Origin of the sequence: Achromobacter sp. Root170 (assembly GCF_001428165.1) — a bacterium.
Lineage (GTDB): Bacteria > Pseudomonadota > Gammaproteobacteria > Burkholderiales > Burkholderiaceae_B > Achromobacter > Achromobacter mucicolens.
This window is the reverse complement of record NZ_LMHN01000012.1, coordinates 743,771-799,951: the sequence shown is the minus strand read 5'-3', so window position 1 is coordinate 799,951 and position 56,181 is coordinate 743,771. Positions and strand designations below refer to the sequence as shown.

General features: G+C 65.6%; 54 protein-coding genes and 3 tRNA genes (2 of these 57 only partly in view). 18 read left to right on the top strand and 39 right to left on the bottom strand.

Going from position 1 to position 56,181, the window contains the following annotated elements; translation table 11 throughout:
• A protein-coding gene (polA, locus tag ASD87_RS13840) for a DNA polymerase I (RefSeq protein ID WP_056322407.1) crosses the window boundary here: on the bottom strand, positions 1-1,887 show its 5' portion. 831 nt of this gene lie to the left of the window's left edge; only the first 1,887 of its 2,718 coding nucleotides appear in the window; its start codon is at positions 1,885-1,887; the stop codon falls past the left edge of the window.
• Positions 1,888-1,939: 52 nt separating this feature from the next.
• Between polA and ASD87_RS13835 the strand changes: the two genes are divergently transcribed.
• The gene (locus ASD87_RS13835) at positions 1,940-2,566 is read left to right on the top strand and encodes a TIGR00730 family Rossman fold protein (RefSeq protein WP_056322403.1); all 627 of its coding nucleotides are present in this window, start codon (positions 1,940-1,942) and stop codon (positions 2,564-2,566) included.
• 65 nt (positions 2,567-2,631) lie between these two features.
• On the opposite strand, the gene ASD87_RS13830 is transcribed toward ASD87_RS13835, so the two are convergent.
• A complete protein-coding gene (locus ASD87_RS13830; protein ID WP_056322402.1) occupies positions 2,632-3,495 on the bottom strand; it encodes a LysR family transcriptional regulator in 864 nt (287 codons plus the stop codon).
• 107 nt (positions 3,496-3,602) lie between these two features.
• On the opposite strand from ASD87_RS13830, the gene ASD87_RS13825 reads away from it, so the two are divergent.
• Positions 3,603-4,001 carry a hypothetical protein gene (locus tag ASD87_RS13825; RefSeq protein WP_056322399.1) on the top strand — a complete coding sequence of 133 codons (399 nt, stop codon included), beginning with the start codon at positions 3,603-3,605 and terminating at the stop codon, positions 3,999-4,001.
• A 120-nt stretch (positions 4,002-4,121) separates the two neighbouring features.
• Here the strand turns inward: ASD87_RS13825 and typA are convergent, their stop codons facing one another.
• From typA to scpB, 8 genes are all read right to left on the bottom strand, one after another.
• Positions 4,122-5,945 (bottom strand): translational GTPase TypA, encoded by a 1,824-nt coding sequence (gene typA, locus ASD87_RS13820; protein WP_056322397.1) that lies wholly within the window; start codon positions 5,943-5,945, stop codon positions 4,122-4,124.
• Positions 5,942-6,694 (bottom strand): tRNA pseudouridine(55) synthase TruB, encoded by a 753-nt coding sequence (truB, locus tag ASD87_RS13815; RefSeq protein WP_056322394.1) that lies wholly within the window; start codon positions 6,692-6,694, stop codon positions 5,942-5,944. Before truB ends, typA begins: the two co-directional genes overlap by 4 nt.
• A 43-nt stretch (positions 6,695-6,737) precedes the next feature.
• Positions 6,738-7,139 carry a 30S ribosome-binding factor RbfA gene (gene rbfA, locus ASD87_RS13810; RefSeq protein ID WP_056322392.1) on the bottom strand — a complete coding sequence of 134 codons (402 nt, stop codon included), beginning with the start codon at positions 7,137-7,139 and terminating at the stop codon, positions 6,738-6,740.
• 21 nt (positions 7,140-7,160) lie between these two features.
• On the bottom strand, positions 7,161-10,229 hold the full coding sequence (gene infB, locus ASD87_RS13805) for a translation initiation factor IF-2 (protein WP_056322389.1): 3,069 nt from the start codon (positions 10,227-10,229) through the stop codon (positions 7,161-7,163).
• A 97-nt stretch (positions 10,230-10,326) separates the two neighbouring features.
• A complete protein-coding gene (gene nusA, locus ASD87_RS13800) occupies positions 10,327-11,805 on the bottom strand; it encodes a transcription termination factor NusA (RefSeq protein WP_056322387.1) in 1,479 nt (492 codons plus the stop codon).
• On the bottom strand, positions 11,802-12,305 hold the full coding sequence (gene rimP / locus ASD87_RS13795) for a ribosome maturation factor RimP (protein ID WP_056322384.1): 504 nt from the start codon (positions 12,303-12,305) through the stop codon (positions 11,802-11,804). Before rimP ends, nusA begins: the two co-directional genes overlap by 4 nt.
• Positions 12,306-12,784: 479 nt before the next feature.
• Entirely contained in the window at positions 12,785-14,695 is a 1,911-nt protein-coding gene (gene rluB / locus ASD87_RS13790; RefSeq protein WP_235512692.1) for a 23S rRNA pseudouridine(2605) synthase RluB, read from the bottom strand.
• Between the two features lie 17 nt (positions 14,696-14,712).
• A complete protein-coding gene (gene scpB / locus ASD87_RS13785; protein WP_235512696.1) occupies positions 14,713-15,939 on the bottom strand; it encodes an SMC-Scp complex subunit ScpB in 1,227 nt (408 codons plus the stop codon).
• Positions 15,940-16,008: 69 nt separating this feature from the next.
• Between scpB and ASD87_RS13780 the strand changes: the two genes are divergently transcribed.
• Positions 16,009-16,085: transfer RNA gene (locus tag ASD87_RS13780), tRNA-Met, on the top strand.
• 105 nt (positions 16,086-16,190) lie between these two features.
• A complete protein-coding gene (locus ASD87_RS26915; protein ID WP_156403417.1) occupies positions 16,191-16,466 on the top strand; it encodes a hypothetical protein in 276 nt (91 codons plus the stop codon).
• A 224-nt stretch (positions 16,467-16,690) separates the two neighbouring features.
• Here ASD87_RS26915 and ASD87_RS13775 read toward each other — a convergent pair whose 3' ends face one another.
• From ASD87_RS13775 to ASD87_RS13765, 3 genes are all read right to left on the bottom strand, one after another.
• Positions 16,691-17,596, bottom strand: a complete 906-nt coding sequence (locus ASD87_RS13775; RefSeq protein WP_142050041.1) for a LysR family transcriptional regulator — start codon at positions 17,594-17,596, stop codon at positions 16,691-16,693.
• A gap of 103 nt (positions 17,597-17,699) precedes the next feature.
• Positions 17,700-18,701: a GTP-binding protein gene (locus ASD87_RS13770; protein WP_056322374.1), complete on the bottom strand. Its 1,002-nt coding sequence runs from the start codon at positions 18,699-18,701 to the stop codon at positions 17,700-17,702.
• Between the two features lie 90 nt (positions 18,702-18,791).
• Positions 18,792-18,867 (bottom strand) — tRNA-Asn (locus ASD87_RS13765).
• A 215-nt stretch (positions 18,868-19,082) separates the two neighbouring features.
• On the opposite strand from ASD87_RS13765, the gene ASD87_RS13760 reads away from it, so the two are divergent.
• The 4 genes from ASD87_RS13760 (at position 19,083) to ASD87_RS13745 (ending at position 22,785) form a co-directional block, all read left to right on the top strand.
• Positions 19,083-19,158: transfer RNA gene (locus ASD87_RS13760), tRNA-Thr, on the top strand.
• A 139-nt stretch (positions 19,159-19,297) separates the two neighbouring features.
• Positions 19,298-19,957, top strand: coding sequence for a response regulator (locus tag ASD87_RS13755; RefSeq protein WP_056322372.1), 660 nt, complete (start codon positions 19,298-19,300; stop codon positions 19,955-19,957).
• The gene (locus ASD87_RS13750) at positions 19,954-21,282 is read left to right on the top strand and encodes an ATP-binding protein (protein WP_056322369.1); all 1,329 of its coding nucleotides are present in this window, start codon (positions 19,954-19,956) and stop codon (positions 21,280-21,282) included. Before ASD87_RS13755 ends, ASD87_RS13750 begins: the two co-directional genes overlap by 4 nt.
• A gap of 63 nt (positions 21,283-21,345) precedes the next feature.
• Positions 21,346-22,785 carry a DegQ family serine endoprotease gene (locus ASD87_RS13745; RefSeq protein WP_056322366.1) on the top strand — a complete coding sequence of 480 codons (1,440 nt, stop codon included), beginning with the start codon at positions 21,346-21,348 and terminating at the stop codon, positions 22,783-22,785.
• Between the two features lie 12 nt (positions 22,786-22,797).
• Here ASD87_RS13745 and maiA read toward each other — a convergent pair whose 3' ends face one another.
• The 3 genes from maiA to ASD87_RS13730 are packed head-to-tail and all read right to left on the bottom strand — an operon-like array spanning position 22,798 to position 24,945.
• Positions 22,798-23,442, bottom strand: a complete 645-nt coding sequence (maiA, locus tag ASD87_RS13740) for a maleylacetoacetate isomerase (RefSeq protein ID WP_056322364.1) — start codon at positions 23,440-23,442, stop codon at positions 22,798-22,800.
• A gap of 49 nt (positions 23,443-23,491) precedes the next feature.
• Positions 23,492-24,469 (bottom strand): 4-hydroxy-3-methylbut-2-enyl diphosphate reductase, encoded by a 978-nt coding sequence (ispH, locus tag ASD87_RS13735; RefSeq protein ID WP_056322361.1) that lies wholly within the window; start codon positions 24,467-24,469, stop codon positions 23,492-23,494.
• Positions 24,469-24,945 (bottom strand): peptidylprolyl isomerase, encoded by a 477-nt coding sequence (locus ASD87_RS13730; RefSeq protein ID WP_081100848.1) that lies wholly within the window; start codon positions 24,943-24,945, stop codon positions 24,469-24,471. The genes ispH and ASD87_RS13730 overlap by 1 nt, the downstream gene beginning before the upstream one ends.
• A gap of 50 nt (positions 24,946-24,995) precedes the next feature.
• Between ASD87_RS13730 and radC the strand changes: the two genes are divergently transcribed.
• The 6 genes from radC (at position 24,996) to ASD87_RS13700 (ending at position 31,120) form a co-directional block, all read left to right on the top strand.
• Complete coding sequence (gene radC / locus ASD87_RS13725) at positions 24,996-25,673, top strand: DNA repair protein RadC (protein WP_056322355.1); 678 nt, start codon at positions 24,996-24,998, stop codon at positions 25,671-25,673.
• A 91-nt stretch (positions 25,674-25,764) separates the two neighbouring features.
• Positions 25,765-26,391 (top strand): arylformamidase, encoded by a 627-nt coding sequence (gene kynB, locus ASD87_RS13720; protein ID WP_056322353.1) that lies wholly within the window; start codon positions 25,765-25,767, stop codon positions 26,389-26,391.
• Positions 26,392-26,535: 144 nt separating this feature from the next.
• Positions 26,536-27,384, top strand: coding sequence for a tryptophan 2,3-dioxygenase (kynA, locus tag ASD87_RS13715; protein WP_056322350.1), 849 nt, complete (start codon positions 26,536-26,538; stop codon positions 27,382-27,384).
• 214 nt (positions 27,385-27,598) lie between these two features.
• Positions 27,599-27,865 (top strand): type B 50S ribosomal protein L31, encoded by a 267-nt coding sequence (locus ASD87_RS13710; RefSeq protein WP_008164119.1) that lies wholly within the window; start codon positions 27,599-27,601, stop codon positions 27,863-27,865.
• 124 nt (positions 27,866-27,989) lie between these two features.
• The gene (locus ASD87_RS13705; RefSeq protein ID WP_056322348.1) at positions 27,990-29,720 is read left to right on the top strand and encodes a glycosyltransferase family 39 protein; all 1,731 of its coding nucleotides are present in this window, start codon (positions 27,990-27,992) and stop codon (positions 29,718-29,720) included.
• The gene (locus ASD87_RS13700) at positions 29,717-31,120 is read left to right on the top strand and encodes an MATE family efflux transporter (protein WP_156403416.1); all 1,404 of its coding nucleotides are present in this window, start codon (positions 29,717-29,719) and stop codon (positions 31,118-31,120) included. Before ASD87_RS13705 ends, ASD87_RS13700 begins: the two co-directional genes overlap by 4 nt.
• A 38-nt stretch (positions 31,121-31,158) precedes the next feature.
• Here the strand turns inward: ASD87_RS13700 and paaK are convergent, their stop codons facing one another.
• The 9 genes from paaK to paaA form a co-directional block, all read right to left on the bottom strand.
• Positions 31,159-32,472, bottom strand: coding sequence for a phenylacetate--CoA ligase PaaK (gene paaK, locus ASD87_RS13695; RefSeq protein WP_056322344.1), 1,314 nt, complete (start codon positions 32,470-32,472; stop codon positions 31,159-31,161).
• Between the two features lie 36 nt (positions 32,473-32,508).
• Positions 32,509-32,979, bottom strand: coding sequence for a hydroxyphenylacetyl-CoA thioesterase PaaI (gene paaI / locus ASD87_RS13690; protein WP_056322752.1), 471 nt, complete (start codon positions 32,977-32,979; stop codon positions 32,509-32,511).
• Positions 32,979-33,767, bottom strand: coding sequence for a 2-(1,2-epoxy-1,2-dihydrophenyl)acetyl-CoA isomerase PaaG (gene paaG / locus ASD87_RS13685; protein ID WP_056322341.1), 789 nt, complete (start codon positions 33,765-33,767; stop codon positions 32,979-32,981). Before paaG ends, paaI begins: the two co-directional genes overlap by 1 nt.
• A 15-nt stretch (positions 33,768-33,782) precedes the next feature.
• Positions 33,783-35,447, bottom strand: coding sequence for a phenylacetic acid degradation protein PaaN (gene paaN / locus ASD87_RS13680; RefSeq protein ID WP_056322339.1), 1,665 nt, complete (start codon positions 35,445-35,447; stop codon positions 33,783-33,785).
• A 47-nt stretch (positions 35,448-35,494) separates the two neighbouring features.
• The gene (paaE, locus tag ASD87_RS13675) at positions 35,495-36,583 is read right to left on the bottom strand and encodes a 1,2-phenylacetyl-CoA epoxidase subunit PaaE (RefSeq protein WP_056322336.1); all 1,089 of its coding nucleotides are present in this window, start codon (positions 36,581-36,583) and stop codon (positions 35,495-35,497) included.
• A gap of 14 nt (positions 36,584-36,597) precedes the next feature.
• Positions 36,598-37,104, bottom strand: coding sequence for a 1,2-phenylacetyl-CoA epoxidase subunit PaaD (gene paaD, locus ASD87_RS13670; RefSeq protein ID WP_056322749.1), 507 nt, complete (start codon positions 37,102-37,104; stop codon positions 36,598-36,600).
• On the bottom strand, positions 37,101-37,865 hold the full coding sequence (paaC, locus tag ASD87_RS13665; protein ID WP_056322333.1) for a 1,2-phenylacetyl-CoA epoxidase subunit PaaC: 765 nt from the start codon (positions 37,863-37,865) through the stop codon (positions 37,101-37,103). The genes paaD and paaC overlap by 4 nt, the downstream gene beginning before the upstream one ends.
• Positions 37,866-37,881: 16 nt before the next feature.
• Positions 37,882-38,166, bottom strand: coding sequence for a 1,2-phenylacetyl-CoA epoxidase subunit PaaB (paaB, locus tag ASD87_RS13660; protein WP_006388300.1), 285 nt, complete (start codon positions 38,164-38,166; stop codon positions 37,882-37,884).
• 191 nt (positions 38,167-38,357) lie between these two features.
• Complete coding sequence (paaA, locus tag ASD87_RS13655) at positions 38,358-39,347, bottom strand: 1,2-phenylacetyl-CoA epoxidase subunit PaaA (protein ID WP_056322331.1); 990 nt, start codon at positions 39,345-39,347, stop codon at positions 38,358-38,360.
• A gap of 172 nt (positions 39,348-39,519) precedes the next feature.
• On the opposite strand from paaA, the gene paaX reads away from it, so the two are divergent.
• Complete coding sequence (gene paaX / locus ASD87_RS13650) at positions 39,520-40,449, top strand: phenylacetic acid degradation operon negative regulatory protein PaaX (RefSeq protein WP_056322328.1); 930 nt, start codon at positions 39,520-39,522, stop codon at positions 40,447-40,449.
• Between the two features lie 22 nt (positions 40,450-40,471).
• Here the strand turns inward: paaX and ASD87_RS13645 are convergent, their stop codons facing one another.
• Together ASD87_RS13645 and orn are read right to left on the bottom strand one after the other, a co-directional pair.
• Positions 40,472-41,110 (bottom strand): NAD(P)H-hydrate epimerase, encoded by a 639-nt coding sequence (locus ASD87_RS13645; RefSeq protein ID WP_056322326.1) that lies wholly within the window; start codon positions 41,108-41,110, stop codon positions 40,472-40,474.
• 59 nt (positions 41,111-41,169) lie between these two features.
• Positions 41,170-41,715, bottom strand: a complete 546-nt coding sequence (orn, locus tag ASD87_RS13640; protein WP_056322323.1) for an oligoribonuclease — start codon at positions 41,713-41,715, stop codon at positions 41,170-41,172.
• Positions 41,716-41,776: 61 nt separating this feature from the next.
• Between orn and ASD87_RS13635 the strand changes: the two genes are divergently transcribed.
• Together ASD87_RS13635 and rsgA are read left to right on the top strand one after the other, a co-directional pair.
• A complete protein-coding gene (locus tag ASD87_RS13635) occupies positions 41,777-43,027 on the top strand; it encodes a M48 family metallopeptidase (RefSeq protein ID WP_056322320.1) in 1,251 nt (416 codons plus the stop codon).
• Positions 43,024-43,926 carry a ribosome small subunit-dependent GTPase A gene (gene rsgA / locus ASD87_RS13630; protein ID WP_056322317.1) on the top strand — a complete coding sequence of 301 codons (903 nt, stop codon included), beginning with the start codon at positions 43,024-43,026 and terminating at the stop codon, positions 43,924-43,926. The genes ASD87_RS13635 and rsgA overlap by 4 nt, the downstream gene beginning before the upstream one ends.
• 82 nt (positions 43,927-44,008) lie before the next feature.
• Here the strand turns inward: rsgA and ASD87_RS13625 are convergent, their stop codons facing one another.
• Both ASD87_RS13625 and rplS read right to left on the bottom strand, forming a co-directional pair.
• A complete protein-coding gene (locus tag ASD87_RS13625; RefSeq protein ID WP_056322314.1) occupies positions 44,009-44,740 on the bottom strand; it encodes a CoA pyrophosphatase in 732 nt (243 codons plus the stop codon).
• A 124-nt stretch (positions 44,741-44,864) separates the two neighbouring features.
• Entirely contained in the window at positions 44,865-45,245 is a 381-nt protein-coding gene (gene rplS, locus ASD87_RS13620) for a 50S ribosomal protein L19 (protein ID WP_056322312.1), read from the bottom strand.
• Positions 45,246-45,457: 212 nt separating this feature from the next.
• Between rplS and ASD87_RS13615 the strand changes: the two genes are divergently transcribed.
• Positions 45,458-46,330 carry a DMT family transporter gene (locus tag ASD87_RS13615; RefSeq protein WP_056322309.1) on the top strand — a complete coding sequence of 291 codons (873 nt, stop codon included), beginning with the start codon at positions 45,458-45,460 and terminating at the stop codon, positions 46,328-46,330.
• Between the two features lie 19 nt (positions 46,331-46,349).
• Here ASD87_RS13615 and ASD87_RS13610 read toward each other — a convergent pair whose 3' ends face one another.
• From ASD87_RS13610 to ASD87_RS13565, 10 genes are all read right to left on the bottom strand, one after another.
• Entirely contained in the window at positions 46,350-46,826 is a 477-nt protein-coding gene (locus tag ASD87_RS13610) for a hypothetical protein (protein ID WP_056322307.1), read from the bottom strand.
• A 76-nt stretch (positions 46,827-46,902) separates the two neighbouring features.
• Complete coding sequence (locus tag ASD87_RS13605) at positions 46,903-48,324, bottom strand: PA0069 family radical SAM protein (RefSeq protein ID WP_056322302.1); 1,422 nt, start codon at positions 48,322-48,324, stop codon at positions 46,903-46,905.
• A gap of 211 nt (positions 48,325-48,535) precedes the next feature.
• Positions 48,536-49,834 carry a sulfate adenylyltransferase subunit 1 gene (locus ASD87_RS13600; protein ID WP_056322301.1) on the bottom strand — a complete coding sequence of 433 codons (1,299 nt, stop codon included), beginning with the start codon at positions 49,832-49,834 and terminating at the stop codon, positions 48,536-48,538.
• Between the two features lie 42 nt (positions 49,835-49,876).
• Positions 49,877-50,785 carry a sulfate adenylyltransferase subunit CysD gene (gene cysD / locus ASD87_RS13595; RefSeq protein WP_056322299.1) on the bottom strand — a complete coding sequence of 303 codons (909 nt, stop codon included), beginning with the start codon at positions 50,783-50,785 and terminating at the stop codon, positions 49,877-49,879.
• Positions 50,786-50,824: 39 nt separating this feature from the next.
• Complete coding sequence (locus ASD87_RS13590) at positions 50,825-51,568, bottom strand: phosphoadenylyl-sulfate reductase (protein WP_056322297.1); 744 nt, start codon at positions 51,566-51,568, stop codon at positions 50,825-50,827.
• Complete coding sequence (locus tag ASD87_RS13585; protein ID WP_056322295.1) at positions 51,565-52,629, bottom strand: sulfate/molybdate ABC transporter ATP-binding protein; 1,065 nt, start codon at positions 52,627-52,629, stop codon at positions 51,565-51,567. Before ASD87_RS13585 ends, ASD87_RS13590 begins: the two co-directional genes overlap by 4 nt.
• A gap of 24 nt (positions 52,630-52,653) precedes the next feature.
• Positions 52,654-53,553 (bottom strand): sulfate ABC transporter permease subunit CysW, encoded by a 900-nt coding sequence (cysW, locus tag ASD87_RS13580; RefSeq protein ID WP_056322293.1) that lies wholly within the window; start codon positions 53,551-53,553, stop codon positions 52,654-52,656.
• Positions 53,550-54,440: a sulfate ABC transporter permease subunit CysT gene (gene cysT / locus ASD87_RS13575; protein ID WP_056322290.1), complete on the bottom strand. Its 891-nt coding sequence runs from the start codon at positions 54,438-54,440 to the stop codon at positions 53,550-53,552. Before cysT ends, cysW begins: the two co-directional genes overlap by 4 nt.
• Positions 54,441-54,464: 24 nt before the next feature.
• Complete coding sequence (locus tag ASD87_RS13570) at positions 54,465-55,430, bottom strand: sulfate ABC transporter substrate-binding protein (RefSeq protein WP_230964897.1); 966 nt, start codon at positions 55,428-55,430, stop codon at positions 54,465-54,467.
• A gap of 276 nt (positions 55,431-55,706) precedes the next feature.
• Positions 55,707-56,181 carry the 3' portion of a peroxiredoxin gene (locus tag ASD87_RS13565; protein WP_056322285.1) on the bottom strand. 167 nt of this gene lie beyond the right edge of the window, so only the last 475 of its 642 coding nucleotides appear in the window; its start codon lies beyond the right edge, outside the window; its stop codon occupies positions 55,707-55,709.

The window sequence follows — 56,181 nt, the reverse complement described above, 5'->3', positions numbered from 1 at the left end:
CGCCGGATTGATCATGCGCGGCAGCTTGTCGGTGTATGTCGACTTCAGCTTGGACAGCCCGCGGTACTCCAGCAGCACCTGCGGCAGCGGGTAGTCCAGCGCCAGCTTGCTCAGCACTTCCTCGTCCGTGGACGGCGCGCCGCTCGCGGTCTTGCGCACCACCGGAAGCTGCATGCGGCCGAACAGGATCTCGCCCAGCTGCTTGGGAGAATTCAGATTGAACGGCTGGCCCGCCAGCTCGTAGGCCTTCTGCTCGAGCTGCAGCATCTCTTGCCCCAGCTTGTTGCTTTGGCGGCCCAGTTCCGCAGCATCGACCTTCACGCCGTTGCGCTCGATCGTGGTCAGCACCGCCGACACCTGCATTTCCAGGCGATAGATGCGTTCGAGCCCCTCGTCGGCGGCGACCATCGGGCGCAGCACCTGATGCAGTTGCAGCGTGAAGTCGGCGTCCTCGGCCGCGTAATGCCCGGCCTTGTCGACCGCCACCTCGTCAAAACCGATCTGCTTGGCGCCCTTGCCGCACAGATCCTCGTACGACACGCCGCTACGGCCCAAAAAGCGCTGCGCCAGATCGTTCAAGCCCACGCCGCGATGCGACTCCAGCACGTAGGCCTGAAGCATGCTGTCTTCGGCGGCGCCCGCCAGGCGGATGCCTTCGTTGGCGAAAACGTGCGTGTCGTACTTGGCGTGGTGCAGCAGCTTTGCGCTTGCCGGGTCTTGCAGCCACGGCTTGAGCCGTGCCAGCACCTCGTCCTTGGGCAACTGGACTGCGCCATCCGGCCCCCTATGCGCGACGGGGATGTAGCAGGCCACGCCGGGCGCTACCGACATCGACAAGCCCACCAGCCGGGCCTGCATTTCGTCCAGCGACGTCGTTTCGGTATCCAGCGCAACCAGCGCAGTCTGTTGCACCAGTTCCATCCAGGCGTCGAACGCCGCCCAGTCGGAAATGATGCGGTAGTCGGTGGTCTCCGGCGCGGCCGGTGCCTCGTGCGCGATGCGGGCGTCACCCGCGGGCACGCGCTCGGCGTCACCGGTCAGGTCGCGCAGCCAGGTGCGGAACCCGTAGCGTTCGTACAGTTCGGTCAGCGTCGCGTCGTCGCGCGCACGCGGCGTCAGGTCATCGACGCCGTCGACGTGCCCGGTCAGATCGCAATCGCACTTGACCGTCAGAAGCTGGCGCGTCAGCGGGAAATTGGGAATGGCCTCGCGCAGGTTGTTGCCGGCCACCCCCTTGATGCCCTCTGCGCCTTCGACCAGTTTGTCGATGGAGCCAAATTCCGTAATCCATTTGGCGGCCGTCTTGGGGCCCACCTTGGTGACGCCCGGCACATTGTCGACCGTGTCACCCACCAGCATCAGGTAATCCACGATACGGTCGGGCGGCACGCCGAATTTGTTCACGACGCCGGCCTCGTCCAAGACCTCGCCGCTCATCGTGTTGACCAGGGTGACGTGGCTGTTCACCAGCTGCGCCAGGTCCTTGTCGCCCGTAGAGACGATGGTGTGCACGTCGTGCTGCGCGGCACGATGTGCCAACGTGCCAATGACGTCGTCGGCCTCGACACCCTCGATGGCCAGCACCGGCCAGCCCAGCGCGCGCACCGCGCGATGGATGGGATCGATTTGTGCTGCAAGGTCTTCGGGCATGGGCGGACGGTGCGACTTGTACTCCGGATACAGGTCGTCCCGGAAAGTCTTGCCGCGAGCATCGAAAATACATGCGGCATACTCTGCCTTATAGTCCGATACAAGCTTGCGCAGCATATTGACCACGCCGTAAATCGCACCCGTAGGTTCGCCTTGCGCGTTGCGCAAATCAGGCATAGCGTGGAAAGCGCGGTACAAGTAACTTGAACCGTCGACCAGTAATAAGGTTTTTTTCATGGTTACAAAGGCAGATATGGATACACCCGCCGGCAAACAAATTCCGCTGATTATGTCAGAGATAAGGACGGCGGCAGACAAGCTCGCACACATCGGGCCCGCAGTCAGCGTTTTCGGTAGCGCACGAGTCAGCCGTAATTCCCCGTACTATGAAACCACCATCGCGATTTCCTCGGCCCTGGCCGAAGCAGGCTTTGCCGTCATCGCGGGTGGCGGCCCCGGCATCATGGAAGCCGCCAACAAAGGTGCATTCGAATCAGGAGGCACGAGCGTCGGCTTGAACATCAGCCTGCCGCACGAAGCGCACAACAACGAATACCAGACCATCAGCCTGTCCTTCGAGTACTTTTTCCCTCGCAAGGCGGCATTCTTCATGCACAGCTTCGCCTACGTGGCGATGCCGGGCGGCTTTGGCACCCTGGACGAACTCTTCGAAGCGTTGACGCTCATCCAGACCGGCAAGGTCCCCCCGGCCCCCATCGTCCTGGTCGGCAGCGAGTACTGGTCGGGCCTTGCCGAATGGCTTGGCGATCAGGTGCTCGGCAATGGCATGATCGGCGCGCATGACCTGGATCTTTTCATCATCGAAGACGATCCCGTGAAGGTCGTGCGCAAGGTAGTCGAGTTCCACGAACGCGTGATGTCCGACGAGCAATACGCCCCTTCCCTTCCCGCCTGATCCCGCACGCCCGTTCGGGGCCGCATGCCCCGCGGGCGCGGCCAGCCATCGTCAAGGCAATGCCCCTAGGTCATCGCCTTGACGATGGCCTCGCGCGCCAGCCCCACGAACTCGCTTTCGCCGGGGCGGGCCGCTAGCAGCCGGAATTCCACCGACGGCAACGCCGGCAGGCCAGGCGCCTGCAGCCTCGCCATGCCGGCGCCAAGCGCCGATTCGTTCAGGCACGCCACGCCCAGTCCCGCCGCCACCGCCAGCTGCAATCCCGCCACGCCGGACGCCTCGTGCGACACGACATAAGGAAGGCTGCGGCGAGCCAACAGCCGCTCAACGTATTGGCGCAAGGCGCACGTCTCCGGCAGGGCCAGCAAGGGCAACGGTTCGGCCAGCGGCGGCGTCGCGCCCTCGGCTGCCATCCACAGCAGCGGTTCGCGCCGCAATAGCGCGCCATTGGCCCGGCCGCGCGCCGCGCCCCGCTCCTGGATGACCATGGAGATGCCGACGTCGATCTCGCCGCGCTCGTAAGCGGCCTCGATCGCCCCGCTCTTCATGATGGTGACGTGCAGCCGCACCTGCGGGTATTGCTCGCTCAGCCGCCGCAGCAGGCGGGCGACGTCGCCGGGGCGGAAGTAATCCGTGATGCACAGCCGCAGTTCGCCGCGCAGCGCCACGCCGCGCAGGTCGCGGTAGGCCTCGTCGCTCAGGGCCAGGATCGTGCGCGCATGCGCCAGCAGGCGCTGGCCGGCGGGCGTTGCGCGCACGCCCGTCTTGCCGCGCACCAGCAGCGGCTGGCCCGCCTTGTCCTCCAGCTTGCGCATCTGTTCACTGACCGAAGACTGCGACAGGAACACCTTGGGCGCGGCTGCCGTCAGGCTGCCCGCGTCCAGCACGGCGACCAGGGTGCGCAGCTGGTCCAGGTCAAATCCGCTCATGGCCTATCCAACGGCAAATACGATGGATGAAATCGTAAATTCCCGCTTTTCCGATGTCAATGCGCTTTCTACACTGGCGCCGTACCTACCCCACCCGGAGAGCCGTCATGCCCCACATCGTCATCCATCGTTCCGGCACGCCCGATGCCGCCATCGACCACCGCATCGTCGAGTCCGTCGCCGGGCTGACCCAGTCCGTCCTCGGAAAAAAGCTGCCCGTCATCGCCATCACGCTGCAGCACATTGCGCACGACCTCTGGTTCATCGGCGGGCGTCGCTTGTCGGAACTGGGCAAGAACGCATTCCATCTGGATATCAGCGTGACGGACGAGACCAACACCAAGGCCGAGAAAGCGCGCTTCATCAAGGAGATCTACGCGGCTTTCGCGGACATCCTGGGCGAGCTGCACGAATGCTGCTATGTGCACGTCATCGACGCGCGCGCGGCCGCCTACGGCTATGGCGGACGCACGCAGGAATACCGGCACCAGCACAGCGCCTCGTAAGCGGGCGGCGCCACGTCCTGCGATGCCTGGCACCCGCCCAACATGCAAAAAGCCGCGCACCCAAAGGTGCGCGGCTTTTCATTGGCCGGGCTTGTTGGCGGCAGGCTGCCGCCGGCAAGCTTAGACTGCGGATTCGCGCGCGGCGCGCTTGCGCTCGTTCTCGAGCAGGTAGCGCTTGCGCAGACGGATCGACTTCGGGGTGATTTCGACCAGTTCGTCGTCGTCGATGAATTCCACGGCGTATTCCAGCGACATCTGGATCGGCGGAACCAGGCGCACGGCTTCGTCGGTGCCGGAGGCGCGCACGTTGGTCAGCTGCTTGCCCTTGATCGGGTTCACGACCAGGTCGTTGTCGCGACTGTGGATGCCGATGATCATGCCTTCGTACAGCGCATCGCCCGGGTTGACGAACATGCGGCCGCGATCCTGCAGCTTCCACAGTGCGTAGGCCACGGCGTCGCCGTTGTCCTGGCTGATCAGCACGCCATTGCGGCGCTCGCCGATGGAGCCTTCCTTGATGGGCGCGTATTCGTGGAAGATGTGGCTCATGAGGCCCGTACCGCGCGTCAGCGTCAGGAACTCGTTCTGGAAGCCGATCAGGCCGCGGGCCGGGATCAGGTATTCCAGGCGCGTACGGCCACGGCCGTCCGGCTGCATATCCTGCAGGTCGCCCTTGCGGCGGCCCAGCTCTTCCATGACGCCGCCCTGGTGGGCGTCTTCGACGTCAACGGTCAGCGATTCGAACGGCTCGCACTTCACGCCGTCGATTTCCTTGAACACCACGCGCGGACGCGACACGGCCAGCTCGTAGCCTTCGCGGCGCATCGTTTCCAGCAGAATGGTCAGGTGCAGTTCGCCACGGCCCGACACTTCAAACACGGTGTCGTCGCCGGTGTCGCGCACACGCAGCGCCACGTTGGACTTCAGCTCGCGGTCCAGGCGGTCGCGCACTTGGCGGCTGGTCACGAACTTGCCTTCGCGGCCCGCCAGCGGCGACGTGTTCACCATGAAGTTCATGGTCAGCGTCGGCTCGTCGATGCGCAGCATCGGCAGCGGTTCCTGGTTGGCCGGATCCATCACCGTGCAACCGATGCCCAGGTCTTCGATGCCGTTGATCAGCACGATGTCGCCGGCTTCGGCTTCGTCCACCACGATGCGCTCCAGGCCATGGAACTTCAGCACCTGGTTGATGCGGCCGCGGCCGCCCTGGCCATCGGGACCGAACTTGTAGGCCACTTCCATGCCGGGGCGCATACGGCCACGGTTGATGCGGCCCACGCCGATCTTGCCGACGTAGCTGTTGTAGTCCAGCGAGATGATCTGCATCTGCAACGGACCGTTGGGATCGTCCTCGCGCTGCGGCACGTGCTGCAGGATGGCTTCGAACAGCGGACGCATGTCGCCTTCGCGCACATCCGGCGTGAGGCCAGCGTAGCCGGACAGGCCCGACGCGTACACGACCGGGAAGTCCAGCTGCTCGTCGGTGGCGCCCAGCTTGTCGAACAGATCGAACGTGGCGTTGATGACGAAATCCGTACGGGCGCCCGGACGGTCAACCTTGTTGACCACGACGATCGGCTTCAAGCCCAGGGCCAGCGCCTTGCGGGTCACGAAAATGGTCTGGGGCATCGGGCCTTCGACCGCGTCCACCAGCAGCAGCACGCCGTCGACCATGGACAGCACGCGCTCGACTTCACCGCCGAAGTCCGCGTGTCCCGGGGTGTCGACGATGTTGATGTGGGTACCTTCGTATTCCACGGCACAGTTCTTGGCCAGAATCGTGATGCCGCGTTCCTTTTCCAGGTCGTTCGAGTCCATGACCCGTTCGGTCAGCGCCTGGTTTTCGCGGAAGGTGCCGGATTGGCGCAGCAGCTGGTCGACCAGGGTTGTTTTACCGTGGTCCACGTGGGCGATGATGGCGACGTTGCGCAAGGCGCGAGTCATAGCGAGTCCTTTAAGGTCAGGGTGGAGGGCAGCAAGCCCTCCGGCAATTCGTTCAGTGCAAGCAATGCCTGCTTCGGGTCTGGCATGGCCTGCAAGGCTTCCAGTTCAACGGCGCGTTCCAGAGAGAAGGGCCCGACGTGCGTGCGCCGCAGCGCCGTCAGGTGGGCGAAACAGCCCAGCACGCGCCCGATGTCCTGGGCCAGTGTTCGGATGTATGTGCCTTTACTGCAAGCCACATCGATCTCTGCCTGCGTCCCGGAGAGGGACAACAGCTCGATGCGGTATATCGTGATCTGGCGCGGCGGCCGCTCCAGTTCGATGCCCGCGCGGGCGTACTCGTACAGCGGCTTGCCGTCGCGCTTGAGCGCGGAGTACATCGGCGGAATCTGCTCGATGGTGCCCGAGAAACGTGACAGCGCGTCGCGCAGAGCCTGTTCCTCGACGGTAAAACCGGGTTCGGCGGTCGCCGTGACGTTGCCCGTCAGGTCGCCGGAATCGGTTTCCGATCCAAATTGCAGCGTAGCGCGATATGCCTTGTCGGCGTCAAGCATCGCGCCGGAAATTTTGGTGGCGCGACCCATGCAGCACACCAGCAAGCCGGTGGCAAAGGGGTCCAGCGTGCCGGTATGGCCGGCCTTGGCCGCATCCATGGCGCGTTTGGCGCGCTGCAAGGCGTGATTGCTCGACAAACCCACGGGTTTATCAAGCAACAGCACACCGTCGAGCGCAAGCCCGCGTCGTTTAGCCATCGTCGGAATCCGGAAAAAAAATGAAGCAGTGACGACAGCCCGATCAGGACTGGTCTTCTGGCTCGTCGGGTACGCCCGAGTGCGGGCCGGGGCGGTTTGCGCGGTCGATGAGGATCGACATCTCGATGCCACGAGCGACTTGCTCGTCGTGGAAGAAGCGCAAAGTGGGGACGGTATGGATGTGCAAAAGCTTGTAGAGCTGCGAATGCAGCCAGCCGGCCTTCTCGTTCAGCAAGGTGGCGGCGGCTTCGGGCTCGGCGCCCAAAACCGTGAACCACACCTTGGCATGCGCGTAGTCGGTCGACAGTTCCACACCCGAAATCGTGATCAATCCAGCGCGTTTGGTGTCGATCTCGCGCTGGATGATCCCGGCCAGATCCTTCTGGATCTGGTCGGCCAGCCGCAGATTGCGGCCGGGAATGGCTTTGGACTTGTGACGGCTCATTAACAATGCCTGGCGCCTGCTTTACAGCGTGCGCGCAATTTCCTTGATTTCAAAGACTTCCAGCTGGTCGCCCACCTGGATGTCGTTGTTGCCGCGCAGCGTCAGGCCGCAATCGAAGCCCGACTTGACTTCCTTGACGTCGTCCTTGAAGCGGCGCAGCGATTCGAGGTGCCCCGTCCAGTGAACCACGTTGTTGCGCAGCAGGCGGACCTGAGAATCGCGGCGCACGATGCCATCGAGCACCATACAACCGGCGATGTTGCCGAGGCGGGAGATGCTGTACACCTCGCGGATCTCGACCAGGCCGATGATTTCTTCCTTCTTCTCGGGCGCCAGCATGCCCGACATGGCGGCCTTAACTTCATCCACGGCGTCGTAGATGATGTTGTAGTAGCGCACGTCGATGCCGTTGTTCTCGGCAAGCTTCTTGGCGCTGGCGTCGGCGCGCACGTTGAAGCCGATGACGACGGCGTGCGAGGCGATGGCCAGGTTGATGTCGGTTTCCGAGATGCCGCCCACGGCGGCGTGCACGACCTGAACGCGCACTTCGTCGGTGGACAGCTTGACCAGCGATTGCACCAGCGCTTCCTGCGAACCCTGCACGTCGGTCTTGACGATAAGGGTGAGGGTCTGGGTGCCTTCGCCGAGGTTGTCGAACATCGATTCCAGCTTGGCGGCCTGTTGGCGGGCCAGCTTGACGTCGCGGAACTTGCCCTGGCGGAACAGCGCGATTTCGCGCGCCTTGCGCTCGTCGGACAGCGCCATCAGCTCGTCGCCGGCGGCCGGCACTTCGGTCAGGCCCTGGATCTCGACGGGAATCGACGGTCCGGCCGACTGGATCGGCTTGCCGTTTTCGTCGAGCATGGCGCGCACGCGGCCAAAGCTTGCGCCGGCCAGCACCACGTCGCCGCGCTTGAGCGTGCCGCTCTGCACCAGGATCGTCGCGACCGGGCCGCGGCCCTTGTCCAGACGGGCTTCGATGACCAGGCCCTTGGCGGGCGCGTCTTCCGGCGCCTTCAGTTCCAGCACTTCGGCTTGCAGCAGCACGTTTTCGAGCAGATCGTCGATGCCTTGGCCAGTCTTGGCGGACACGCCCACGAACGGCACGTCGCCGCCGTATTCTTCAGGCACGACCTCTTCGGCAACCAGTTCCTGCTTGACGCGGTCCGGGTTGGCGGCGGGCTTGTCGATCTTGGTCACGGCCACGACGATGGGCACGCCAGCAGCCTTGGCATGGTGGATGGCTTCACGCGTCTGGGGCATCACGCCGTCGTCGGCGGCAACCACCAGAATCACGATGTCGGTCGCCTTGGCGCCGCGGGCACGCATGGCGGTGAACGCCTCGTGGCCCGGGGTGTCCAGGAAGGTGACCATGCCGCGCTCGGTGCGCACGTGATAGGCGCCGATATGCTGCGTAATGCCGCCGGCTTCGCCCGCGGCAACCTTGGCGCGGCGGATGTAGTCCAGCAGCGAGGTCTTGCCGTGGTCGACGTGGCCCATGACGGTCACGACCGGCGCGCGCGGCAGCTGTTCGGCTTCGGATTGGGTGGCGGATTCGTCCAGGAAGGCTTCCGGATCGTCCAGCTTGGCGGCGATCGCGACGTGGCCAAGTTCTTCGACCACGATCATGGCCGTTTCCTGGTCCAGGACCTGGTTGATGGTGACCATCTGGCCAAGCTTCATCAATTGCTTGATGACTTCGGCGGCCTTGACGGACATCTTGTGGGCCAGGTCGGCGACGCTGATGGTTTCCGGCACGTGGACTTCACGTGCGATGAATTCCTGCGGCGCCGGCTCGTTGCGGCGGTCGTTCTGCTGGTTGCGGCCACCACGGCCGCCCGACTTGCCACCGCCCTTGCCGCCTGCACGCCAGCCATCGCGGCTGGCCGGGGCTGCCGGCTTGTCGGCGGGCTTCTTGCGCGACGAATCGTCCGACCAGGTCGACGACACTTCGGCGGTCTTGATGGTCTTCTTGGCGCCAGGCGCGGCCGGCTTGGCGTCCTTCTTGGCCGCGGGCGCGGCGCCGGGCTTGCCGGCGGGCTTGTGCAGCGTGCCGGAGATCGGCGCGGCAGCGGGCGCTTCCGGTTCCGGCGCGCGCAGCACCTTGCGGGGACGGTTCAGCATTTCGCGCAGCGCGGCGGCCTCGGCCTCGGCGGCGCGGCGGGCTTCGTCGCGGCCAGCGGTCGTGGCGGAAGCGGCCAGCGGCGGCCCGGCGCGACGATTGTCGGCGCGCGAGGCTACCTTGGGCGCAGCGGCGGGCGCGGCGGCCTCGGGCTTGGCGGCGGGCTTCACGGATTCGGATTTCGCGGCAGGCTGCGCCTGGGCGACAGGCGCGGCGGCCTGGGAGGAAGATGTTTCGGACTTATTGGCTAGCACAGCAGGTTCCGGCTTGGCTTCTTCAGCCTTGGGCTCGGTGGTTTCAGTCTTGATTTCGGGCTTGGCCTCTTCGGCCACGGGCTCGGCAGGAGCAGGCGCCGGCGTCGGTTCGGGTTCAGGCTGGGCCTGAACTTCGGGCGCTTGGGCCTCGACGGGGGCGGGCGCTTCGGCCGCGACGGATTCGGTTGCCGCGGGCGCTTCGGCCGGGGCGGCGGCTTCGACAGCGGCGGGCTCCTGCTGCGGCGCTTCGGCCTGGGCGGGAGCTTCGGCCTCTACAGACGCCGTTTCGCGAGGTTCGGCGGCGGCGGGCGCCTCGGGCACTGCGGGCGCGGCCGGAGCGGAAACCTGCGGAGCGGCTTGCTCGGCAGCTTCCTCTTCGGGACGGGCCGAGGCAGCCTGCTCCAGGGCGAGTTCGGACGGGTCGCGCTTGACGAAGACGCGCTTCTTGCGCACTTCGACCTGGATCGTGCGCGAACGGCCCGTGGCGTCGGCTTGCCGGATCTCGGAAGTCTGGCGGCGCGTCAGCGTGATCTTCTTGCCTTCGGTTGCGCCGTGTGCGCGACGCAGCGATTCGAGCAATTTCGCCTTGTCGCTGTCGGTGACGGAATCGTCAACCGATTTGAGGTCAACGCCAGCCGAACGCAGCTGATCCAGCAGCACGTTGGCAGGCATTTTCAGCTCGGTAGCGAACTGGGCGACGGTATTACTCGACATTAGGCTCTCTCTTCCCTATAGGCAGCTATTACAAACAACGTGAACTTGCGGTGGACGAAGCGGCAGCATCCTCCACCGCAGACCCGTGTCCTTATGGTTATTCTTCGTCGAACCAATGGGCACGGGCACGCATGATGAGATCGCTGGCTTCCTGTTCGGTCAGACCGGCGATTTCCGCCAGCTCGTCCGTTGCCAATTCGGCCAGATCATCACGCGTATGCACTTGACGCTCGGCCAGCTTGGCGGCCAGTTCCGGCGTCATGCCTTCGAGTTCTAGCAGATCCTGTGCGGTCTCAAGGCGCTCTTCCTGGGCAATTGCCTCGGTCAGCAGCGCATTGCGGGCACGGGCGCGCAACTCATTGATGGTGTCTTCGTCAAACGCCTCGATTTCCAGCAGTTCCTGCATGGGCACGTAGGCGATTTCCTCGATACCGGTAAATCCTTCGTCGATCAGGATGTCAGCGACTTCCTCGTCGACGTCCAGCTTGCTCATGAACGTGGTGCGCAGACCCGAACGCTCGACTTCCTGGCGATTCAGGCTTTCTTCCGGCGTCATGATATTGATCTGCCAGCCGGTCAGTTCGGACGCCAGGCGCACGTTCTGGCCCTTGGCGCCGATGGCCTTCGGCAGGTTTTCCTCGTCCACCACGACGTCCATCGCATGCTTGTCTTCATCGACGACGATGGATTCGACGTTGGCCGGCGCCAGCGCGCCGATGACGAACTGCGCGGGGTCTTCCGACCACAGCACGATGTCGACCTGCTCGCCGCCGAGTTCGTTGCGCACGGCGGTCACGCGCGAACCGCGCATGCCCACGCACGTCCCGATGGGATCGATACGCTTATCGTATGCCACGACGGCGATCTTCGCACGCACGCCGGCATCGCGGGCAGCAGCCTTGATCTCGAGCAGACCCTGCTCGATCTCGGGCACTTCGTTCTCGAACAGCTGGCGGATGAACTCGGGCGACGTGCGCGAGAGGATGACCTGCTGGCCACGCGCGGCGTGGTCCACACGCAACACGAAGGCGCGCACGCGATCGGCAACCCGAAGGTTTTCCTTGGGGATCATCTCGGAGCGCGGCAGGCGCGCTTCGATCTTGCCGGTTTCAACGATGGCGTCGCCCTTGTCCATGCGCTTGATCGTGCCGGAAACGATGGTTTCACCACGGTCCAGGAAGTCGTTCAGCACCTGTTCGCGCTCGGCGTCGCGGATCTTTTGCAGGATCGCCTGCTTGGCGGCCTGGGCACCGATGCGGCCGAATTCGATGGGCTCCAGGGGCTCTTCGATGTACTCGCCTTCCTTGATGCCGGGGACGATTTCCTCCGCGTCCGACAGCATTTCCTGCTTGTCGGGTTCTTGCAGGCCGGCCTCATCGGGCACGACCAGCCAACGGCGGAAGCCTTCGTGGTCTCCCGTTTCCCTATCGATGGAAACACGAATGTCCGCATCATCCTTGAAGCGCTTTTTCATGGCCGAGGCCAGCGCACTTTCGAGAGCGCCGAACACGACGTCACGCGTGACGTTCTTTTCACGCGCCAAGGCATCGACCAACAGAAGAATTTCGCGACTCATCGCTTTTTGCCCTTGAAATCCAGAACGGGATCCAGTTTTGCACGCTCGATGTCTTCGACCGTGAAATTCAACACCTGGACTTCGTTCTTTTTTGCCTCAAATTCGAGACCGAACACGGTCTTGTGCATGCCAGCAGCCGCGTCGGAAGCAGCGGCGTCGTCTTCCGGCACGGTCAACGTGCCCGAGAAGACCTTGCGGCCGTCCAATGCTTCGCGCAGCTTGATTTCGATGCGCTCGCCTGCAAACCGGCGGAACTCGGCCTCGGTGCGCAGCGGGCGATCCACGCCCGGCGACCCGACCTCGAGGCGCTTGTAGTCGATGTTCTCGACCTCATAGACCCGCGACAATTGGCGGGACACCTGCTCGCAGTCTTCGATGCGCACACCGCCGACCCGATCGATCGTGACGCGCAAAAGACCCAGGGCGGCACGTTCCACGTCGACGAGTTCGACGTCCATGCCGGCCAGAGCCTCTTCGGTCAATGCGAATAAATCAGCCATATACTCAAAAAAAATGGGCTGCACGCCCAGCCCACCGATATTGCACAGAGCCCAGCCGCTTCCCTACTGCACGTAAGGAGCAATGCTGGGCAGTGCCCTATATTGCGACCTAATTTTTGGCTTGCGCCGTCCTGACTGCCCGTCCCGGTCTGGCCGGGGTCGGGATCAATGCCGTGGCGCCTGTGCGCCGTCCGCAGATAGCGGCTCGCTCCAACGAGACTGCTGCAAGCAGCGCCCCTGGGCACGCCAACACGCCAGCACAAAGCCGAGCGCCCGGTCGGCACACATGCAGCCGACGTGCTTTTTGCGGTAAAGCGCACTTGAGAAACCAGTGCATCCAGCAAAAAGCCATGACGCGAAGCCATGAAAACCATTGATTTTACCAGATAAACGGGAAAATCGCCTGATTCGTCACGGGCTTACGTTTATATGGGACGGATGCGGGGCGGCAGCGCGCTCAGCGGGCCGCCCTGCGGGGATCAGCGGCCCTGACGTCCCCGGCCGCCACCCACGACACCCAAGCGGGATTCGTGCGCCGACGCACTGCGCGGCTGCCAATCGTCGCCCCGCTGACCGCCTTCGCTGCGGGCGCCGCCCGCACGCGGCGTGCGCGGCTTGCCGCCCGCGCCGGGACCCTTGTTGTTGCCGCCGGCGCGTGCGCCTTCGGCCTTGTTGTTGCCGCCGGCGCGTGCGCCTTCGGCCTTGTTGCCGCCGCGGCCGCCGGCAGCCGGCTTGCCCCCGCGCGCCGCATTGCCGCCGCGCGCGCCTGCCGGTTTGTTGCCGCCCGGCTTGCCGCCGCCCGGCTTGCCACCGGACTTGCCGCCGGGCCTGCGGCCCGCGCCAGCCGGCGCTTCCGCCATGCCGCCAACCGCCGGGTTCACGCCGGCGACATTGCCGCCCGCCGGGCTGCTGGCCATCGGGTTACCCGGGCCGGCGTTCGCTGCGGCGCGAGGCCCGCGGGCATTGCCGCCCGAGCGTCCACCCGCCTTGCCGCCCGACTTACCGCCCGCCTTGCCACCGGGCTTGCCGGCGCCAGCGGGCCGCGAACCCGGTTTGCCCTTGCGATTGCCGAAGCCGCCCTCGCCCGAGAGCGGATGGCCGTTGGCATAGCCGCCAGCAATCATCAGGCCGGTGCCGAACGGATCGGACGGACACGCCGCGGCCTGACCCGCGCTGCCCACACCGCCGCCCTGCAGCTTGCCGCGGCGCCCGATGCGGGCGCCATTCATGCCATTGCGGTCCAGCGTGCCAAACCCCGGGGGCAGCGCGCTGTCATGCGATTGCGGCTGCTTGGAGCGGCGGCGGTTGCCGGACGAATCGTCGTCGTCACGCAACAGCCCCAGTTGCACCATCAGCGCGGTCACGAGAGACGCATCCAGTTCGTCCCAGCGGCCACGGCGCAGCGTGCGCGGCAGCACCACATCGCCAAAGCGCGTACGGATCAGGCGGCTGACCGTGACGCCAACCGCTTCAAACATGCGGCGCACTTCCCGGTTGCGGCCTTCTTGCAGCGTGACGCGATACCAGCGGTTGCTGCCGTCGCCACCCAGATAATCCAGCGCGCCGAACGCGGCCAGACCGTCTTCGAGTTCGATGCCGTCCACCAGCGACTGGCGCTGCGCTTCGTCCATTTCGCCCAGGACACGGACGGCGTACTCGCGTTCCGTGCCATAACGGGGGTGCATGATCCGGTTGGCCATGTCGCCCGACGTCGTGAAGATGAGCAGGCCTTCGGTGTTCAAGTCCAGGCGGCCCACCGAGAGCCACTTGCCGGTGCGCAGCTTGGGCAAACGCGCAAACACGCTGGCACGGCCGCCGGGGTCGTCGTGGCTGACGATCTCGCCGGCGGGCTTGTGATACAGGATCACGCGCGGCGGCTTCTTGGTGTTGGCGCGCATGATGGGCTTGCCGTTGACGCGGACCTGGTCGTTGGGACCCACGCGCTGGCCAATATGCGCCGGCTCGCCGTTGACGGACACGCGGCCCGCCACGATCAGTTCTTCCATTTCACGGCGCGAGCCGATGCCGGCGTCGGCCAGCACCTTGTGCAGCTTGGGCATGACCGCTTCGCTGTTCAGGTACTTGCCCAGGCGCTGTTCCATGCGGTCAGCCGTGTCCAGGTAGGACAGGGCCTGTTCGGCCTCCTGCTCGCCGCCACGGGAGTCCGCGGACTCGACCGGCGCGGCGGCCTGGCCTTCGGCGGCGGGGGCCTGCTCGGCGGCGGCATCGCCACGACGGCGGCGGAACGGCGTCCTCAGTTTGCGGCCGCGGCCGCGGGCGCCGGCATCGCCTTCGGCGGCCGGTTCGCGCGCGCCAGAGGATTCCGGCGCGCCGGCAACGGCGTCATCCGAACGGGGGGTGTCGTCCTGTATTGCTGTATTCGTTGTCACTGGGACAGCTCCGAATTTCAAACTTGGGTAGGCCTGCCGGGAGCAGGCTCGTCATCATCTGGGGACGCCGAATCCGGTCCAGACCCGGACCGTTCGGGGTCCGCCTCTTCCGGCGCCGCGTCGGCGGCTTCGGCGTCGGGCTGAACAGCCCCGCCAAGACCATGAACGGGCTCACGCCTGGCGTCGCCAGGGGCCTCGGCATCGGTCTTGTCAGTCGGGTCAGTCGGTTCCGCGTGTTTTGCGTTCTCGACTCTTTCCTTTGCAGCACCGGCCTCGGAGGCATCGGCGGCCATATCGGAAGTGTCGTTGCCAGCCCTGTCGTCGGGAAGATCGGACGAGAGCGGCGTATTGGACAAGCCTTCGGCTTGCTCCCGGACGGTGGATTCGTCGGCGGGATCCGCGCCTTCTTCTGTGCGCGAAAGCTGGGATTCTACGCTATCGATGGCCGCCATGGGGGCCTCGTCTTCCGAAACAGACAATTCCGCAACAGGGAAGTTCTCGCGGTTTTGTTCGTCGAGGCCAGCCAGAGGCAGATTTTCGCCTTCGGGCGCCGCCTGCTCCGGCTCAACATCCGAGCCCGGCTCTGCGCCATCGGCGCCAAGCGTGGCACCTTCTTGGGCCACCTCGCCTGCTGGCGCGGCGCCCTCGCCTTCGGCCTGTTCCGGCCCCTCGCCCAGCACCTGCTGCACTTCGCCCAGATCCAGCCCGGCCAGTGCGGCGGCCGCGTGTGCGGTTTCCAGCGGCGGCAGCTCGTCCAGCGCGCGCAGCCCCAGATCGTCCAGGAACTGACGCGTGGTGCCGAACAGCGCGGGGCGTCCCGGCGCGTCACGATGGCCGATCACCTCGATCCAGCCACGGTCTTCGAGGGCCTTGACGATCTGCGACGACACCGTCACACCCCGGATGTCTTCGATATCCCCGCGCGTCACGGGTTGGCGCCAAGCCACGATGGCCAGCGTTTCCATCACGGCGCGGGAATATTTAGGCGGCTTTTCCGGGCTTAGACGCTCCAGATAGCGCTGCATGCTGGGGCGGCTCTGGAAACGCCAGCCGGAGGCAAGCTGCACAAGTTCCAACCCGCCGTCGGCCCAGTTGGCCTGCAACGTCTCCAGCAGCCGGCGCACGGCACTGTTGTCGAATTGTTCATCATCCCCGAACAGCTTGCGCATATCGGAAATCTGCATCGGCTGCACCGCGCACAGCAGCGCGGTTTCCAGCACGAGTATTGCCTCGCTATCGTTCATCGACATCCAAATTCAAAAAGGGGCTAACTTGCGCTTGGTTTAAAATAAGGTTAATATTCTTTTCTCAGACGCGGGGTGGAGCAGTCTGGCAGCTCGTCGGGCTCATAACCCGAAGGTCGTAGGTTCAAATCCTGCCCCCGCAACCAATTCGATGAAGGCTCGGCATTCGCCGGGCCTTTTTCATTTGCACGGCCAAATTGAATGCGCGAGAAACCGGCATTCGATTTGCGAATAAACCCGCGGCGGCAGACATGTTCGCGCGCAAACACCCGGGCCGCCGCATGAGCGGCGGCGCAACAGTCGATGTTGGCTTGCGAAATTGTCACTGGGTTCCTGTTTACCGCCGCGCCGGCGCCCATAAGGCGGAACGTCTGCCGCTGCTGCGCAGCAGCGGCAAACGTCTGAGCAAAATCCGGTCTGAGCAAAATCTGGAAAAGCTGGCGCCAGCTATGCCGACGCCGGTCGCCAAAATGGCTGCGGAACGCGCCGGAACCACCGGCACCAAGCGTTATCCGCGAGAGTATTGATCGCAACGACTAGAACCAACAGGCATCGGCCACAGCCGCGCGACGCAATAGCGCCACTGCCAGACAGACACTCCCACTGGCACACCCCCATGCGCAAACCGAGCCGTGCTGCGGATTGCGCCGGCCTGCCACCAGGCCGGAATGATTCTTAGGTTTTTTTAGGTCAAATGCCGGCAAATTATACCGCCATATATTGCGCTCTCAAGCTGCGGCGCACCCGGAGCCTAGGCTGCCGGCCTGTCCCACGGCGCCGATCCCAGCCGCTCGGCAAGATAATCCAGCATCGAGCGCAAAATCAGCGGCATTTGCCGGCGCGAGGCATAAACGCCATAGATGCCAAGTTCCTGAGGCTTGCACTCGCGCAGGATGACCTGCAGCTTGCCGGACGCAATGTATTCGGCCGCGTAATAGGTGGGCAACATGGCGATGCCCGCCCCCTCCACCGCAGCGGACGACAACACGGACACTTCATTGGCGCTGATGTTGCCGCCGACCGGCACATCGACCGGCTCGCCGTCGCGTTCGAAACGCCAGAGGCTTTTACCGAAATAGGAATGCGTCAGGCAGTTGCGCAATGACAGATCTTCGATGCGCGCCGGCACGCCTTCGCGCGCCAGATATTCCGGGGATGCGCAAACCACGGAGCGGCACACGGCCAGCTTGCGCGCAATCAGGTTGGGATCGAGGTCGTTGGTGATCCGCACGGCGAGATCCACGCGCTCTTCCACCAGATTGACCGCCCGCTCCACCAGCATCAGGTCGACCGACGTGCCGGGGTGCCGCTTGACGTAGTCGGTGACAGCCGGCGCCAGGTGACGGGCGCCAAAGGACATGCTTGTGGTGATGCGCAGCAGGCCGCGCGGCGTGTCTTCGGGGGTGGCGACGGCGCTATGCAGGTCGCCGACCATATCCAGCATCTGGCGGCAGCGCGGCAGCGTTTCGGCGCCGGCCGGCGTCAGGCTCAGGCGCCGCGTGGTGCGATGCAAAAGCCGCACGCCGACCCATTGCTCCATCTCGGCCAGGTAGCGAGACACCATGGCCCGCGACATGTCCAGATGGACGGCGGCCGCCGACAGGCTGCCCCGGTCGGCAACCTCGACGAACACCTGCATGGCTTTCAGTCGATCCATCTTCGTCTCGGCACGGGCATCAGACCGTACCGGTTATACCGTATTTCCGCGCCGCATCCGCAACGGAATATCGATCAATGAAACGGGGTCCTTCGAAAGGAGATCAGGCCGCGGGCTGACCCAGCGCCTCGCGCACGGCCCCGGCCACTTCCGTCTCCGCCACCCCACGCACGATGAGCACCAGCCGCGACGCGCGCGATTCGTCCGGCCACGCGCGCAAGGCCTGCAGCGGGTACAACTCGCCATGAACGCCATGCACCTCGCAGGGCATCGAATCACCCTCGAAGCAGATCAGCCCCTTCATCCTGAGCAACCCCTGCCCATAGCGCTCCTGGATCCGGGCCATGCCCGCCAGAAACGCTGCCCGACCGACGGGCGCCTGCAACGTGATCGACACACTGCCCACGCCCGCATGCCGAGCGCCCGGCGGCGTGGAAAAGGCCGCAAGCCAATTGGAGGCAATCACGCCATCCTGCCGCGCAAAAAGATCCGGCGCCTCGCGCAGCATGAGCGCAAGCGGCTCGTCCGGGCGCTGCACGCACCGCCGCGCGCCGGGATTGACGGCGGCAATCGCCCGCTCGACCTGCTGCACTTGCGCCTGATCGGCCAGGTCGGACTTGCTGACCACGACCGTGTCGGCGAGCGCCAGCTGCCGGGCCGCCTCGGGCTGCGTCTGCAACTGTCCGGCGCCATGCGTCGCCGACACCACCACGATCGCGCCCCGGTACACGTAGCGTTCGGCCAGAAACCGGTCATGCTTGAGCGTGAAGAGAATGGGCGCCGGATCCGCGAGGCCGCTGGTTTCGATGACGACGTGCCGAAACGGCTTGATCTTGCGCCCAAGCGCCGACATGAACAGATCGCGCAAGGTGTCGACCACCGAGCCGCTTACGACGCAGCACAGGCAGCCGCCCTCGACCAACACGACATTGTCCGGGGCGAGCCGGACCAGATGATGATCGACCCCGATATCGCCGTATTCGTTGACGATGACCACCGCGCCGGCATAGGCGGGCTCTTGCAGCAGGCGATTGAGCAGCGACGTCTTTCCGCTGCCCAGAAAGCCGGACACCACGGTCACGCCCACGCGCTTGTCGTCACTCATGCCGATTCGACCCTTTGATGGACGCGCAACGGCGCCACGCCGCAAAAACCAAAAGGGCCGCTCACTTGCGTGAGCGGCCCAACATTCTTTTGGCTCCCCGAGCTGGGCTCGAACCAGCGACCTGCGGATTAACAGTCCGTCGCTCTACCGACTGAGCTATCGGGGATCTGCCAAGACCGAAATTATGAACTAAAAATTCATCGCGTGCAAACGCCATCTTTTTCCGGATTTTTTTCACTCCTTGTTTCCCATCGCGAAAAAACTCTGATATGATTTCGGTCTTTCCAGATCGGGCCCCAAAAAAGGCAGCGAACGGGAAAGAAAAAAGATGTTTTGCTTAGCGCTTTCCGGCTTGGTCCAGAAACAAAAGCAAATGGTCTTGCCGGCATAGCTCAGTTGGTAGAGCAGCGCATTCGTAATGCGAAGGTCGTAGGTTCGACTCCTATTGCCGGCACCAGATTTCCAAAAAGCAGCCCTCTCGGGCTGCTTTTTTCATTTCCGCCCCCTATCCTCGTCCCGCCCGCCCCGCCCCAGCCGGGAACTCGGGCTGATCGCCGCGCGTCCAACCCCCTTGGACCACCCCAGCGGAAAAAACCATGCGCATTCTTCTCGTGGAAGACGACATGATGATCGGCGAAAGCGTGCTGGACTGCCTGCGCGCGGAACACTACGCCGTTGATTGGGTCCGGGACGGCAGCGCAGCGGACTCGGCGCTGCGCACCGACCCCTATGACCTTGTCCTGCTCGACCTGGGCCTGCCCAAGCGCGACGGGCTGAGCTTGCTGCGCGACATGCGCACGCGCAAGGACCGTACGCCGGTGCTCATCGCCACCGCGCGCGATGCGGTCAGCGACCGTATTGCGGGACTGGACGCCGGCGCCGACGACTACATCGTCAAGCCGTACGACGTGGACGAACTGCTGGCTCGCATGCGGGCCCTGATCCGCCGCAGCGCGGGCCGGGCCGAACCCATCTTCGAACACGAGGGCATCACCATCGACCCGCAGTCCCATGCCGCCATGGTCGACGGCTCGCCGGTCACGCTGACCGCCCGCGAATGGGCGGTGCTGGAACCCCTGATCGCCCGGCCCGGCATGATCTTCTCCCGCGCCCAGCTCGAAGAAAAGCTCTACAGCTGGAAGGAGAGCATCAGCAGCAATGCCGTTGAGGTTTATATTCATGGCCTGCGCAAGAAACTGGGTCCGAACCTGATCCAGAACGTCAGAGGCGTCGGCTATGTCATCCCCAAAACATGAGCATTCCGCTTAGCTACTCGCTGAGAGCCCGGCTGCTTTTCTTTCTGCTGGCCGCCATCGCGGTCGGCGCGCTGGTGCAAGGCGCAATCGCCTACCGCAGCACCTTGGCGCAAGCCGACGACATCTTCGATTCGCTGCTGCAGCGCACGGCGCTGTCGCTGGGCACCGGCGACGGCTTGCTCAGCACGGGGCCGACGCACGCGCGTGGGGCGGGTTCGCCGGTTGCCGACGATCTCATCATCCAGATCTGGACGCCGGACGGCCTGCGGGTCTTCAATTCGCGCTCCCGCCTGCGCCTGCCCAGCCAGATCGTGCTGGGGTTTTCGGATGCCAGGCTCGAGGGCGAGACCTACCGCGTGTATTCGCTGGCCACGCCCTTCCAGGTGATCCAGGTGGCGCAGGATATGCGCGTGCGCAAGAACATGGCCAGCGCGCTTGCCCTGCGCACCGTCGCGCCGATCGCCGCGGCCGCGCCGCTGCTGATGCTGATCATCTGGTGCGTCGTGAGCTGGTCGCTGCGGCCGGTCAAGCGCGCCCGCGCGCAAGTGGCCTCGCGCCAGCCCGAAGACCTGTCGCCCGTGAGCGTGCGGGGGCTGCCCGATGAAATCCGCCCGCTGGTGCAGGAACTGAACCTGCTGCTCGAACGCATGCGCGGCGCCTTTGCCCAGCAGAAGCAATTCGTGGGCGACGCGGCGCACGAATTGCGCTCGCCATTGGCGGCATTGCGCCTGCAGATGCAGGCGCTGCAGCGCGCAACCGACCCCGAGGCCCGCCAGATTGCCGAACAGCGCCTGGCCGCGGGCATCGATCGCGCCACGCGGCTGGTCGAGCAGTTGCTGTCGATGGCGCGCCAGGAAGGCGCGCAGGCGCAGACGCCGCTTGCGCCCGTGGATCTGGCCGACGTGCTGCGCCAGGCCGTATCCGAGACGCTGCCGCAGGCGAACGCCAAATCCATCGACATTGCGCTGGACGGCGAGACGCAGGTGCAGGTGCGCGGCAATCGCGATGCGCTGGTGCTGCTTGCGCGCAATCTGCTGGACAACGCGATCAAGCACTCGCCTGCCGGCGGGCGCGTCGGCATCCGCCTGGACCGCACGCCGGACCGGGTCTCGCTGCTGATCGACGACGCGGGACCGGGCATCCCCGTCCACGAACGCGAGCGCGTGTTCGACCGCTTCTATCGCGCCGAAGGCAACACGACGCATGGCAGCGGGCTGGGGCTGGCCATCGCGCGCACCATCGCCGACCGCCACGGCGCCACCATCACTTTGGAAGATCCGCCTGCCGGCCAGGGCCTGCGCGCACGCGTGGATTTTCCTGCTTAAGTTTCCCCTAAGTGTCGGGCCTGAAGATAGCGCCATGTCCCCAACATGATCGCAGGAGCCGACATGAAGACCACGCAAATCAAACCCTCGCGCCTCATCATGGCGCTGCTGGCCGCCGGCGCCATTGGCGGCGCAGGTGCCACTGCCTTGACCGGCAGCGTTTCGATGGCTGCCGACGCCCCCACCGCGGCTTCGCAGCCGATCAGCGCGTCCGTGCCGCCCAATTTCGCGCAGATCACGCGCGAATCCGGTCCGGCCGTCGTCAACATCAGCGTGAGCGGCACACGCAAGGTGTCCGCCGCCGAGAGCGACGACCCGTTCGCCCAGTTCTTTGGCCAGATTCCCGGCTCTCGCGGCCGCGCGCCGGCCCGTGAAGTACCGATGCGCGGCGAAGGCTCGGGCTTTATCGTCAGCTCGGACGGCATCATCCTGACCAACGCGCACGTGGTCCAGGACGCCAAGGAAGTGACCGTGAAGATGACCGACCGCCGCGAGTACAAGGCCAAGGTCCTGGGCGCCGATCCGCAGACCGACGTCGCCGTCATCAAGATCGAGGCGAAGAACCTGCCGGTGGTCAAGGTGGGCGACGTCAACAAGCTGCAGGTGGGCGAATGGGTGCTGGCCATCGGGTCGCCCTATGGCCTGGAGAACACCGCCACCGCCGGCATCGTCAGCGCCAAGGGCCGCTCGCTGCCGGACGACACGTCGGTGCCGTTCATCCAGACCGACGTGGCCGTGAATCCCGGCAACTCGGGCGGCCCGCTGTTCAACGACCGCGGCGAAGTCGTGGGCATCAACTCGCAGATCTACAGCCGCACCGGCGGCTTCCAGGGTCTGTCGTTCTCGATCCCCATCGACCTGGCTTACAAGATCAAGGACCAGATCCTCGAGCACGGCAAGGTGCAGCATGCGCGCCTGGGCGTGACGGTCCAGGAAGTGAACCAGGACCTGGCCGATTCGTTCAAGCTGGATTCGCCGTCGGGCGCGCTGGTGTCGAGCGTCGAAAAGGGCAGCGCGGCGGATAAGGCCGGACTGCAGCCGGGCGACGTGGTGCGCAAGATCGACGGCAAGACCATCGTGTCGTCGGGCGACCTGGCTTCCACGATCACCATGGCCGCCCCCGGCGAGAAGATCAAGCTGGACGTGTGGCGCAATGGCGGGCAGAAGGAAATGGTCGCGACGCTGGGTGGCGTGCCCAAGGACAAGACGCAGGCGTCGGCCGACGGCCAGGAAGTGCAGCGCGGCCAGCTTGGGCTGGCGCTGCGCCCCCTGAGCCCGCAGGAGCAACAGGAGGCCGGTGCGGAAGGCTTGCTGATCGAACGTTCGGCCGGCCCCGCCGCCAAGGCTGGCATTCAGCCCGGCGACGTGCTGCTGTCGCTCAATGGTGTGCCGGTGCACAACGTCGGCCAGGTGAAGGCCGAGTTGTCCAAGGCGGGCAAGACCGTGGCCTTGCTGGTGCAGCGGGGCGAAGACAAGATCTTCGTGCCGGTGCAGATCGGCTGACCGGCCGCTGTGTCACTCCGCGTCGGGCTGGTTGCCCGGCGCGGCCTTTTCGAAAGCCGGCAAGGCCCGGCACGCCGCATCGATGCGCAGCACATTGGGCATGGCCGACAGGTCACACTCGAAGCGCTGCGCATTTGCCACTTGTGGCACCAGGCACAGGTCCGCGATGGTGGGCGTGTCGCCGTGGCAAAACTGGCCCGTGGCGCTTGAGCCGGCCAACTGGGCTTCCAGGGCTTCGAGCCCTTGATGCACCCAGTGCTTGTACCAGGCGGTCTTGGCCGCTTCGTCCACGCCCAGCGTGTGCTTCAGGTACTTCAGCACGCGCAGGTTGTTCAACGGATGCGTGTCGCAGGCAATGCCCAGCGCCAGATCGCGCACCCGGGCGCGGCCGATGGCGTCGGCCGGCAGCAGCGGCGTCTGGGGATGGGTTTCTTCCAGGTATTCGATGATGGCCAGCGATTGGCCGATGACCGCATCGCCGTCGACCAGCGCCGGAACCAGCGCAGTCGGATTCACCTTGCGGTAATCGGCCGACAGCTGCTGGCCGCCGTCCTTCAGCAGATGGACCGGCACGTATTCGTAGGGCAAGCCCTTCAGGTTCAAGGCGATGCGCACGCGGTAAGCGGCCGAGCTGCGAAAGTAGCTGTAGAGCTGCATGAAGTCTCCTCGGTGTTCTTGTGGCGCCGCCCGCGCGGGCGGCGCTTGTTCATTCCAGCGATTCGGTCTGGGCCGCCTTGCGCGACAAGCCCTTGGGCAACGGGAACGCAACGTTTTCTTCAAGCCCCGGCATCTTGCGCACCGAGACGGCGCCCAGTTCCTTGACCCGCGCAATCACCTGCTGCACCAGCACTTCCGGCGCCGAGGCGCCCGCGGTCACGCCAATGCGCTTGCGGCCAGCCAGCCAGGCCGGATCGATGGAATCCGCGCCGTCGATCAGATAGGACGCGACGCCCTTGCGCTCGGCCACTTCGCGCAGCCGGTTGGAGTTCGAACTGTTCGGGCTGCCCACCACCAGCACCAGGTCGCATTCAGGCGCCATGACCTTGACCGCGTCCTGCCGGTTCTGCGTCGCATAGCAGATGTCGCTCTTCTTTGGCTCGGCAATGTTGGGAAAACGCGCCTTGAGCGCCTGCGACACGGCGGCCGCGTCGTCGACCGACAGCGTGGTCTGCGTGACGAAGGCCAGGTTTTCCGGGTTTGCGACATCAAGGCCGGCCACGTCCTCGACGGTTTCGACGAGATACATGCCGCCCTGCGCCTGCCCCAGGGTGCCCTCGACCTCGGGATGGCCCTTGTGGCCGATCATGATGATCTCGCGGCCGGCCGCGCGCATGCGCGCGACTTCGATGTGGACCTTGGTGACCAGCGGGCAGGTGGCGTCAAACACTTGCAGGCCGCGCGATTCGGCTTCGGCGCGCACGGCCTTGGAGACGCCATGCGCCGAAAACACCACGATGGCGCCCGCCGGGGCGTCCTCGAGCTCGTCGATGAAGATGGCGCCCTTGGCGCGCAGGTCTTCGACGACATAGCGGTTGTGAACGATCTCGTGGCGCACATAGATGGGCGCGCCGTGCAGTTCGATGGCCCGCTCGACGATATCGATGGCGCGATCCACGCCTGCACAGAAGCCGCGCGGCTGCGCCAGCAGGACTTCGGCGTCGGAGGCGGTGACAGCCTGGCTCATCAAAGCACTCCCAGCAGCGCGACGTCCACTTTCAGGCTGATGCCCGCCAGCGGATGGTTGAAATCGAACAGGGCCGAGTCGTCGTTGATTTCCTTCAGGACGCCCGAGTACCGGCCCCCGTTGGGCGCGGTGAATTCGACCAGGTCGCCGGGTTCGAAGGTGGCATCCGGACCCGCGTGTTCGGCCAGCATGGCGCGCGTGACGCGCTGGATGAGTTCGGGGTTGCGGTCGCCATAGGCATCGGCGGGCTCGATGGTGACGCTGAACTTGTCGCCTTCGGCGCGGCCGACCAATGCGGCCTCAAGGCCGGGCGCCCATTGGCCGCTGCCCATTTGCAGCGTGCCGGGCCGGCCGTCGAAGGTATCCGTGAAGATGGAGCCCGCGCCCGGGCCGGACGCCAGCGTGATGCGGTAATGCAGCGTCAGGTAGGAATCCGGACGGACCAAAACGTTCACTTCATTAGAGGCGATGCTCACGATCTGCCACCGTATGGGTATTTGAGTAAACCCTGATTTTAGAGCCTCTTATGAAATTGTCCGTCCGGCTGCCAAAACAAGACCGTCCCCGAGAGCGCATGCTGCGCCACGGGGCCGCATCCATCCAGGACGCCGAGCTGCTTGCCGTCGCCCTGCGCACGGGCATTCCGGGGCTGAATGTGGTGGATCTGTGCCGCCAGCTGCTGGACCGGTTCGGCGGCCTGCGCGGCCTTTTAAGCACCTCGCCCGAGGAACTGATGGCCGTCGCCGGCCTGGGCTCGTCCAAGGCCTGCACCCTGGCGGCCTTGCTGGAACTGGCGCGCCGGGCGCTGGAAGAAGACCTGGTCAGGGACATCGCCATGAACCACCCGACCCGCGTGAAGCAATACTGCAAGGCGGCGCTCGGGCATCGCCAGGTCGAGCACTGCATCGCGCTCTACCTGGACGCCCAGCTGCGCCTGATCGCCACCGGCGAACTGGCGCGGGGCACGCTGTCGCAGGCGGCGGTCTACCCCCGGGAGGTCGTGCGCGAAGCCTTGCGCCACCACGCGGCGGCCCTCATCGTGGCGCACAATCATCCATCGGGCGTGGCCTCGCCAAGCGCGGCTGACCAAAGCTTCACCCGGCACCTGAAGCAAGCCCTGGCGCTGGTGGACATCCGGCTGGTCGACCACCTGATCGTCGCGGGCGGCTCGGCGCTGTCGATGGCCGAGCTGGGCTGCCTCTGACCGCAACGCGGGCCGGAATTCCGTTAGACTACCGCCCGATATTGTTTTAGGCTTAACCTAATTTCGGCCCTCGCGACCCTTCTTGCCTGCCATGAAACGCCTGTGGGACATTTCCCCGCCCGTCTCGACGGCATCGCCCGTGTTTCCGGGCGACACGCCGTACCGCCAGCAATGGAAGTGGTCGCTCACGCCTGGCTGTCCGGTCAATGTCAGCGAAATCACGCTGTCGCCGCACATCGGTGCGCATGCCGACGCCCCGCTGCACTACCAAAACGGGGCCGCAGCCATCGGCGCGGTCTCGCTTGAACCCTTTCTGGGCCCCTGCCGCGTCATCCACGCGATCGACTGCGGCGCGCTCATCACCATCGATCACCTTGCCCATGCGGCGCACAACCTGCCGCCCCGCGTGCTGGTGCGCACCGCCAAGCATGCCGCGCAGGACTGGTGGACGGACGACTTCTCCGCCTACGCGCCCCAGACGATCGAATGGCTGGCCGAACGCGGCGTCATGCTGATCGGTCTGGACACCGCCAGCATCGACCCCGCTTCCAGCAAGACCCTGGACAGCCACCACACGATCTTGCGGCATGACATGCGGGTACTGGAGAACCTGGTGCTCGACGACGTGCCGGAAGGCGATTACGAGTTGATCGCCTTGCCGTTGGCGCTGGTCCAGGCCGATGCCAGCCCGGTCCGCGCGGTCCTGCGCGAACTGTAGGCTGATTTGCCTGCCTGGGAGCGGCTGCGCGACTGCAGCCGCCCCGCCTGGAGAATCGACCATGCAATTGCTATTCGCGCCCCACTGGCGCACCCTGCCCGCATCCGCCCGCCGCGCCGCCCCGCCCTTCCCCGGAGGCCGCGCATGAACCAGAACGAACGCCCCGAAGACATCGTCCACCAGGAAAAAGCGCAGCTCGATTTCGCGCGCGACATGACCTACGGCGATTACCTGCATCTGGACGAACTGCTCGGCGCCCAGCATCCGATGTCGCCCGAGCACAACGAAATGCTGTTCATCATCCAGCACCAGACCAGCGAACTGTGGATGAAGCTTATGCTGCACGAGCTGCGCGCGGCGATCGCCAGCGTGGCGGCGGACCGTCTGCAGCCCGCCTTCAAGATGCTGGCGCGCGTCAGCAAGATCATGGAGCAGCTCGTTCACGCCTGGGACGTGCTGGCCACCATGACGCCCCCCGAATACTCCGCGTTGCGTCCCTATCTGGCGCGGTCGAGCGGATTCCAGAGCTACCAGTACCGCCAGGTCGAATTCCTGCTGGGCAACAAGAACGCGGCAATGCTCAAGCCGCATTCGCACCGCGCCGACCTGCTGGCCCAGGTGCAAAGCGCCTACGAGGCGCCGTCCCTGTATGACGAGGCGCTGCGGATGCTGGCGCGAAATGGCCTGGACATTCCCGCGGACTACCTGGAGCGCGATTGGACGCAGCCCTATCAGGCGTCTGCGGCGGTTGAAGCCGCGTGGCTGGCGGTCTACCGCGACACGGACCGCTACTGGGCGCTGTACCAGCTGGGCGAAAAGCTGACCGACCTGGAAGACGCCTTCCGGCTGTGGCGCTTTCGCCACGTGACGACGGTCGAACGGGTCATCGGCTTCAAGCGCGGCACGGGCGGCACGTCCGGGGTGGATTACCTGCGGCGCATGCTGGAAGTCGTGCTGTTTCCGGAAATCTGGAAGCTGCGCACGGATCTCTGACGTTCTCTCGCGTCAAGGCGCCCGGGCCGCAGGCTGGCCCAGGCGCCCACTTACGGCTGGCCGAGGGCGATATCGCGTGCTAGAATTCGGGGTTACTTTTTGGATACGTGGCTAGCGCCTGTCGCGCCATTTGGTGTAGGCAAACCCAACCCAGGCAGCTGTAGCTGGCGACCCTAACTCTTGAAAAAGACTCGACCGAGTCTAGGAAAGCACCATGAAAGAAGGCATTCACCCCGAATACCGCGAAGTCGTCTTCGCCGACCTGCAAACGGGCAACAAGTTCATCACCCGTTCCACCGTCCAGACGCGCGAAACCGTCGAACTCGACGGCAAGACGTACCCGCTCTTCAAGTGCGACGTGACCTCCGAATCGCACCCGTTCTACACTGGCGCCCAGACCCGCATCGTCGAAACCGGCCGCGTGGAAAAGTTCCGCGCCCGCTTCGCCCGCACTGCTGGCACGGTCAAGTCCGCTTCCTGATCCTGTTGCTCCTGCGGGAGTCACAGCAAAAAGGCAGCCTTCGGGCTGCTTTTTTTTCCCCCCTTGACGCCGGACAATCGGTCAGGGGGTGGCGCATTCCGACCACTCGGTTACATTAACGCCCGTGTCCCCACTTTCCATTTCCACCCCGGCCCGGCTGACGTCGGTCGCCACCGCAAAACTGCCCCGCCTCATCCTGCTGGGCCTGTCCCTGGCCTACATCGTGGCCGGGCTGTTCATGCGCGACCCGTGGAAAACCGACGACGCCGTCGGACTGGCGACCATGATCACCGCGATCCGCGAAGGCGGCCTGACCTGGCTGCTGCCGCAGGTGGGGCATCTGGCGCACGCCGAGGAAGGTCCGCTGATCACGTGGGTGGGCGCGATCAGCATCTGGCTGTTTGGCCCGTTCATCGGCGACATCACCGCCGGCCGCCTACCCAACCTGCTGTGGTTCGGGATCACGGCCTCGAGCGTCTGGTACGGCACGTATCTGCTTGGCCGCCGCGCCGAGGCCCAACCGCTGGCGCTGCCCTTCGGCGGCGAACCCGAACCCCGCGACTATGGCCGCATGCTGGCCGACGCCGCCCTGCTGCTGCTGCTCGCCACCGTCGGCATCCTGCAGCGCACCCATGAAACGACGGTCATGCCCGCGATCATGGCCTGCCAGGCGCTGGCGTTCTATTCGCTGGCCCGCACCGTGGACCGCCCCGTCACCGGCTCCACTACGCTGGGCATCGCGCTGGCCGCCAGCTTTCTGACGCGCGGCTGGGTCGGCGCCCTGCCCATCATGATCGGCGCGGCGCTGGCCTTCTATCCGCGCAGCCCGCTCTGGAAATGCAAGCGCTGGCTGCTCTGGGCCGCAGTGCTGGCCGCCGGCCTGATCCTCGCCTGGTGGATCCCGGCCAGCCAGGGCAGCGAATACTGGATCCGCAACTGGAAGACCTGGAACCTGTCGTCGTTCGCCATCCCGGGCCTGCACGACGCCGCCCGCACGCTGCGCGACCTGCCGTGGTACCTGTGGCCGACCTGGCCACTGGCGCTGCTGGCCATCTGGCGCTGGCGTGCCTGGATCTACGCCCCGCACATCTGGGTGCCCCTGATGCTGCTGGCGTGCTCAACCGTCATCCTGTTCTTCGTGGACGAGGCCGGCGATTCCGAATTCGTGCTGCTGGCCGTGCCGTGCGCGGTGCTGGGCGCGTTCTCGCTGCCCACCCTGCGCCGCGGCGTGGTGAACACGCTGGACTGGTTTGCCGTCATGTGCTTTTCGCTGACGGTGGCCACGGCCTGGCTCGGTTGGGTGGCGCTGCATTTCCATTGGCCGGCGCAGATTTCCCGCAACATCGCCCGCCAGACCACCGGCTATGAGCCCGTGATCTCGTGGGTGGCCTTTGCCCTGGCCGTCCTTTTCACGGTGGGTTGGATCGTTCTTGTCGTATGGCGGCTGCGCGTGCGCCCGCAGGCGCTGTGGCGCGGCACGGTGCTCTCGGCTGGCGGCCTGACCGTGACCTGGATCCTGCTGGTGCTGTTGTGGCAACCCGCGGTGGATTACGCGCGCAGCTATCGCACCGTGTCGGGCCAGCTGGCCGAGGCCATCGCGCAGCACAAGCGTCCCGGCGAGTGCATCCGCGGCCTGAGCCTGGGCAGCGGTCAGCGCGCCTCGTTCCTCATCTTCAACAACCTGTCGTTCCCGTTCGACACGCGCTGCACGCTGGTCCTGCAACAGACCACCAACCAAAGCCTGCGCGACGGCACCGCTGCCTACAGCGAAGGCGCCGAAGTCCTCTGGCAAGGCGGCCGCCGCGCCGACCGTTCCGAAACCTTCCGCCTGCTGCGCACCGGCGCCAAGCCATGACCCCTGCCATGACGGCGCCGATGACCTTCGGCGCCACCCTGCGCGGGATCCTCAAGCAGGCCTGGCCCGTGCTCATCAGCCAGTGGGCCAGCATTTCGTTCGGCGTGCTGGACACCGCCATGACGGGGCATTCCAGCCCCGACGACCTGGCGGCGATGGCGCTTTCCGCTTCCATCTACATCACGATCTTCGTCGGCCTGATGGGCGTCGTGCATGCCCTGATCCCGATCCTGGCGCAGCAATTCGGCGCCGGCAACAACCTGGAAGTCGGCAAAAGCTGGGGCCAGGGCGTGTGGCTGGCGCTTGGCCTGTCGGTCGTGGGCGCGGTGCTGATGCTGTTTCCGGACATGTGGCTCTTCATGTCGGGCGATGTTGCCCCCGGCGTGCGCGACCGCATCGCGTCCTACCTGCAGGCGCTGGTCCTGGCGCTGCCCGCCGCGCTGGTGTTCCGCACCATCTATGCGCTGGGCACCGCGGTGTCGCGGCCCAAGCTCGTCATGGCCATCAACCTGTCCATCATCGGCTTCAAGGCGCTGTTCAACTGGATCTTCATCTACGGCAAGCTGGGCCTGCCCGCGATGGGCGCGGCCGGCGCGGGGCTGGCCACGGCCGTGGTGTCCTGGATGAGCCTGGGCCTGGGCCTGTGGGTGATCACGCACGACCGCTACTACCGCCGTTTCCAGCTGCGCATCGGCAAGCCGGACTGGAAGGCGCTCAAGGAACTGCTGCGTCTGGGCGTCCCGATGGGCGGCTCTTACCTGGTCGAGGTGTCGGCGTTCACCTTCATGGCGCTGCTGGTGGCGCGCGAGGGCACCTTCGTGACCGGCGGGCATCAGATCATGTCGAACCTGGCCGCGCTCTGCTACATGATGCCGATGGCGCTGGGCGTGGCGACCGCCGCGCTGACGGCGCAGGCCATCGGCGCGGGCAACTACGCGCATGCGCACCGCACCGGCATGGCCGGCCTGGCGCTGGGCCTGATAGGCGCGCTGCTGACGGCCGCCGTGCTGCTGATCGGCCGCCCGCTCATCCTGGCCGCCTACACGGACGACGCCGCGGTCGCTGCCGTGGCGACCACGTTGCTCGCCGTCCTGCCGCTGTTCCATCTGTTCGATTCGATGCAGTGCATCAACTCGTACCTGCTGCGCGCCTACAAGATCGCCGTCGTGCCGCTGATCCTGCAGACGGTCGCGCTGGCCGGCGTGGGACTGGTGGGCGGCTGGTGGTTCGGCTTCGGTCCCGGCCAGGGCGGCATCGACGGCCTGCGAGAGCTGCTGGTGCCGGGATCGCCGCAAGGCGCCGGCAGCATGTGGCTGATGGCCATGTTCGGCCTGGCGTTGTCGGCCGCCCTGCTGCACTTCTGGTACCGGCGGATCCTGCGCACCGTGGGTCAGTCGTGACGGCGCAATAGAAAAAGCAGCCTTGCGGCTGCTTTTTTTTACTTCGGACGCTTGTCGATCACCCGGCGCGCCTTGCCGGTCAACGTGCGTTCCACATGCCCGGCATCCGACACCTGGATGCGCGCGCTGACGCCGATGTGCGTCTTGACCGCGTGCTGCAACTGCTTGCCCAGGTTGGCGCGTTCAGCGTCGGACAGGCCCGAGAACTCGGCGCGCACTTCGGTCAGGATCTCCAGCTCGTCCATGTTGCCGGTGCGGCTCAGCACCAGCTGGTAGTGCGGCGCAAGCTGCGCGATCTTCAGGACCAGTTCTTCCACCTGCGTGGGGAACATGTTCACGCCGCGCACGATCAGCATGTCGTCGCTGCGGCCGGTAATCTTGCCGATGCGGCGCATGCTGCGCGCCGTGGGCGGCAACAGGCGGGTCAGGTCGCGCGTGCGGTAGCGCACGATGGGCATCGCTTCCTTGGTCAGCGACGTGAACACCAGTTCGCCCGGTTCGCCGTCGGCCACCGGTTCGCCCGTATCCGGGTTGATGATCTCGGCGTAGAAATGATCTTCCCAGACCACCGGACCGTCCTTGGTCTCGACGCATTCGCTCGCCACGCCCGGGCCCATCACTTCGGACAGGCCGTAGATGTCGACGGCGTCGATGCCGGCTTCGGCCTCGATGTCGGCGCGCATCTGGCCCGTCCAGGGTTCGGCGCCGAAAATGCCGATGCGCAGCGAGCTTTGACGCGGATCGATACCCTGGCGGCGCTGCTCTTCCAGGATGTTGCAGAAATAGGAAGGCGTGACCATGATGATGTCCGGACGGAAATCATTGATCAGCTGGACCTGCTTTTCAGTCTGTCCGCCCGACATCGGAATGACCGTGCATCCCAGGCGTTCGGCCCCGTAATGCGCGCCCAGGCCGCCCGTAAACAGCCCGTAGCCGTAGGCCACGTGCACCGTATCGCCGGGCTTGCCGCCCGCCGCACGGATCGAACGGGCCACCAGGTTGGCCCAGTTGTCCAGGTCGCCCTTCGTGTAGCCCACCACGGTCGGCTTGCCGGTCGTGCCGCTGGACGCGTGGATGCGCGAGATGCGCTCGCGCGGCACGGCAAACATGCCGAACGGATAGTTCTCGCGCAGTTCCTTCTTGGTGGTGAACGGGAACTTCGAAATATCGGACAACTGCTTCAGGTCGTCCGGGTGCACGCCGGCTTCATCGAACGCCTTTTTGTAGTGCGGCACGTTCTCGTACGCATGCTTGAGGGTCCACTTCAAGCGGTCCAGCTGCAGCGCCCGCAGCTCGTCCTGGCTGGCATGCTCGATAGGATCCAGTCCCGGCTTGCTCATGGTGTTGGGCATGATGATGTCTCTCTTCTCTTTGGTTCTGTAATGCAGTCAGGCGTCCGTGGGCGTCCCGACGATCTGGCCCTTGATGCGGTACGAACGTCCCCGGAACAAGGCCACGTTGCGGCCGTCCTGGTTGGTCACGGTGACGTCGTAGACGCCGGTGCGGCCAGCGAGCGAACGCTCCTGGGCCACGGCGGTCAGCAGGTCGCCCTCGAATCCCGGCGCCAGATAGTCGATCGTGCAACCCGACGCCACGGTGCTGACATTGCGGGAATTGCACGAGAACGCGAAGGCGCTGTCGGCCAGGGCGAAGATGAAGCCGCCGTGGCAAGTCTTGTGGCCGTTCAGCATGTCGGGCCGCACCCGCATGGTCAGCCGCGCGTAGCCCGGCGCCATTTCCTCGATCTTCATGTCCAGGCCTTGCGAAGCCGCGTCGCCGGCATACATCACCGAGCCCACGGCCTGCGCCAGTTCCTGCGGATCGGCCGGCACTTCAACGGGGGGAACGTGAACGCCCATCATTGCCCCTTGAACTGCGGTTCGCGTTTGCCCAGGAACGCGGCCACGCCTTCGGCATAGTCGGCGCTGCGGCCCAGTTCGCGCATCATGTCGCGTTCCAGGTCCAGCTGCGTGGACAGGTCATTGCCCAGGCTGGCCTGCAGCGCCCGCTTGGTGAACGCCAGGCCCTTGGTGGGCGCGGCCGCGAAATGCGTGGCCAGGCGCTCCAGCGCAGCGTCGAATTCCTCGTCGGCCACGCATTGCCAGATCAGGCCCCACTCTTCTGCCTGCTTGGCGCTCAGCTTGTCGCCCAGCATGGCCAGGCCCATGGCGCGGGCGCGGCCCACCAGACGGGGCAGCGCGAACGTGCCGCCCGTATCCGGAATGAGCCCCAGGCGGCAGAACGACTGGATGAAGTTGGCCGACGCCTTGGCGATGACGATGTCGCCCGCAAACGCCAGATTGGCACCCGCCCCCGCGGCCACGCCGTTCACGCCCACCACGACCGGCATGGGCAAGGCGCCCAGCCGGCGCACCAGCGGCGCGTAGAACTTGTCGACGGTCTCGCCCAGATCCGGCGGCGTGCCGTCGGGCGCGGGCTTGCGCTCGCTCAGGTCCTGGCCGGCGCAGAAACCGCGGCCGGCGCCCGTCAGCACCAGCACGCGCGCGCCTTCGGTTTCGACGCGGGTCAGCGCGTCGGCCACTTCCGCGTGCATGTTGGCCGTGAAGCTATTGAGCTTGTCCGGGCGGTTAAGCGTCAGGCGCGCGATGCCGCCGGACAGGTCGAATTGAATATCCTGGTAGGTCATGTGCGATCGCCCGGCTTAGATGTGACGGCGGGTTTGCACCACGCGGAAGCGGTTGGAGACGAACGCCGTGTCCGACAGCGCCGCGTTGGCCGCCGGGTTGGCGCCGGTGCCATGGAAGTCGCTGAAGGCCGCGGTCTGGTTGACGAACACCGCGCCGGTCAGGTTCAGCGACAGCGACACGCCCGACACTTCGGCGGCGTCCTGGATCTGCTCGGCCACGCGCTCGTCCGTGGTGTAGGCGGACAGGGACAGCGCGCCGTGCTCGATGACGCTGTCACGCGCCAGCTCGATGCTGTGCGCGGTGGAATCGGTGGCCACGACAAACGCGATGGGACCGAACCACTCCTGGCTGAGCGCCGGGTTGCCGGCCTCGGTGCGCAGCAGCAGCGGCGTGCGCACGCGCGCGTTCTCGAACTGCGGATGGACCAGCGTCTTGCTGTCGGCCACGACGGGCAGACCCAAGGCGCGCGCCTTCTCGATGCGCTCGACGATGCCTTCGTTCTGGATGGCGCCCGTCAGTTCGACGGCCTTGGCGGCGTCGGCGCCGACCTTTTCCAGCGCCACGCCCAACGCGGCGGCCACGTCGTCGAAGCTGACCCGGCCTTCGGGCGTGTTGATGCCGTCGCGCGGCACATAGATGTTCTGCGGCGCCGTGCACATCTGGCCGGAATACAGGGCCAGCGAGAACGCCAGGTTGCGGGCCACGCCCTTCAGGTCCGAGGTCGAATCGATGATGACCTGGTTCACGCCGGCCTTCTCGGTGTAGACCTGGGCCTGGCGCGCATTGTTCTCCAGCCAGTCGCCGTTGGCGGTGCTGCCGGTGAAGTCGACGATCTTGACCGCCGGGTCCAGCGCCAGCTTCTGCGCGGTGTCGTCACCCGCTTCATGGGCGGCAAGCTGCACGACGTCGGGATCGAAGCCGGCCTCCTGCAGCACTTCGCGCGCCACTTTCACGGTGATGGCCAGCGGCAGGATCGCGCCCGGGTGCGGCTTGACGATGACGGTGTTGCCCGTCGCCAGGCTGGCAAACAGCCCGGGATAACCGTTCCACGTCGGGAAGGTCGAGCAGCCGATCACCAGCGCGACGCCGCGCGGCACGATCGTAAAGTGCTTTTCCATGCGGATGGGATCGTTCTTGCCCTGCGGCTTTTCCCAGACGGCGACGCCCGGAATGCGCGACATCTCCTGCCAGGCGTAGGTGACGGCTTCGAAGCCGCGGTCCTGCGCGTGGGGGCCGCCGGCCTGGAAGGCCATCATGAAGCCCTGACCGGTGGTGTGCTGGACCGCGTAGGCGATCTGGAAGCTGAGCTTGTTCAGGCGCGCCAGGATTTCCAGCGACACGCCCACCCAGGCGCGCGGACCGGCGCGGCGCCAGTCTTCGAGGGCGCGCTTGGAAGCGGTGATCAGCTTGTCGGCCGGCACGCGCGGATAGGTGATGCCCAGGTCGAAACCATAGGGCGATTTTTCGCCGCCCACGACGCCGTCGGCATCGTGCAGGTTCAGCGGAAAGGGCTTGCCCTTGAGGGCTTCAAAGGCGGCGCGGCCCTCGTCGTTGGCGGTCTCGCCATAGTTGCGCGGGCTGGGCGACTCGGCAAACGGGCTCCAGTAGCCGCGCAGCGCGGCGGCTGCCAGGGATTGTTCCAGCAGGGGCTGGTGGCGTTCGAAGAATTTCTGGGACACGCTTGTCTCTCCAATAAGATTTGAATGCTTGCCTGGCGCGCGCCAGGTCAGGTTTCCTGGTCGAAGTCGATGACCAGCCGGTCGCTGACCGGGAAGCTCTGGCAGCTCAGGATGAACCCGCGCGCGACCTCATAGTCTTCAAGGGCGAAGTTGGCGTCCATGTCCACCTCGCCTTCAATCACCTTGCAGCGGCAGGTGGAACACACCCCGCCCTTGCACGAATACGGCAGTTCGATGCCCTGCGCCAGCGCCGAATCCAGCACGCTGTCCTTGTTCTTGTCGATGACGAACATGCGGCTATGCCCGTCCTGCACCACGGTGACCTCGCACTGTCCCTTGCCGGGCGCCTGGCGGGCATCCTGGCCGGTGCGCAGCGCGCGCGGGCCCTTCGGCGCGCCGAAGAGTTCGAACTTGATGTTCGACTTCGGGATGCCGCGCGCCTGCAATCGTTCGACCACGCTCTCCGTCATGGTCTGGGGACCGCACACAAAAGCGTAATCGATATCCTCCGGGCTCATCCAGGCCGACATGAGCTGATCGACCTTGTCCCCGTCCAGGCGGCCGTTGAAGAGTTCGATGTCCTGCGTCTCGCGGCTCATGACGTAGACCAGCGAAAAGCGGTCCATGTACAGGTTCTTCAGGTCTTCGATTTCCTCGCGGAACAGCACCGCGGACGACGCGCGGTTGCCGAAGAACAGGGTGAACTTGCTCTTGGGTTCGGTCGACAGCGCCGTCTTGACCAGCGAAAAGACAGGCGTGATGCCGCTGCCCACCGCGAAGGCCACATAGTGGCGCTGGTTCTCGGGCGAGAAATCCACCGTGAAGTTGCCGGCCGGCGCCATGACTTCGAGCGTCTGGCCAGGCTGCAATTCGTGATTGGCCCAGCTTGAGAACACGCCCTCGTCGACCTTCTTGATCGCGACGCGCAGGAGCTTGTCGCGCGGCGCCGAACAGATCGAATACGAACGACGCAGTTCTTCGCCGTTGAGCTGCGTGCGCAGCGTCAGGTACTGGCCGGGCTGGAAGGCAAATTCTTCCGTCAGCGCCTCGGGCAGGTCGAAGGTCACGACCACGGCGTCGCGCGTGTTGCGCGCGACGGACGCCACCTTCAAAGCATGGAATTGGTTCTGGCTCATCTCGAAACCACTCTTTAGTGAGTCTTGAAATAATCGAAGGGCTCGCGGCACGAGACGCAGCGATACAGCGCCTTGCACGACGTGGAGCCGAAATTGCTGACCAGGCGCGTGTCGCGCGACCCGCAGCGCGGGCAGGCGATGGCCGGCGCGGCCGCGCGGCGGCTGATGCCCGAGATGTCGATGGCGCGTTCGGCGGGGGCCGCGATGCCGTAACCCTTGAGGGCCTCGCGGCCTTTTTCGGTCATCCAGTCGGTCGTCCAGGCGGGCGCGAGGCGCGTTTCCACCCGGACCTCGGGCACGCCGTGGCGTTCGAGCGTCTGGCGGATGTCCTGCGTGATTTCGCGCATGGCGGGGCAGCCCGAATAGGTCGGCGTGATGACGACGACACAGGCGTCGCCGTCCCACGACACGTCGCGCACCACGCCCAGGTCCACCACGGACAGCACGGGGATCTCCGGATCGGGAACCTCCTGCAGCCAGGCGTAGACCTGGTCGGCGGAAATGGGCGCGAGCGCGTTCACCACGTGGCTCCCGGGTAGGCGCGGGGCAGGTATTGCATTTCGGCCAGCACGTAGCCCAGCGCCTCGGTGTGCTTGCCCTGGCGGCCGCCGCGGTGCGCCGCGTGGTTTGCGGCCGCCTCGTCGGGCACCGTCAAGGTGGCTTCCTCCAGCACTTCACGCACGTGCGCAAGCCAGGGCTGGCGCAGCGCGGCCAGCTCACAGCCGATGCCGCGCGCCGCGAGGTCCTGGTCGATGGCGTCGTCGGCAAAGAGCTCGCCGGTGAAACGCCACGCGTCGTCGATGGCGGCCTGCATCTTGGCGTGGCTTTCGGCCGTGCCGTCGCCCAGACGCACCACCATGTCGGAGGAACGCCGCACGTGATAGGTCACTTCCTTGAGCGACTTGGCCGCGATGGCCGCAACGCGCTCGTCGGCGGACGTCTCCAGGCGCTGCAGCAGGAAGTAATGCCACACGTCGAACAGGAATTGCCGCGCCATGGTGTCGGCGTAGTTGCCGTTGTCGCGCTCGACCAGCAGCGCGTTGCGGAATTCGTGCGCGTCGCGCAGATAGGCCAGCGCGTCCTCGTCGCGGCCCGCGCCCTCGACCTCGCCGGCCAGCGTCAGCCACATGCGGGCCTGGCCCAGCAGGTCCAGCGCCGTGTTGGTCAGCGCCAGGTCTTCTTCCAGGATCGGACCGTGGCCCGTCCAGGCGCCCAGCCGCTGCGACAGGATGAGCGACGTGTCGCCCAGACGCAGCAGGAATTCAAAGAGTGCTTTATCCATGTCTCCCCCACCCGCCTTACATGTGCTTGATTTCTTCAGGCATCGGGAAGAAGGTCGGATGCCGGTAGACCTTGCTGTTGGCCGGCTCGAACAGCGGATCCTTGTCGCCCGGGCTGCTGGCCGAAATATCGGAGGCGCGCACCACCCAGATGCTCAGGCCCTCGTTGCGGCGCGTATACACGTCGCGGGCATGATTGATCGCCATTTCCGCATCCGGGGCATGCAGGCTGCCCACGTGCTTGTGCGCCAGGCCGTGCTGGCTGCGGATGAAGACTTCCCACAGAGGCCAGTCTTTGCTCATGATGGATTTCCTCTAATGCCGGGTGCGCATCGCACGGCCGGTCTGCAATAAATAAAAAGAAGGTGTCCAGAAAGTCACGCATCCCGAAGCGCCAGCAAGGGCCAGCGGGGCCGCGCGGATCCGGGCTCCGCCGGTCCGCTGCGGCGCCCCCCTGGGGGGGAAGCGCGCAGCGCTCCGGGGGGGGAACCACCTCAAGCGGCTTTACGGGCGGACTGCTTTTCGGCGTGGGCGACCAGCGCGTCGCGCACCCAGGCGCCGTCCTCGTGCGCCTTGACGCGCGCGGCGAGGCGTTCGCGGTTGCAGGGGCCGTTGCCCTTGAGCACGGCGTAGAACTCGGTCCAGTCGATTTCGCCGAAGTCGTAGTGACCGCGCTCGGCGTTCCACTTCAGGTCAGGATCGGGGACGGTCAGGCCCAGGTATTCGGCCTGGGGCACGGTCTGGTCCACCATCTTCTGGCGCAGCTCGTCGTTCGAGAAGAGCTTGATCTTCCAGGCCATCGATTGGGCGCTGTTGGGCGAATCCGCGTCCGACGGGCCGAACATCATCAGGGCCGGCCACCACCAGCGGTTCAGCGAGTCCTGCACCATCGCCTTCTGTTCGGGCGTGCCGTGCAGGCACATCTGCATGAGCAGGTCGTAGCCCTGGCGCTGGTGGAAGGACTCTTCCTTACAGACACGTACCATGGCCCGCGCGTACGGGCCGTAAGAACAGCGGCACAGGGGAATCTGGTTGATGATCGCCGAGCCGTCGACCAGCCAGCCGATCATGCCGATGTCGGCCCAGCTGAGCGTGGGGTAATTGAAGATGCTGGAGTACTTGGCGCGCCCGGCGTGCAGGTCGTCTATCAGGTCGTCGCGCGACACGCCCAGGGTTTCCGCGGCGCTGTACAGGTAGAGCCCGTGGCCCGCTTCGTCCTGCACCTTGGCCAGGAGGATGGCCTTGCGCTTGAGGGACGGCGCGCGGGTGATCCAGTTGCCTTCGGGCAGCATGCCCACGATTTCCGAGTGCGCGTGCTGCGAGATCTGGCGAATCAGGGTCTTGCGGTAGGCCTCGGGCATCCAGTCCTTGGCCTCGATGCGGACGCCGTCGTCGATGCGCCGCTGGAACGTCTGTTCCAGGCCTTCAAGCTGGTCCGCGGTCTTGACCTGCTTGACGCCGGTTTCGACGAGTTGAGCGTACATAGTTGTCTCCTTGAGACGGTTTGCGAAAACGCAAAGCAAACGCTGCGCAGTGCCGTCATGTCATGGATCGATTATTTAATACAAAAAATTCATTGTCAAACTCAAATCTGTATCACATTGGATTTATGTATCATATCCAGCATCCCGATATCGGCCGTCCGCGGCCCTCCTTATGGCAAACCCTCAGTCGCCCCTGGAACGCGCCCTGTCCCGCTTATTGAAAAGCGATCCGCCCCGCGCGAAATCGCTCTGCGTCAGCGTGCTGGGCGATGCGCTCGCGCCCCACGGCGGCGCCATCTGGCTGGGCAGCCTGATCGAGCTGCTCGCCCCGCTGGGCATCAACGAACGCCTGCTGCGCACCAGCGTCTTTCGCCTGGTGGCGCAGAACTGGCTGCAGTCCGAACGGCACGGCCGGCGCAGCCTGTACCTGATCTCCGAGCAAGGCGCGCGATATACGTCGCACGCGTCGCAACGCATCTACGAAGGCGGCGTCAAGGAATGGAACGGGGAATGGACGCTGGTCGCGCTGCCCCGCACGGGCAACGGACTGGCTGAACGCGGCGAGTTGCGCCGCGAATTGACCTGGGAAGGCTTCGGCATGATCGCGCCGGGGCTGTTTGCGCATCCCCACACCGAGGCGCGCGCCGCGCACGAGATCCTTGAGAAGCTGGGCATTCCGGACCGCGCCCTGGTGCTGTCGGCCCGCGATCTGGCCGGGGCCGGCGGGCTGCCCATCGCCAGCCTGGCCACCCAGTGCTGGAACCTGGACGACGTGGCCGAGCAATACCGGCAGTTCTCGCGCAATTTCGGCCCGCTGGAAAAGCTGCTGGACGACGCGCCCTCGCCCGCAGACGCATTTACCGTCCGCGTCATGGTGCTGCACAGTTGGCGCCGGATCGTCTTGCACGACCCGCAGCTTCCCGCCCCCATGCTGCCGGACAACTGGCCCGGCCACGCAGCCCGCGACCTATGCGGCCGGCTCTACTGGAAGGTATTCGATCCGTCCGAGATCCACCTGGATGCCCTGGCCGGCCAGGACAACGAACGCTATCGCCCGCTGTCGCCCGAGGTCGAAACCCGGTTTGGCGGACGGCCGGCTTGAGTTGCCCCCGCGGTGCGGCAGCTCAGCGGTCTGCGCTGTCGGCGGGCATGACGACGCCCAGCGTATCGACGTGGCACTCTCCGGCGGCCGCGCGTCCCGCGCCGGGAAGCGACAGCCCGCGGCTGACCGCAATGAAAGATAACGTCCACCGCGCCTGAATCGGGCGGCCCAGCGCCGCCCCGCTGTCGGCCTCGATGCCGCTGGGCACATCCAGCGCCAGCACCGGCACCTGCAAGACATTGACCGCATCGATCAGGGATTGCCATTTGGCATCCAGGGGACGGTTCAGACCGATGCCGAACAGGCCGTCCATCACCAGATCAGGGGACGGTCCGTCAGGCAGGTCGTCGTGCGTGCGCGCTTGTCCGCCTGCGGCCAGCCAGCCGGCCCAGGCACGGGCAGCGTCGGCGGGCAGCTTGCCGGGGCCGGAAGGCAGCACCACATGGACATCGAAGCCCCGCGCCAGCAGCAGCGTGGCCGCTTCCAACGCGTCCCCGCCGTTATTGCCGGGACCGGCCAGGGCAAGCACCGAGGCCTTCGCGGGCACCCGCGCGGTAACGAAGTTGGCGGCCGCGGCGCCCGCAAGCGGCATCAGGGTGCGCCCGGATGCCAGGGCGCGCTGCTCTGCAAGACGGATCTGCGCGACGGAGTAGGACGGCATAAGCGAAGCGCGGCGGCAAGGCCGTGTGTCGTTTGGAACCCGGCGGTCCGCCGCCGGTCTCAGACCTTCAGGAAATGCTCGCGGTAGTACTTGAGTTCGTCGATGGACTCGTAGATGTCGGCCAGCGCTTCGTGGCGGCTCTTTTTCTCGAATCCCTTGTAGACGGCGGGGGCCCAGCGGCGCGCCAGCTCCTTGAGCGTGCTGACGTCCAGGTTGCGGTAATGGAAGAACTGTTCCAGGCGCGGCATGTACGCAAACATGAAACGGCGGTCCTGGCTGATGGTGTTGCCGCACATCGGCGATTTTCCGGCCGGCACATGCTGCGCAAGGAACGCCAACAGCGTATCCTCTGCCTGCCCCTCGGACACCGTGGAGGCCTTGACCTTGTCGATGAGCCCGCTTTTGCCGTGGGTGGATTTGTTCCAGCTGTCCATGGCGTCGAGCAGGCTGTCGGATTGGTGCACAACAATCACCGGCCCTTCGGCCACGACCGTCAGGTCAGGCTCGGTCACCACGACGGCGACCTCGATAATCCGTTCTTTCTCGGGGTCCAGCCCCGTCATTTCCATGTCGAGCCAGATCAGGCGGTTTTCGTTCGCAGCCATATAATTTGCCTTTAAAACACGCGATTTTCGCACATCCCTTCTTGAGCAAAACGCATTGCCCATGTTCACACTGCTGTTCGTTGCCTTCCTGCTGACCGATATTGCCGTGCGCATGTGGCTGGCGTCGCGCCAGATCCGCCACGTCGCCCGCAATCGGGACCAGGTGCCTGCGGAATTCTCCCATCGCATCGGGCTGGCCAGCCACCAACGGGCGGCCGATTACACCGTGGCGCGGGTCAGGCTGGGCATGCTCGAACGCACCTACGACGCCCTCGTGCTGGTCGCCCTGACGCTGTTGGGCGGGCTGCAGTTCATCGACCTTGCGGTCAGCCAGCTTACCAGCAACGACTTCGTGCGGCAGATGCTGCTGCTGGTGACCGTGGCGCTGGTGCTGGGGTTGCTGGGCCTGCCCTTCACGCTCTGGCGCCAGTTCAAGCTGGAAGCGCGCTTTGGCTTTAACCGCATGACGCCCGGGCTGTTCGTGGCCGATGCCCTCAAGGGCCTCCTGGTCGCCGCCGTGCTGGGTTTGCCTCTAGCCGGCGCCGTGCTGTGGCTGATGGGCAGTGCAGGCGCCTACTGGTGGATCTGGGCCTGGGCGCTCTGGACGGTGTTCAACCTGGCGCTGCTGATCATCTACCCGATGTTCATTGCCCCCCTTTTCAACAAGTTCACGCCGCTTTCCGACCCCGAACTGGCCGGCCGCATCCAGCGCCTGGCCCACCGCTGCGGCTTTGCCTTGAACGGACTCTTCGTCATGGACGGTTCGCGCCGCTCGGCGCATGGCAACGCCTACTTCACGGGCTTCGGAAAATCCCGCCGCATCGTGTTCTTCGACACGCTGCTCGCCCGCCTGAACGCCGACGAAATCGAAGCCGTGCTGGCGCACGAGCTGGGGCATTTCGCCAAGCGTCACATCATCAAGCGCGTGGTCTTCAGCTTTGCCGCCGCGCTGGTGTTCTTTGCCATCCTGGGTTGGGTCGCGCAGCAACCGTGGTTCTATGTGGGCCTGGGCGTGCTGCCGCAACTGGGTGGCCGCAACGACGCCATGGCCCTGTTGCTGTTCTTCCTGGTCATTCCCGTATTCACCTTCATGTTGACGCCGCTTGCCAGCTGGTATTCCCGCCGCGACGAATTCGAAGCGGACCGCTATGCCGCCGAGCAAAGCTCGCCGGACCGCCTGGTTTCCGCGCTGGTCAAGCTGTACGACGACAACGCCGCCACCCTGACGCCCGACCCCGTGCATTCCGCCTTCTATGACAGTCACCCGCCTGCCGCCGTGCGCATCCGCCACCTGATGGCGGCCGCCGCATGAGCGCGCTAATGGAAGGCCGCATCATCGCCGCGCATGGCCGCCACTACACCGTGGAACTGGCCGACGGCGCGCTACGCAAATGCTTCCCGCGCGGCAAGAAGACCGGCGCCGCGGTGGGCGATCGGGTCAAGATCACGCCGCAAGGCAAGGACGAAGGCGCCATCGACGCCATCCTGCCGCGCAGCAACCTGCTCTATCGTTCCGACGAAATGCGGTCCAAGCAATTTGCGTCCAATGTGGACCAGCTGTTGATCGTCGTGGCCGTGCGGCCCACCTTTTCGGACGACCTGACGGGCCGCGCCCTGGCGGGCGCATGGAGCGCAGGCATCGCGCCGCTCATCATCCTGAACAAGACGGACCTGACCGACGAGCTGCCGGCCGCCCGCGCGCGGCTTGCGCCCATCGCGGCGCTGGGCGTGGATGTCATCGAACTGAGTGCGCTCGAGCCCGAAAAGGTCCACACCCTGCTCGCGCCGCGCCTGGCTGGCCGCACCAACCTGCTGCTGGGGCAAAGCGGCATGGGCAAGTCCACGCTGCTGAACGCACTGGTGCCGGACGCCGCCGCCGCCACGCGCGAGCACTCCACCGCGCTGGACATGGGCAAGCACACCACCACCAGCACCCGGCTCTACCATCTGCCGGCGCCGGGCGGCGACCTGATCGATTCGCCGGGATTCCAGGCATTCGGGCTGCATCACCTGACCCGTGACGACATCATTCGCGGTTTTCCGGAGTTCACGCAGCCCATCGAGGAATGCCGTTTCTACAACTGCACCCACCGCCACGAGCCCGGCTGCGGCGTGATGGCGGCGTTGCAGGCCGGCAGGATCGATCCTGCTCGCTACGCGCTGTACGAACGCATCCTTGAGGAAAACCTGGCGGGCCAGCAGCGCTACTGACGCTTGGCGCCGCGCCATTGAAAACGGCCCCAATCGGGGCCGTCAGCGTGTGCGGGCCGCGAAACCCCCTGCCCCAGGCGCGTCAACGCGGCGTGAATCCGTGGCGCAGCAGGTGATAAAGATTGCGCAGCATTCCCGCGGTCGCGCCCCAGATGAAATGCTTGCCATACGGCATGCCGTAATACTGGCGCACCCGCCCATCATCCAGCCGGGCTTCGTACAGGCGGTGATTGGCCGGGTCCATCAGAAAGGACAGCGGCACCTCGAACACCTCGGCCACCTCGAACGCATCGGGCGCCAATTCGAACCCCGGCCGCACCAGCGACACGACGGGAATGATCGAAAAGCCGGTGGCCGTCAGGTACGGCGGCATGCTGCCCAGGACTTCCACGTGATTGGCCGGCAAGCCGGTTTCTTCTTGCGCCTCGCGCAGCGCCGCCGCCACGGGCGTGGCGTCGCTGGTCTCGATGCGACCGCCGGGAAAACTGATCTGGCCCGCGTGATCATGCAGGTGCGCCGCACGCTGCGTCAGCATGATGTTCACGCCCTCGTCACGGGTCACCAGCGGAATCAGCACGGCGGCAGGCACCGGCGCGCCCTCTCGTCCGGGATAGCGCAGATCGTTGTCACGCGATAACTCCAGCGTCCAGGTGGACGGCTGGCTCAGCGTGCCTCGCAGCGAGTCCGGCGTGAGCAGACGGGTCGGCACGGGCGGCAGCGATTCGTTGGCCACTACCCACGGTTGCGTCGCGGGATCGAAGCCGGGACGCGCCAGCGGCCGTCGGGGCCGCGCGGAAGACGAGGAATCAGACATACGGCTCAGAAATAAGAAAAAAGGCACCCTCGCAGGTGCCTTTTTAACCCGGAAACCCGTGCCGGACGGAAACGCGGGTTGGCGTGTACGTCCGACACTGGCAGGGCCGTGTACCGATAAGCGATCAAGCCGCGTTGGCTTGCTTGCTGACCAGCTTTTCCTTGATGCGAGCCGACTTGCCCGAGCGCGAGCGCAGGTAGTACAGCTTGGCGCGGCGCACGTCGCCGCGGCGCTTCACTTCGATGCTGGCGATTTGCGGCGAGTACAGCTGGAACGTACGTTCCACGGCTTCACCCGACGAAATCTTGCGCACGGTGAACGCGGAGTTCAGACCGCGATTGCGCTTGGCAATCACAACGCCTTCGAAAGCCTGCACGCGCTTGCGGGTGCCTTCGACAACGTTGACGCTCACGATGACGGTGTCACCAGGAGCAAATTCAGGCTTGGCTTGACCGCCGGTCAGACGGGCAATTTCTTCCTGTTCCAGGATAGCGATGAGGTTCATGTGAACTCCTAGATCATCATGCCTTTGCGGGGTAATACTTTTGCCGTTCAGTATTGTGAGTGCTATGCCGCAAGCAGAGGATGAGATTTGGCAAACCGATGATTCTACACCAAAAATTCCGCTAAGCCTCGGGTAACATGTGCGGCTTGAGCATGGTTTGCGGTACCCTTCCAACTCCCTGTAACAAACACGTCATCTGACGCTGTTCCCTCATGTCGTACTCGTCCCTGTTATTGGTCGTCCTGGCGGCGATGGCCCACGCCACGTGGAACCTCCTTGCCAAGCGCGCGGCCATGGTGGGCGCGCCCTTCGTCTTCGCGTACGGCCTGTGCGCCTCGGTGCTGTATGCGCCCTGGGTGATCTGGGTGTTGATGCACGACGGCATGAACTGGACCTGGCCCGTCGTCGGGGCAATCCTGGCGTCCAGCCTGTTGCATCTGGGCTACAGCCTGTGCCTGCAACGCGGCTATCAGGTGGCCGACCTGTCCGTGGTGTATCCGATTGCCCGGGGCACCGGCCCGTTGCTTTCCACCACGGGAGCCTTCCTGCTACTGGGCGAGCCAGCCACCCACACCGGGATTGCGGGCATGCTTTGCGTGGTGGCCGGGGTGCTGCTGATCGCCACCCAGGGACGGCTGGCCATCTTCAAGCAGCCGCAGGCGTGGATCGGCGTGCGCTGGGGTGTGGTGATCGGCCTGTTCATCGCCGCTTATACGGTGGTGGACGCGTACGGCGTGAAAGTGCTGCTGATCAGCCCGGTGCTGTTCGACTGGTTCACCTGTGTAACCCGCACCGCGATGATGACGCCCCACATGCTGCGCCGCCCCACGCATTCGTGGGAATCCATGCGCGGACATTGGCACCTGGCGCTGGCCGTGGGCTTTTTGTCGCCGCTGGGGTACATCCTGGTGCTGTATGCATTGCGAAACGGCGCGCCGCTGAGCCTGGTGGCCCCTGCCCGCGAAATGTCCATGATGCTCGGCACCCTGGCCGGCATGTTCCTGCTGCGTGAAAAAGTGGGCGTCGGCCGTCTGGCCGGTTGCGTGTCCATTCTGGCGGGCGTGATCCTGTTGGGATCGAGCTGACCGCCGCGTGGCGGCGTTTTCAGAATCCGCCCGCCACGCCCAACCACATCAGGCCGGGAATCATTGCGCCCCAGGCCAACACCAGCACGACGTCGGTGATCATGGCTTTCATGGTGAGCTGGTTGCCAACGGGCTGAGCCTTGGCGTCACCGATGCTGTGATCACGCGCGCCCGAGGCGACCGGCACGGCTGCGGGAGCGGGAGCGGCGGCCGGAGCCGAAACGCTCGCCGGGGTGTCGACCGCGGGAGCGCCTGCCGCAGGACCGCCTGCCGCAGGACTGATGGCCACTTCCTCAGGCGTGGGCGCCGGCGGGAACGGCCAGCGGGCCGGCATGCGGGTGGCACGCGTGCGCGGGCCAGAGGCCGAACCGCTCCAGGGCAAGGCCATGCCCGTCAGGCTGGCGCAGAACGCGCGGGCGCGGTTGGCGCCGCGGCGCAGCGGATTCAGGGAAACGGCAAGCTCATCCTGCAGGACGGAAAAATCAGCGGTGTTCATGGGAACTCCTTGGATAAACGTTCCAGCGCCGAGGCGATTCGCCCTGGCATGCACCCGAGGCAACGGCAGCCTGCGGTCAGTCGAACAAAGACAATTGGCCGGCGGCCATGGCGCGCAACTGGCGCGCACCGCGCCCGTACGCGCCGCTGACCGCGGGCAAACCACCAGCAAAAGGGACCCCTGAAGACGCTTTCGCGCCAGCCGGGGATGGAAAATCGGAGTCGACACCGCCGGCATCACCCGGCGGAACCGCAACCGCAGCCGCGGACGCAGCGTCGAAAAGCGACGCCGAAGCGCCAGGCCCCACGGGCGGCGCGAAGCGGCTGCAATCGAGCGACAGGCGCGTGCGGTTGAGCCCCAGCTTGCGCGTCGCGACCGCGAAGCGCTGGCGCAGCAGGTCAGCCCAGATGCCCGTCCCGTGCATGCGTGACCCGAAGTTGGGATCGTTGCGGCGGCCGTTGCGCAAGTCTTCGATGCGATGCAGCACGCGCTGCGCGCGGTCCGGATAGTGGGCGTTGAGCCAGTCTTCGAACAGGGTCTTGACCTCCCAGGGCAGGCGCAGGACCGTGTAGCTGGCGTAGTGCGCGCCGGCGGCCTTGGCCTCCTGGAGGATGTGTTCCATGGATTCGTCGTTGATGAACGGAATGACCGGGGCCACCAGCACGCCCACCGGCACGCCGGCGTCGGTCAGGCTGCGCACCGCTTCAAGGCGGCGCCACGGCGCGGCGGCGCGGGGCTCCAGCGTGCGGGCCATGCCGGCATCCAGCGTGGTGATGCTGATGTAGACCACCACGAGGTTCTGCTGCGCCAGGGCGGCCAGCAGGTCCAGGTCGCGGGCGACCAGCGCGTTCTTGGTGACGATGGTGACCGGATGCCGGGTTTCGAGCATGAGCTCGAGCATGCCCCGCGTCAGGCGCCAGTCGCGTTCGATGGGCTGGTAGGCGTCGGTGGCCGAGCCAATGTTGATGGGCGACGGCTTGTAGCCGGGCCGGGACAGTTCGGCGCGCAGTGCCTGCACGGCGTTGGCCTTGGCCACCAGCCGGGTTTCGAAGTCCAGCCCGGGCGAATAGCCCAGGTAGGAATGCGTTGGGCGGGCATAGCAATACACGCAACCGTGCTCGCAGCCGCGATACGGATTGGCGGCGACGTCGAAGGGGATGTCCGGGGAATCGTTGCGCGACAGGATCTTGCGCGCTTCTTCCGCAGTGACCGTGGTCTTGGGTGCGGGCGGCGCGCAGCGGGTGTCGGGCAGGATGGGGATAACGGACGAGCGGGCGGAAGAACGGGCGGCGTCGCCAGCATCCGGGGCGTTATCGGGGACGGAATCGATGAAATCGGCCGGCAGACCGGAAGCGGACCAGCCATCGTCGACCTGGACGCGGTCATCGCTCTGAAAGCGATGCCGAACATTAGTAACCGCACCCCGACCGCGCAAGGCGGCGGGGGCGGCAGCCGGGGACCCAGAACCGGCGGGAAAAGAATGATCGGTGCGTGCCATAAAAACTACTGTACAAAAACACAGTGGTTTTGACAAGCACCAAAAGCCTTTTCGTCAGACAGCCCAACTTTACCGCAAGAAGAAGACATCGTCTGAACAATTCGATTTCATCTTGCGATATCGCCCGGAAACCCGCGCCAACACTAGATTTGGACGAAAAACAACACGAAAATCGGGCGCGAAATTCAGCGATTTCGCCCCTGTTTGCGGCTTACCGCAGCATGCCGGCGGCAGCCGTCTGATGCGTGGCCTCGTCGATCAGAATGAACGCGCCGGTTGCCGCCACATCGTCATAACGATCGACCGCGAGCGACTCGCGCGTGGTGAGCGTCACGCGTCCGATGTCGTTCATGCGCAGCGTGCTTTCGGTGTTCTCGACTTCCTGCAGTTCGTGGATGTCCCGATGCGACAGCACCGCACGCACCTTCGCCGACGTCAGGCGCGTGCCCGACTTGAGCAGATACTTGCGCGCCGGATTCAGGGCCTGCGCGTCGAGCCAGCACAGCTCGGCTTCGAACTCGCGCGACACCTGCGCCGGCGCGGCCGTGTGCACGATCACGTCACCGCGCGACACGTCGACATCGCGGTCCAGCACCAGCGTGATGGAGTCGCCCGCCACCGCTTCGTCAAGCGTGCGGTCAAAGGCGCGCACTTCCTGCACCACCGCCGTCACGCCAGAAGGCTGCACCGTCACCGCGTCTCCCGGGCGCACCACGCCACTGGCGAGCCGGCCCGCATAGCCGCGGAAATCATCGGCGCGCTCGCCGCCATGACGCGCAACCCACTGCACCGGAAAACGCAGCGGCAACGCGCGGCCGTCGCCCGACAAATCCAGCGACTCCAGGAGCGCGAGCAGCGGCTGCCCGTCGTACCAGGGCGTCTTGCCGGACAGCGTGACGACGTTGTCGCCGCTCAGCGCCGACAACGGCAATGCGTCGAAATGCGCGATGCCCAGCTTGCCGGCCAGGTCCGCATAGGCGTCGCGGATGCGTTCGAAGACGGCGCGGTCCCAGTTCACCAGGTCCATCTTGTTCACCGCGACGACGATGTGGCGTATGCCCAAAAGGCGCGCGATGGTGCTGTGCCGCTTGGTCTGCGGCAGCAGCTTGCCGTCGGCGGCGCGGGTCGCGTCGATGAGGATGACCGCGACATCCGCGGTCGATGCGCCAGTCACCATGTTGCGCGTGTACTGCTCGTGCCCCGGCGCATCGGCGATGATGAATTTGCGCGTGGGCGTCGAAAAGTAGCGGTACGCCACGTCGATGGTGATGCCCTGCTCGCGTTCGGCTTCCAGGCCGTCCGTCAGCAGCGAGAAATCGATGCCGTCGCCCGCGACGCGCTTGTGCTTGGCGCGCGAGATCGCATCGAGCTGGTCGGCAAACACGCCCTTGCTGTCATACAGCAGGCGGCCGATCAGCGTGGACTTGCCATCGTCGACGGAGCCCGCCGTGATCAGGCGCAGCACGCCGGTGTCGGCGCCGGAAAGAAAGGAATCGTTCAGTGCGTTCATGAGGGTCCCCAGACGCCGGCATGCGCCGGCGCGTCTTTTCGTTCAGAAATAGCCTTCCTTCTTGCGGCGCTCCATGGAGGCCTCGGAAGTCTGGTCGTCCATGCGCGTGGCGCCGCGCTCGGTGATGTCCGTCACGGCGGTCTCGGCGATGATGGCCATGGTGTCGCCGGCGTCGGAGGCGACCGGGCACGTGCACGAGATATCGCCCACCGTGCGGAACCGGACCGACAGGCGTTCGACCTGTTCCCCCTCGCCCGGCGGCGTCAGACGGGTGACGGGCACCAGCAGACCCTTGCGGCGCACCACTTCGCGCTCGTGCGCGAAGTAGATCGACGGCAGCGCCAGCTGTTCGCGCTGGATGTACTGCCAGACGTCCAGCTCGGTCCAGTTCGAGATCGGGAAGACGCGCATGTTCTCGCCGCGATGCACGCGCGTGTTGAACAGGCTCCAGAGCTCGGGACGCTGGGCCTTGGGATCCCACTGGCCGAACTCGTCGCGGAACGAAAAGATGCGTTCCTTGGCGCGCGCCTTTTCCTCGTCGCGGCGCGCGCCGCCGATGCAGGCGTCAAAGCCGAATTCCTCGATGGCCTCCAGCAGCGTCACCGCCTGGGCCGCATTGCGCGAGTCGGTCTCGCGGCGCAGCACGACGCTGCCGCGCTTGATCGAATCCTCGACGCTGCGCACGATCAGCGTCTCGCCCAGCTCGGCCGCGCGGGCATCGCGAAAGGCGATCACCTCGTCGAAGTTGTGGGCGGTGTCGATGTGCATCAGCGGAAACGGGAAGCGGCCAGGCCGGAAGGCCTTTTCGGCCAGGCGCAAGAGCACCACGGAATCCTTGCCCCCCGAAAAAAGCAGGACCGGCTTTTCGCATTCGGCCGCGACTTCGCGCAGGATGAAGATCGCTTCCGATTCCAGCCAATCCAGGTGGCTGCGTTGAATAACAGCAGACATAGGTTTTCCCCTAAAACGATTTTGAATTCATGGCCGCGCTCAATCGGCGCGCGCCGCAGTGGTGATGACCCGGTTGCCCGCGTGCAGGCCGCATTCCTTCGAGTCGGACGATTCCCACCACCACCGCCCTGCTCGCAGGTCCTCGCCGGGGCGGATGGCGCGCGTACAGGGTTCGCAACCGATGGACGGGTAGCCCTGGTCGTGCAGCGGGTTGTAGGGAATGCCGAGCGCGCGGATGGCGGACCAGATGTCGTCCTCGCTCCACTCGGCCAGCGGGTTGAATTTGTAAAGGCCGAAGGTCTTGTCGTCCTCTTCGAGCAGCAGCTCGCCGCGCGTCGTGGACTGCGCGCGCCGCTGCCCGGTGATCCAGGCGCCGCGGCCGGCCAGCGCGCGCTTGAGCGGCTCGACCTTGCGGATCTGGCAACAGGCCTTGCGCAGCTCGACGCTTTCGTAGAAGGCATGGGCGCCATGCGAGGCGACGTGTTCGTCGACCGCTGCCTGCACGGGCCGGTACACCGTGATCTCCCGGCCGTAGCGTTCGCGCACCGCATCCAGCACGCCCAGCGTCTCGGCATGCAGCCGCCCCGTGTCCAGCGTGAAGACCTCAAGATCCAGGTCCGAGCTGTAGATGGCATGCGTCAGCACCATGTCCTCGGCCGCCAACGACGAGGCCAGCGCGGCGTCCGGGTAACGCCGGCGGATGTCCGCCAGGCGCCCGGTCAGGTCGCGCCAGCGCGCCGCCAGGGCGGGTTCAAGTTCTGAAGTGAGTTCCGTTGTGGTCATGGTTGCACCGCGAAAATTCGGGCGCGCCGGGGACGCGCCAGCAGGATCTCGCCATCCTGCAGATTGAGTTGCTGATAAAGGGATTCGGGCACCTCGGCCTCGATGATGGCGTCCGAGTCCTGGCGCGCCAGTTCCAGGTATGCGCTGGGGCCCGCCAGATAGGCGTGAGACAGCCGAACGGCAATACCCTCGGCGCCGGCGCGGTAGCGCTCGACCTCGAACTCATGCGGCCGCACGTAGGCCGTGGCGCGCTGCGCGTCGGCCTGCGCCAGTTCCGGGGCCGGCAGCGACAGGCCGGCGCCTTCCCACACCCCGCGCGTGGCGGTGCCTTGCAGTTGATTCACGTCGCCCAGGAATCCGTAGACGAACGGCGTGGCCGGACTTTCCCAGACCTCGCGCGGCGTGCCCACCTGCTCGATGCGGCCGGCGTTCATCAGCACCACGCGGTCCGAGACTTCCAGCGCCTCTTCCTGATCGTGCGTGACGAACACACTGGCCACGTGCAGTTCGTCGTGCAGCCGCCGCAGCCAGCGGCGCAGCTCCTTGCGCACCTTGGCATCCAGCGCGCCGAAGGGCTCATCGAGCAGCAGCACGCGCGGCTCGACCGCCAGCGCCCGCGCCAGGGCGATGCGCTGGCGCTGCCCGCCCGACAGCTGCGCCGGATAGCGGTCGACCAGCCAGTCCAGTTGCACCAGGCTCAGCAGGTCATGCACCTTGCGCTTGATCTGATCCTCGGACGGACGCTGCGAGCGGTGCTTGACGCGCAGGCCGAAGGCCACGTTCTCGAACACCGTCATGTGCTTGAACAGCGCGTAGTGCTGGAACACGAATCCGACCTGCCGCTGGCGCACGTCCACGGCCGTGGCGTCTTCGCCCGCGAACAGCACGCTGCCCGAATCGGCCGATTCCAGCCCGGCAATGATGCGCAAGAGCGTGGTCTTGCCGCAGCCCGACGGCCCCAGCAGCGCCACCAGCTCGCCGGTCTCGATGTGCAGCGACACATCGTTCAGCGCGCGGAACTGGCCGAAGCGTTTGGATAGATTGCGTACTTCGATACTCATGCCTATGTCTCCTTGCCCAGCCCGTCAGGCGGCAGCCGGGTTGATGGCAACCGCGGGGCCGGGATACTCCACCGGCTGGTCGGCGCCCTGCAGAAGGCGCGCGTTGCGCCACTCGACCACGTTCTTCGCCACCAGGGTCACCAGCGCCAGCAAGGCCAGCAGCGAGGCGACGGCGAACGCCGCGGAATACTGGTATTCGTTGTAGAGAATCTCCACATGCAGGGTCATCGTGTTGGTCAGCCCCCGGATCTGCCCGGACACCACCGACACCGCCCCGAACTCGCCCATCGCCCGCGCGTTGCACAGGATGGCGCCGTACAGCAGGCCCCACTTGATGTTGGGCAGCGTCACGCGCCAGAAGATCTGCCAGCCGCTCGCGCCCAGCGTCAGCGCGGCCTGCTCTTCCTCGCTGCCCTGCGCCTGCATCAGCGGGATCAGTTCGCGCGCCACGAACGGGAACGTCACGAACAACGTCGCGAGAATGATGCCGGGCACCGCATAGACGATCTTGACGTCGTGCGCCTGCAGCCACTCGCCAAACCAGCCCTGCGAGCCGAACAGCAGCACGAACACCAGACCGGCCACCACGGGCGAGACCGAGAACGGCAGGTCGATCAGCGTGATGAGGAACTGCTTGCCGCGGAACTGGAACTTGGTGATGGCCCAGGCCGCCGCCACGCCGAACACCAGATTGACCGGCAAGGCGATTGCCGCGACCAGCAGCGTCAGACGGATCGCCGCCAGCGCGTCCGGTTCGACGATGGCGTCCAGGTACAGCGCCCATCCCTTCCGGAAGGCCTCGGCAAACACGGCCGCCAGCGGCACCAGCAGAAAGAGCGCCAGAAACCCCAGCGCGATGAACAGCAGAACGCCGCGCACCCAGCGCGGCTCGGTCAGATGCGCGGGACGATCCGGTGCGCTCATGACAGCCTCCCCAGGCCGCGGCGCGCCTGCCAGCCCTGCAACAGATTGATGACGAGCAGCAGCACGAACGACAGCACCAGCATCACGGTCGCGATGGCGGCCGCGCCGGCGTAGTCGAACTGCTCCAGCTTGGAAATGATCAGCAGCGGCGTGATCTCGGACACCATGGGCATGTTGCCCGCAATGAACACCACCGATCCGTACTCGCCCACCGCGCGCGCAAACGCCAGCGCAAACCCCGTCATCAGCGCGGGCGTGATGGTCGGCAGCAGCACGCGCCGGAAGGTCTGCCAGCGGTCCGCGCCCAGGCTGGCGGCGGCCTCTTCGATTTCGCGCTCGACATCCTCAAGCACCGGCTGCACCGTGCGCACGACGAACGGCACGCCGATGAAGATGAGCGCGATGACGATGCCCAGCGGCGTGAACGCCACCTTCAGGCCAAACCATTCCGACAACGGCCCGCCCAGCCAGCCCTTCTGCGAGTACAGCGCGGTCAGGGCAATGCCCGCCACGGCGGTGGGCAGCGCGAACGGCAGGTCGACCAGCGCGTCCAGGATCTTCTTGCCGGGAAAGCGGTAGCGCACCAGCACCCACGCAACCACCGTGCCGAACACCAGGTTCACCAGCGCAGCGATGAACGAGGCGCCGAAGGTCAGCTTATAAGAGGCCAGCACCCGCGGCGCGGTGACCGCGTCCCAGAAGCCCTGCCATCCCAGGCCGGCGCTCTTGATGGGCAAGGCGGCAAGCGGGATCAGCACGAGCACGCTGAGATACAGCACCGCGTAGCCCATGGAAATGCCAAATCCGGGCAGCACGCCCGGGCTGTTGCGCCGAGCGGCAAAAGGCGCTTGCGCGCCGTTTGCCACCGGGTTCGAGGCTGAAGTCATGGCCGTCGTCCGAACGTGATGCCGTTATTTCTTCTGCGGCTGGTAGATCTGATCGAAGGTGCCGCCGTCGCTGAAGTGGTCCTTCTGCGCCTTGCGCCAGCCGCCGAAGATCTTGTCGTCGATGGTGACGAGCTTGACCTTGGGGAACTTCGCCTCGTATTTGGCGGCGACCGTCTTGTCCAGCGGACGGTAGTAATTCCTGGCGATGATTTCCTGGGCGGCCGGGGTGTACAGGAATTCCAGATAGGCCTGCGCGGCGGCGCGGGTGCCCTTCTTGTCCACGACCTTGTCGACGATGGCGACCGGCGGTTCGGCCAGGATGGACAGCGACGGCACCACGATGTCGAACTTGTCCGGGCCCAGTTCCTCCAGGGCCAGGAACGCTTCGTTCTCCCAGGCCAGCAGCACGTCGCCCACGCCGCGCTCCACGAACGTCGTGGTGGCGCCGCGCGCGCCGGTATCCAGCACCGGCACATGCTTGAGCAGGTCGCCGACGAAGGCGCGCGCCTTGTCCTCGCTGCCGCCGTTCTTTTCCAGCGCGTAGGCCCACGCGGCCAGGTAGTTCCAGCGGGCGCCGCCCGAGGTCTTGGGATTCGGGGTGATGACCTGCACGCCGTCCTTGACCAGATCGTCCCAGTCCTTGATCTGCTTGGGGTTGCCCTTGCGCACCAGGAACACGATGGTGGACGTGTACGGCGAGCTGTTCTGCGGCAGGCGGGTCTGCCAGTTCTCGGGCAGCAGGCCGCGGTCGGCGATGGCGTCGATGTCGTAGGCCAGCGCCAGCGTCACCACGTCGGCTTCCAGCCCGTCGATGACCGAACGCGCCTGGCGGCCGGAACCGCCGTGCGACTGGCGGATCGTCAGATCGACGTTGGCCTTTTCCTTGTACTGCTTGACGAAGGCGTCATCGATGGCGCGGTAGAGTTCGCGCGTCGGATCGTAGGACACGTTCAACAGCGTCTGCTTCTGCTGTGCCTGCGCGGGCGCCATCGCGGCAAACGACACCGTGACTGCGGCCAAGGCGGCCAACCAACCGGCTTTCCTGAAAGACATGCCCTGCTCCCTGTGATCTGCAATGTGGAGGCAAGTTTGCGGGCAGGCCGATCTGAACGGAACGAATCATTTTTTGATTGCTCATCGCCAAGAGGCATATAGGACGCGCGTCCCAGCAACGAAAAACCGCCGCAATCCTCTATGAAGATTGCGGCGGTCCGGGTGGTTATCCGGCGCGCTGAAGCGGCAGCGCGCACCCCCTGTTTTTCGTATTTACTTATTCGGTTGCGGCGTGATGCGCAGGTACGGACGCACGGCCTTGTAGCCTTTGGGGAACTTCTCCTTGATGACCGCTTCGTCCTGCAGGGAAGGAACAATGATCACGTCGTCGCCGTCTTCCCAATTGACCGGCGTGGCCACGCTGTGGCTGTCGGTCAGTTGCAGCGAATCGATGACGCGCAGGATCTCATTGAAATTGCGGCCCGTGCTGGCGGGATACGTGATGGTCAGGCGGACCTTCTTGTTCGGATCGATGACGAACACCGAACGCACGGTCGCCGTGGCGCTGGCATTCGGGTGGATCATGTCGTACAGCTCGGAGACCTTGCGGTCCTTGTCGGCGATGATCGGAAAGTTGACCGTCGTCGATTGCGTGTCGTTGATGTCTTCGATCCACTTGGCGTGCGAATCGGCGCCATCGACCGACAGGGCCAGAACCTTCACGTTGCGCTTGGCGAACTCGTCGGCC

Coding starts and splice junctions, on each gene's coding strand:
- ASD87_RS13825 (WP_056322399.1), top strand. CDS start 3,603: ATGCCCCACATCGTCATCCATCGTTCCGGCACGCCCGATGCCGCCATC.
- ASD87_RS13590 (WP_056322297.1), bottom strand. CDS start 51,568: ATGACCACAACGGAACTCACTTCAGAACTTGAACCCGCCCTGGCGGCG.
- ASD87_RS13835 (WP_056322403.1), top strand. CDS start 1,940: ATGTCAGAGATAAGGACGGCGGCAGACAAGCTCGCACACATCGGGCCC.
- rbfA (WP_056322392.1), bottom strand. CDS start 7,139: ATGAGCCGTCACAAGTCCAAAGCCATTCCCGGCCGCAATCTGCGGCTG.
- infB (WP_056322389.1), bottom strand. CDS start 10,229: ATGTCGAGTAATACCGTCGCCCAGTTCGCTACCGAGCTGAAAATGCCT.
- rsgA (WP_056322317.1), top strand. CDS start 43,024: ATGAGCGCGCTAATGGAAGGCCGCATCATCGCCGCGCATGGCCGCCAC.
- ASD87_RS13615 (WP_056322309.1), top strand. CDS start 45,458: ATGTCGTACTCGTCCCTGTTATTGGTCGTCCTGGCGGCGATGGCCCAC.
- paaI (WP_056322752.1), bottom strand. CDS start 32,979: ATGGGCGTTCACGTTCCCCCCGTTGAAGTGCCGGCCGATCCGCAGGAA.
- ASD87_RS13770 (WP_056322374.1), bottom strand. CDS start 18,701: ATGAGTGACGACAAGCGCGTGGGCGTGACCGTGGTGTCCGGCTTTCTG.
- rplS (WP_056322312.1), bottom strand. CDS start 45,245: ATGAACCTCATCGCTATCCTGGAACAGGAAGAAATTGCCCGTCTGACC.
- paaB (WP_006388300.1), bottom strand. CDS start 38,166: ATGAGCAAAGACTGGCCTCTGTGGGAAGTCTTCATCCGCAGCCAGCAC.
- ASD87_RS13700 (WP_156403416.1), top strand. CDS start 29,717: ATGACCCCTGCCATGACGGCGCCGATGACCTTCGGCGCCACCCTGCGC.
- ASD87_RS13830 (WP_056322402.1), bottom strand. CDS start 3,495: ATGAGCGGATTTGACCTGGACCAGCTGCGCACCCTGGTCGCCGTGCTG.
- ASD87_RS13605 (WP_056322302.1), bottom strand. CDS start 48,324: ATGGCACGCACCGATCATTCTTTTCCCGCCGGTTCTGGGTCCCCGGCT.
- paaK (WP_056322344.1), bottom strand. CDS start 32,472: ATGCCCAACACCATGAGCAAGCCGGGACTGGATCCTATCGAGCATGCC.
- rimP (WP_056322384.1), bottom strand. CDS start 12,305: ATGGCTGATTTATTCGCATTGACCGAAGAGGCTCTGGCCGGCATGGAC.
- ASD87_RS13710 (WP_008164119.1), top strand. CDS start 27,599: ATGAAAGAAGGCATTCACCCCGAATACCGCGAAGTCGTCTTCGCCGAC.
- paaE (WP_056322336.1), bottom strand. CDS start 36,583: ATGAGCCAGAACCAATTCCATGCTTTGAAGGTGGCGTCCGTCGCGCGC.
- truB (WP_056322394.1), bottom strand. CDS start 6,694: ATGGCTAAACGACGCGGGCTTGCGCTCGACGGTGTGCTGTTGCTTGAT.
- cysW (WP_056322293.1), bottom strand. CDS start 53,553: ATGAGCGCACCGGATCGTCCCGCGCATCTGACCGAGCCGCGCTGGGTG.
- ASD87_RS13635 (WP_056322320.1), top strand. CDS start 41,777: ATGTTCACACTGCTGTTCGTTGCCTTCCTGCTGACCGATATTGCCGTG.
- typA (WP_056322397.1), bottom strand. CDS start 5,945: ATGACTCGCGCCTTGCGCAACGTCGCCATCATCGCCCACGTGGACCAC.
- orn (WP_056322323.1), bottom strand. CDS start 41,715: ATGGCTGCGAACGAAAACCGCCTGATCTGGCTCGACATGGAAATGACG.
- kynA (WP_056322350.1), top strand. CDS start 26,536: ATGAACCAGAACGAACGCCCCGAAGACATCGTCCACCAGGAAAAAGCG.
- paaC (WP_056322333.1), bottom strand. CDS start 37,865: ATGGATAAAGCACTCTTTGAATTCCTGCTGCGTCTGGGCGACACGTCG.
- paaG (WP_056322341.1), bottom strand. CDS start 33,767: ATGACCTACCAGGATATTCAATTCGACCTGTCCGGCGGCATCGCGCGC.
- ASD87_RS13625 (WP_056322314.1), bottom strand. CDS start 44,740: ATGTCTGATTCCTCGTCTTCCGCGCGGCCCCGACGGCCGCTGGCGCGT.
- ASD87_RS13585 (WP_056322295.1), bottom strand. CDS start 52,629: ATGAGTATCGAAGTACGCAATCTATCCAAACGCTTCGGCCAGTTCCGC.
- nusA (WP_056322387.1), bottom strand. CDS start 11,805: ATGAGTCGCGAAATTCTTCTGTTGGTCGATGCCTTGGCGCGTGAAAAG.
- ASD87_RS13750 (WP_056322369.1), top strand. CDS start 19,954: ATGAGCATTCCGCTTAGCTACTCGCTGAGAGCCCGGCTGCTTTTCTTT.
- ASD87_RS13610 (WP_056322307.1), bottom strand. CDS start 46,826: ATGAACACCGCTGATTTTTCCGTCCTGCAGGATGAGCTTGCCGTTTCC.
- ASD87_RS26915 (WP_156403417.1), top strand. CDS start 16,191: ATGTTCGCGCGCAAACACCCGGGCCGCCGCATGAGCGGCGGCGCAACA.
- paaX (WP_056322328.1), top strand. CDS start 39,520: ATGGCAAACCCTCAGTCGCCCCTGGAACGCGCCCTGTCCCGCTTATTG.
- maiA (WP_056322364.1), bottom strand. CDS start 23,442: ATGCAGCTCTACAGCTACTTTCGCAGCTCGGCCGCTTACCGCGTGCGC.
- cysT (WP_056322290.1), bottom strand. CDS start 54,440: ATGACTTCAGCCTCGAACCCGGTGGCAAACGGCGCGCAAGCGCCTTTT.
- scpB (WP_235512696.1), bottom strand. CDS start 15,939: ATGAACGATAGCGAGGCAATACTCGTGCTGGAAACCGCGCTGCTGTGC.
- radC (WP_056322355.1), top strand. CDS start 24,996: ATGAAATTGTCCGTCCGGCTGCCAAAACAAGACCGTCCCCGAGAGCGC.
- paaA (WP_056322331.1), bottom strand. CDS start 39,347: ATGTACGCTCAACTCGTCGAAACCGGCGTCAAGCAGGTCAAGACCGCG.
- cysD (WP_056322299.1), bottom strand. CDS start 50,785: ATGTCTGCTGTTATTCAACGCAGCCACCTGGATTGGCTGGAATCGGAA.
- ASD87_RS13570 (WP_230964897.1), bottom strand. CDS start 55,430: ATGGCGCCCGCGCAGGCACAGCAGAAGCAGACGCTGTTGAACGTGTCC.
- ASD87_RS13745 (WP_056322366.1), top strand. CDS start 21,346: ATGAAGACCACGCAAATCAAACCCTCGCGCCTCATCATGGCGCTGCTG.
- ispH (WP_056322361.1), bottom strand. CDS start 24,469: ATGAGCCAGGCTGTCACCGCCTCCGACGCCGAAGTCCTGCTGGCGCAG.
- kynB (WP_056322353.1), top strand. CDS start 25,765: ATGAAACGCCTGTGGGACATTTCCCCGCCCGTCTCGACGGCATCGCCC.
- ASD87_RS13600 (WP_056322301.1), bottom strand. CDS start 49,834: ATGAACGCACTGAACGATTCCTTTCTTTCCGGCGCCGACACCGGCGTG.
- ASD87_RS13645 (WP_056322326.1), bottom strand. CDS start 41,110: ATGCCGTCCTACTCCGTCGCGCAGATCCGTCTTGCAGAGCAGCGCGCC.
- ASD87_RS13775 (WP_142050041.1), bottom strand. CDS start 17,596: ATGGATCGACTGAAAGCCATGCAGGTGTTCGTCGAGGTTGCCGACCGG.
- ASD87_RS13755 (WP_056322372.1), top strand. CDS start 19,298: ATGCGCATTCTTCTCGTGGAAGACGACATGATGATCGGCGAAAGCGTG.